The following is a 57,671-nucleotide window of genomic DNA, read 5'->3' on the forward strand; positions in this document are numbered from 1 at the left end:
CTGCTGGCCAAGCAGGCCGTCACGCTGGGCGCCGAGCCGGTGCCGCTGCAGGTGGAGACCGCCGCCGGCGACCCGTTGTTCTTCGAGTTCACCGCTGCGGCGGGGCTGCTGAGCGGCGCTTCGGTGCAAGTGGGCGGGGTGGAGGAGGCCGCGACCGTGTACAGCCCGGCCCCGGAGGGGGTGTACGGGCGGCCGTATCGGGGCTGGGCGTATGTCGGGTACAAGGGCAACGGTGACCGGGCCACCCAGCCGGTCAGGCAGGGCGATCTGGACAGCATGGAGGATCTGCAGTCCGAGTTGCCGCAGGACGTGGACGTGGATCGGGATCGGCCCGGGTTCGAGCAGGACCCGCGGGTCACTCCGCCGAACGCGATCCTCTTCGTGCCGGAGCCGGATCGTAACAGCTGGGCCTCGGGTGCGGACCTGTCGATCTCGGGCGCGACGGTGACCAGTTCGCGGCTGGGTGGGCAGTCGATCGGGTTGCCCGCTGCGGCGGATGTCTCCGGTGTCCGCGCGGTGCCGCGCATGTCCCGTTCCCAGCAGATCTCGGTGACCGGCAGCGTCGGCGGCGGGGTGGGCAGTGTCGGTGGCAGTGTGTCCACCGGCACCTCCAGCGGCGAGCTGGACTACTTCGACATGAACGCCGACCGGTTCCCCGACGTGGTCGGCGCGGGCGGCATCCAGTACACGGGACCAACCGGGGTGCTCGGCCCGGTCCGCGGCGACACGCCGGGCGGAACCGTGCGCTCCTCGGACAACGTGTCCGGCAACGCCAGCGCCGGCAGCGCGGCCAGGACGATCACCACCGGCCGCGGCGACGCCGCACCGAGCGGGACGACCTCGGCCAACACCTCCTCCTCGGGCAACGACATGCCGCCGCTCGGCATCGGCGGCAACCTGGGCACGGGCACCTCCGACGCCGAGATCGACCTGCTGGACATCAACGGCGACGCGCTGCCGGACCGGGTGTTCGAGGACGGGCGCGCGGCGCTCAACCTCGGCTACCGGTTCGCGGCCCCCGAGCCGTGGCCGGGCGGCCCGCTGAACGACGGCAGCAGCGACAACTCCGGCGTGAACATCGGTTTCAACACCGACTTCTACGGCTTCGCCGGCGGCGCGTCACTCAACCAGGGCGACAGCACCAGCACCGCCACCCTGACCGACGTCAACGGCGACAACCTGGCCGACCGGGTCTTCGCCGGCTCGCCGATCAAGGTGGCGATCAACACCGGCAGCGGGTTCGCCGCCCCGGTGGCGTTCGGCGGCAGCCTGTCCGGGCTGAACGGTGACGTCAACGCCCGGCTGGGTGCGGGCGCGTACTTCACCATCTCGATCCCGATCGCGTTCGGCATCGGCGGGTTCGTCATCATCAACCCCGGCGCCGACACCTCGACCGGGGCCTCGCGCGCCTCACAGGTGCTGCGGGACATCAACGGCGACGGCTTCGCCGACCACCTGGCTTCCGGCGCGGACGACCAGCTCACCGTGGCGGCCAACCAGACAGGCCGCACCAACCTGCTCAAGACGGTCAAGCGGCCGCTGGGCTCGACCGTCGAGCTGGACTACACCAGGGACGGCAACACCTACGACCTGCCGGCCTCGCGGTACGTGCTGAGCTCGGTCAAGACCCACGACGGCCTGGCCGGGGACGGCGCGGACACCCAGCACACCACCTTCGACTACGCGGGTGGCGTATACGACCGGCTGGAGCGCGAGTTCCGCGGCTACGGCACGGTCAAGGCGCAGGCGCGCGACCAGGACGGCGCCGTCTTCCGCACGATCATCTCCGAGTACGACACCCGCAACCACTACACGCGCGGCTTGGTCACCAGGACGCTCACCACCGACAGCCAGAACCGGCCGTTCAACGAGACGCTGAACATCTACGAGCTGCGCGACGTCGCCACGGGCGAACCCGCGGATGGCCGCAGCACCTCCGCGGTGATCTTCCCGCTGCTGGTCAGGACCGACCGGCGCTGGTACGAGGGCCAGGCCACACCCGGCAAGCAGACCCGTACCGACATGACGTACGACAAGCACGGCAACCTCATCAAGGCCACCGACTACGGCGAGAGCGGTGATGCCGACGACGTGGTCACCACCACCGGCTACACCGACTGCGCCGAGCCGCACATCATCGGCGTGCCGAACAAGTCCGAGGTGCGCGGCGGCGGGAAGGTGATGCGGCGCAGCGAGGCCGACGTCGATTGCGCCACCGGCAACGTGACCCGGTACCGGGCCAAGCTGGACGACGACAAGGCCGCGGTGATCGACGCGACCTACAACCCGACCGGCACGCTCGCCACGGTGACCCAGCCGGCCAACCACAAGGGGCAGCGTTACAAGCTGACCTACGGCTACGACGACGTGACCGGCACCCACATCGTCTCCACCAGGGACAGCTTCGGCTACCACTCCACGGCCAGCTACAACCTCAAGTTCGGCGAGACCGAGACCTCGGTCGACATCAACAACCAGTGGCTGGCCCACACCTACGACGACGCGGGCCGGATCGCCACCGTGACGGGGCCGCTCGACCACGGGGCCGGCAAGCCGACCATCGCCTTCGAGTACCACCCCGAGGCGCGGGTCCCGTACGCCGTCACCCGCCACCTGGACCGGGCGGCGGACAACTCGGTCAAGGCCGACACCATCGACACGGTCACCTTCACCGACGGCCTGGCCAGGGCGGTGCAGGTCAAGAAGGACGCCAGGATTGGCGGCGTCGACCAGATGACCGTCTCCGGGCGGGCCGTCTACGACGAGTTCGGTCGCATGGTCGAGCAGTACTACCCGGTCGGCGAGGCCAAGGGCGCGGCCAACACCACCTTCAACGCCACCTTCGACCGGGTGCGCCCGACCGCGAACACCTACGACGTGCTGGACCGGTTGGTGGAGACCGTGCTGCCGGACGGAACGGGCAGCACCACCGCCTACGGCTTCGACAACGACCGCTCCGGCACCCGGCAGTTCTCCGCCGCCGTGACCGACGCCGAGGGCAACACCAAGGCCACCTTCACCGACGTGCGGAAGCTGAGGACCTCGGTCCGCGAGCCGAACCCGGTCAACGGCGGCCCGCCGCTGTGGACCAGCTACGCCTACAACCCGCTGGGCCAGCTCACCAAGGTCACCGACGACCAGAACAACCAGACCACCAGCGCCTACGATGACCTCGGCCGCCGTACGACGGTGACCAGCCCCGACTCCGGGCGTACGACCACGGGCTACGACCTGGCCGACAACGTGACCAGCAAGGTCACCGCGAACCTGGCGGACCGGGACAAGAAGGTCACCTACGAGTACGACTTCAACCGGATGACCAAGATCGACTATCCGGTCTTCCAGGACAACGACGTCCGCTACACCTATGGCGAGCCGGGCGCGCCGTACAACGCGGCCAGCAGGATCACCAAGGTCGAGGACGCCGGCGGCGTGACCACCCGCCAGTACGGACCGCTCGGCGAGATCACCTCGGAGACCAAGATCCTGCCCGGCCCCGGATACCACCAGAAGAAGACCTTCACCACCGGCTACCGCTACGACAGCTTCGGCCGGGTGCTGCAGCTCACCTACCCCGACGGCGAGTCGCTGACCTACGGCTACGACTCCGGCGGCCAGGTGATCACCGCCACCGGCGTCAAGGGCGCCTACACCTACCCGTACCTGCGCGACATGTTGTACGACAAGTTCGAGCAGCGCGCCAAGATCTCACTCGGCAACGGCACCTCCACCACGTTCACCTACGACGCCGCCGACCGCAGCCTGGCGCTGCTGAGCTCGACCCTGCCCTCGGGGTATGAGTTCCAGCGCTACCGCTACAGCTACGACGACGTCGGCAACATCACCCGGCTGCAGAACGACACCAACATCCCCGACGGCTCCACCTCGCCCAAGTTCGGCGGGCCGTCAACGCAGACCTACATCTACGACAACCTCTACCGGCTGACCCAGGCCAGCGGCCAGTACACGCCGGACATCCACAAGACCGACACCTACGCCTTCCGCCTGACCTACGACACCGTTCACAACATCGTCGGCAAGCACCAGCGCCAGGCCATCGTGGACGCCGACGGCGTGGAGAAGGTGCAGCAGGACACCAGCTACACCCACGTCTACAGCTTCGGCTCCCGCCCGCACGCGCCCACCGAGGTCGGCCCGCACGACATGCGGTACGACGACAACGGCAACCTCATCAACCAGGAGTCCGACCAGTACGGCAAGCCCCGCCGCCAGCTCATCTGGGACGAGGACAACCGGCTGGCCTGCGTGCACGACACCGCCAAGAACGACACCCAGCCACAGGACCCCTCCGCCTGCGACGACCACCGCAAGCCGCCCACCGTCCGCTTCACCTACGACGACCAGGGCGAACGGGTGGTCAAGGACAGCTCGCAGACCACGCTGTACCCGAACCAGAACTACACCGCCCGCAACCAGACCGAGTTCAAGCACGTCTTCGTCGGTACCAGCAGGATCGCGACGAAGACCTCCAAGCCGGGCAACTACTTCGAGAAGGACCAGTTCTTCTACCACGGCGACCAGGTCGGCTCGACCACGTTCGGCACCGACGGCAACGGCCGGCTGGCCGAACATCTCAACTACTTCCCCGGCGGCGAGACCTGGGTCGAAGAGAGTCCAGGCCAGTTCAACCCGTACCAGTTCACCGGCAAGGAACTCGACCCGGAGACCGGCTACTACTACCACGGGTCGCGCTACTACGACCCGAAGCTGGGCCTGTGGAAGTCCGCCGACCCCGTCATCGGCGACTACCTCGACGGTGAGGGCAACGACGGCGTCTACAACCCCGGCAACCTCAACCTGTACGGATACGGCTACAACAACCCCGTCCAGAACACCGACCCCAGCGGCAGCCTCGTCTTCCTGATCCCGGCCGCCGTCCTGGTCGGCAAGGGCGTCATGTGGGGCATGACCGCCTACAGCGCCTACCAGGGCGCCAGAGCGGTGGCCAGCACGGTCAACGACGTCGCCGAAGGCCGCAAGACCCTCGCGGAAGGCGCCACGGAAGCCAGCTGGGCGGTCGCCCAGGCAGGTGCGGAAGCCGCCGCGAGCCGCCTCCGAGTGGTGGAACGGGCCGCCGGCTGGATCGGCAACACCCAGGTCGGCCGGCAGGCCAGGGACTGGGTGGCCGAGAAGGCGGAAACCGTCGCCCAGCGGTTCAACAGGGCCGAAGCCCCCGGCGGCCGGACGGACGCCCCCGGCGGCAGGACCGACGCCACCGGCGGCTGCGCCCTGAACAGCTTCGTCCCCGGCACCTCGGTGCTGATGGCGGACGGCAGCACCAAGCCGATCGAGAAGGTGGACGTCGGCGACAAGGTCCTCGCCACCGACCCCGCGACCGGCCGGACCGTGCCCAGACCGGTGACCGCCCTCATCACCGGTGACGGCGACAAGAACCTGGTCAGGATCTCCATCGACCAGGGTGGCGAAAAGGCCGACCTCACCGCGACCGAGGGACACCCCTTCTGGGTCGAGAGGCTGAACAGCTGGATCGACGCCGGAGACCTCCGGCCCGGCATGTTGCTGCGCACCTCCGCAGGCACGTACGTCCAGGTGGAGGCGGTCAGCAGGTGGACCGCCGCGCAACGGGTGCACAACCTGACCGTTGACGGCCTGCACACGTACTATGTCGTCGCGGGCGGCACGCCGGTCCTCGTGCACAATGCCGGTCCATGCCCCCCTGGCAAGGATCCCGACTTCCCGACCATCGATCTCGACAATCACCGGGGGAGATACAACGCATGGCTGGGCCGCGAGGGCCTGAAGCGGCTGCCGGACAACTGGGCCGCCCACCATCGCATCCCGGACGTCTTCCGGCGGCTGGAGCACCCGGAGTTCAAGGACTTCGACTTCCACTCCCCGTCGAACATCCGCGGCGTCGCCGGCAGCGCGATGAAGGACCGCAGCAAGAACATCCACCAGGACATCACCAACGAGTGGGAGAACTGGCGCAAGGAGAACCCGAACGCGACCCGAGCCCAGATCGAAGAATTCGCCAACAAGATTGACGAGAAGTTCAGTGCCCATTTCTGGACCGGAAATTGACGACTGGATCGACGAGATGTCGGCCCTGGCCACGCGGTTCGTCGCCGGCTTCGAGGCGGCGTACGGATACGTGCCGGGTGGGAACTACGTGTCCAGGGCCACCGGCGACGGCGGAGACGCCCTCGCCGGGGCTCTGGGCGACGGCAGCGCGCGGGATCTCGTCGAGTTCTACGCGCGCGTCGAGGAGGTCTGTCTCGCGGACGTCGGGTCCGGGTATTTCGTGCATCCCGTGGACCACGTGGTGCACGGGATGCTGGGCGACGCCAAGCCGACCCGGGTGGTCAGCACGCGCAACAGGGAGATCGTCGCGTTCGGCTCCGACGGCGGCGGCGCGTTGTTCGCCGCCGACCGCCGGACGGAGGAGATCATCCGGCTCGGGGCCGGCATCCTGCTCGGTGACGTGTACGAGGTGGACGACCTTCTGGTGGACGTGATCGCAGAGGACTTCCCGGGCTTCCTGCGCTTCCTCCACGACGAACTGCTCCGGCACATGCCGTAGTGAGCGCGGCGGGGCGGACCGGCAGCCGCCGGCCCGCCCCTCTGCTCAAAGACGTTCGGCCTCACGTACGGCGGCGCGGGCTTCGCGGGCCCGGCCGAGCTGCCCGAGCTGCCTGCCGAGCCACGTCAACGCGTCGCGGAAACCCTCGCGGTGGGTGTCCGGCTCGCGGACGTACAGCGGGCGGAGCAGCGCCACGGCCTCCTCCGTCGAGTCCAGGGCCTCGCCGTGGCGGCCCAGGTGCCCCAGGGCGACACCACGGTTGTAGAGGCTGCGGGCCAGCCCGGCCGGTGAGCCGGCGTTTTCGCGCTGGAGGCCGATCGCCTCCTCCAGCGGGGCCAGGGCGTCCTTGAACCGCTCGACCGCCAGCAGCGTCCAGCCGAGGTTGTTCAGGGACGAGGCGAGCTGCGGCCGGCGCCGGTCGTCGGTCATCGCCGCGGCGCGGTGCAGGCGTACGGCGCGTTCGAGGGGTTCGACGGCTTCGCCGTACCTGCCGAGCCGGGACAGCACGACGGCGAGGTTGTGCAGCGGAGTGGCCAGCCTGGCGTCGTCGGCCGGCAGGCCGATCACCTGCTGGAATCGCGCGGCGGCGTCGTCGAGACGCCCCGCCCGCATCAGGCGCAGCCCTTCCTCGTTCAGCTCGGACACCCGCTCCGCGCTCTCGCGGCGGAAACCGGTCGCGGTCACGCGGTAGCCGTGCCGCGCCAGCAGGTCGTCGATGAAGACGATGAAACCGGGCCGGGTCTCGCGGACGTGGCGGTGGTAGCGGGCCGCCAGGTCCTGGTACGGCGCGGCCTCCTCCTCGCGGCCCATCTGGTGCAACTGGTGGATGAGCGCGAGAAGCCCGCCCCAGTGGTCGATGGCGTCGTCCGTCGAGCCCGCCTCGATCAGCGGACGGCGTAACTGCATCGCTTCGAGATGCGCTCCGAGCGCCTCGTCGGCCTGACCCATCTCGCCCAGCTTGATGCCGAGATGCTCCAGGGACGAGGCCAGCCGCAACTCGGAGCCGTGACGACGGCACAACTCGACGGCCGCACGAAGGGAGACGAGTGCCCGGTCGTGGTGGCGCAGCTCGGCGAGCTGGTTACCGAGATTGACCAGCGCCGAGGCGAGGCTCATGGCATGCACACCCGGACCGCTGCCACCGCCGCTGCCGCTCAACTCACGGAAGAGATCAACGGCCTCTTCAGCGACCGCAACGGCCTCAGCCCTCCTGCCCGCCAGGCCCAGCAGCAGGGCGCAGCGATCCAGCGCCACCCCCAGACCGGGCAGATACAGGCCGGGATCGCTCACCGCGAGCCGCCGGTACTCGCCCACCGCCTCCTCCGCCTCGGCCAGCTCCTGCGCCAGGTCCAGACGCTCGTGCGGGTGGGACACACGGCGACCCTAACACCCGGCACCGACGGTGAAATGCGCGGTGCGCCGGCCGCCCGGCTCGGTAGAGTGTTCGGATGGCGGGTGAACAGGGGAGCGCGCGGGTGGACAGCTGGATCTGGTCCGTCCGGCTGACCAAGACCCGGTCGATCGCGTCCGACGCGTGCCGGGGCGGGCACGTCCGGGTCAACGGGGTACGGGTCAAGCCCGCGCACGCGGTCAAGGCCGGCGACGAGATCCGGCTGCGGCACGACGGCCGGGAACGCATCGTGGTCGTCTCCCGGATCATCGCCAAGCGGGTCGGCGCGACCGTCGCCGCCGAGTGCTACATCGACAAGAGCCCGCCGCCTCCGCCGCGTGAGGAGGCCGTCGCCGTGCCCGTGCGCGACCGCGGCGCGGGCCGCCCGACCAAGCGCGACCGCCGCAACATCGAGAAGCTGTTCGGCCGCCGCGACTGAAACCCCCGGCTTCGCGCTCCCGGCCGACCCGGCCGTCTGCCGGCGGCCTGCCGGTGCCTGCGCGGCGCCGGAAACGGATCGCTATCTCCGGCTGCCCAGCAGCAGGTGGGCCAGCAGCATGTCCAGCGGTCGCGGCACCTGATCGAGATCGAGCGCCGCGACAAGCAGGCCCGAGTAGCGGATCTTGCGGCCCCCGCCCGACCCCATGAACCGGCGAAGCTGGTCGTGAGTGGTCCTCTCCCGCCACACGAGCTGCTTCTGCAGCGTACGAAAGGAACCGAGCTCCCCCTCGGCATCGACGACCCGCTCCACCGCGGCGGTGCCGAGGGCCCGGATCAGCTCATCCTCCAGGTCGGCGACACACACGAAGAACCCGAGCGCCTCCAGATCACTCCGGCTGAGCTCGGACCCGAGGCCGGCGCCCTCGAAGGCCCTCCGGAACTCCTCTTCCTCGCCGGCGTCGCACAGACCGGCCAGCCGGAGACCACGACCGGCAGGACCGAACCTGCCGACATGGGCCCGGATGTTGGTGGCCCCGCCCATCGCCACGACCACGATGCCCTCGCCCGCCAGGTCGAGGCCACGACGCCCGGCCAGCGCCTCGACGGCCGACTTGTCGCTGACACCCTCGACCAGGACCACCGTTCGCGTGTCGATCACGAGCCCAGCCTCGCACCGAACCCTGCGAGGTTCATCCTCTTTTCAGCGTCGTCACTCGCCCGGTCAGCGGACCTGCCGCCAGAGGCCCGGGCCTCCTCGGCGGCCGTCTCGGCGCCGGGCACCGGCGTGAACGTGATCCGGTCACCGCCGACGTAGACGTCACCCGGTTCGTCGTCCGGCAGGATGACCCCCCGCAACCGCCACGCAGGCACACCGCACTCCCTTCTTCAACCGACAAGGTCTCCTTGATTCTCACGGGGGATCGGGCATCAGCGGAACAGCCGCAGCGGCACCGCCGCCGCCATGGCCTGCGCACCGGCGTCGTTGACATGCAGGTGGTCGCCGCTGTCGTACGCGGGACGCAGCCGCAGCGGCCGGGCCGGGTCGCGCACGGCCGCGTCGAAGTCGATCACGGCGTCGTAGGCGCCGCTGGTACGGATCCAGTGGTTGACCGCCTGCCGCTTGGCCTCGATCTCCTCACTCCAGAAGCCGAACCGCGCGCCCTGGGACGGCGTGACGGTGCCGCCGTACGCCTTCAGCCCGCGGGCGTGTGCCTTCGCGATGAGGCGCCGATGCCCCTGGATGAGCTGCCCGGCCGTGACGGTCTCCGACACCGGCGCGGACGAGCCGGGCTGGCCCAGGTCGTTCGCCCCCAGCAGGACGATCACGTGCCGGGCGCCGGCCTGGCCGAGCACGTCGCCGGGGAACCGGCGCAGCGCCGAGGGCCCGAAGTAGGCGGCGTGCGCCTCGGCGGGCTGCCCCGCGGGCGGGTTCGGGTCGTGCAGCAGCCGGTTGCCGGCGATCCCGACGTTCGCGACACCGGGACCGGAGGCGCGCAGCCGGTCCGAGAGCAGGTCGGGCCAGCGGCGGTTGGCGCCCACCGTCGTCGCGACGCCGTCGGAGAGCGAGTCGCCCAGGACCACGACGGCCGAGGTACGGGGGCGGGTCCGGACGTTCACTCCGGACAGGAACATCCACTGGCTCGGTGCGGCGACCGGCCGTATCGTCCCGGCTCCGGCGACATTGCCGTCCGCCACGGCGTTCACCTGCATCGCGTAGCGGTGCACCGTACCGACTTCGGTGCGTTCCGGCAGGTAGAGGCTGATCACCAGATCGGAGTCCGGCGCCACGTCCAGCCTGACCGGATCGCTCACCACCCGCGCGCCCGCCGGAACCGTCACCTCCTGCCTCCCGCCGAAGGTCACCTCGCGGTCGCCGGCGGGGTCGATGTCGGTTCCCGTGCTGCCGGCGCGCGCGGCCACGTGCACCGCACCCAGGCGCAGCGGCCCGTCGCCGTGCTCGTTGGACAACCGCAGCGTGAGGGCGTCCCCACCGACGCTGGTGTGCACCACCTGCCGCACGGTCTGGTCCTCAAGGTAGGTGGCAGGCTCCGGGACGGCGGTCATGCCCGCGGCCCACGTGGCGACCCACCTCGGGCGCGGCACCGTGGCGGCCGACGGGGCACTGACCCCGCCGATGAGCGCACCACACAGCAGAACTGACGCGATCTTGGGGTACGGGAGCATCATCGTCTCCTCCGATCAGGGCGGGCATCAAGGACACCGGCCATCGTGGCGCGGCAGCCGTCCCGGATCGTCAGCCCTGGGGCGTAGCGCGAACTCCACAAATGACACGTTCCGGCTCGCGCGCCGCACGGCCACAGCCGTGTGTCGTCATCCAGGAGTTGCGACGGCAACTCCACCGCCGGTCGCATGTGTCAGCGCCGTCGTCCACGCCTACGAGACCGGTCCGGTCAGCCCGGGCTGGGACGCCCGTACGTGATCACCAGGCCAGGTCAGGCGGAACTCGGCGCGCCCGTAGCCGCATCCCGGGTCAGGCGTCTCCTGATCAGGATCTCCACCACGATGAGGTTGACCACCCATCCGAGCGCCTGCCCGATCGGGATCGTGGCCTCGGCGTTGGCGGCGATCGAGTCCATACCGCTGAACGGCAGCTGGGCCAGCAGGAAGAGCGGCACCAGGATCCGTGAGGTGACGGCGAGGAAGGTGAGCGCGTAGTTGCGCATCATCCAGTTCCGGTGGGCCGCGAAGTCGCGCCGGCGCGCGGCCCGGACGGCGAGCCAGCCGGTGACGAGCCACAGGACGGCGGGGATCGTCAGGCCGATCTGGGTGATGAGCCGGCCCGACAGCAGCGCCACCGGTACGGCGGTCAGCGCGGAGGGGAGCACTCCCGCCAGGAGATAGCAACGTCCGATCACCCGGTGCACCCGCCTGCGCGCCCGGATCGCCGGCACGAACTGGAGCGGGCCGAGCACGAGCGCGACCAGCGCGGTGAAGATGTGCGCGACGAGCAGGTAGTAGTGCGGCCCGCCGCTCACGTCGAGCCGGCTGTCGTCGAGGTCGAGCCCGAAGTAGGGGCCGGCGAGCACGGCGCCGACCACCGCCGCGACCACGAACATCAGCCAGACCCGGCCGGTACGCGCCGTCCCGCTCCGGCGCTTTCCCAAGATCCGCATTCGATGAGCCCTTTCGCTGTCCCGAGCCGACGACTGCTCATCATGCGATGCGGCGGGGGCGCTCTTCGTCAGCCCTGGGAAGGCGGTTCGGCTACGCGAATGAGCGTACGCACGGGGATCCTCCAGCGGCGTCAAGACGCGTCAGGGCGGGAAACGCGGACGCCGCATCCTCCGGGGGGAGTAGACGCGGCGGCATCCGGGTCCCGTTCGTCGTGCGGTGGCCGGGCCGCAAGGTTCAGAGCGGGCGGCCGTAGCAACGTTGATCGATATCCAGCCGGTCGTTGTCGTGGCCATTGCCCTGTAGCAGGGTCCGCTCCACGTTCTTGCCGACTATGGAGATCCGGCTGTAGGGCGCTCGCGAGTAGTCACGGCAGACCGTCTGCGAGATCACGCTGTCGTTCGCCAGGAAGCGCACTATGCCGTTCATTTCCAGAAAAGTCACCATGCGGTCGTCTGTGTGGATGATGTGGCCGGTAAGCGCGGTGTTGGTCAATGATCCGGGAGATGGCCGGAGTTCGACGGCGACGACCGGCAGGACCGGGATCTGCACGAAACGAAACAGGAGCACCGACAGAAGGAGCACGCCGATGTAGATTCCGCCGCCGTCGAAAAGTGCCCGCGCGGCCAGTGCGGGGAGCCGCCGGTTCAGGATCAGCGCAAGCGGGGGAGGGGCGAGCAGCATCGCGCAGAGATAGGCGTCACCCTCCTTCCAGGCTTCGACGGCCGCTGGCCAGATCGCCCCGTAGTAGGCGGCGATGGCGAGCACGGGAAGGCACAGACAGGCCAATGGCACTATCCAGGGGCGTGCCGTTCGGTGGTGCCTCGATGCGAGGCCGATAAGAGCAAGTGCCAGCATCAGGAGTATCGACAGATACTGGATCTCCCATGCGAACAGGGCCATCAGAAAGCTGGACCAGGTGACCCACGCGGGAATGCGCGCGTCGATCCGGACGAGGCACGACCGGCTCGGTTCGGCCAGGACGAGTTTCAGGCTGGCCGCGATGTACCTGACGACGAGAACCGCCGTCGGCACCGTCCACAGGATCGCCAGCGAAAGCGCGCTCAGCAGCGCGAGCGGGTTGATGTGCTGAATCAGTAATTGTGTGGTCTCGGCGTTGTAGTCGCTGAGATACCAGACCTTGAGCATGAGGAGCACCACCGGCACTCCGGGGGAGATGGCAATGGCCCACTCCTTGTCGTAGCCGCGCGCCCGTACGTCATCAGAGGCCACTACTCGCGAAATCCCGGCTTCGCGATGGTGGGCGGCTGACCGACCGCCACCTGCACGTCCTCTCCGACGACCGGCTGCGCGCGGGAGAAGTAGGCATCGTAGAGGCGTTGCCACTCCCCGCTTCTCACCAGCTCGTACAGGGCGGCATCGACGAGTTTCCTCCTGGCCTCGCTGACCGGCACGGTCGTGTGCCCGACGTGTATTCCCCACCGCTCCCAGGCCGACGGGCCGATGTCATGGGCCTTGAAGTCGCCGGGGTCACGGACGATGAAGCCCGCCAGGATGGCCGCATCGCTCCGCACGGCCGTGACCTTTCCGTTCCGCAACTCCGCGATGCAGTCGTTCAGAGTGTGGCGCCCGATGTAGGTGATCTCGTTCTCCACCAGAATGGGCTCCGCCGTGGAGCCGGTCAGCGTGCAGATCTTCTTTCCGCGCAGGTCTCCCTCGCTCTGGAGCGTGCCATCGTAGTCCGCCAGTGTCATCACCGCCTGTCTGGTGTACAGATATGCCTCCGAGAAGGTCACGCCCTCGTCCTTTCGCGGCTGCGTGATGCTGAATGCCGCGACCACCAGATCGACCGGGACGAACCGGCTTCCTTCCTGGCCCTGCATCTCCACTCGCCGGCCTATCTTGATGGAGGCGAAGCGAACCTTCTCCGGAGGGAATTTCAGGTATTTCGCGACCGCCAGCGCCACGTCCACGTCGAAACCCTTGTAGGTGCCGTCGGGCCGGCGTTCGGCGATGCCGGGAAGGCCGTCGCGTACCCCGATCGTGATCACGGGCATGTCCGCGCCGGTGAGATCGGCCTCCGCGAGCAGGTCATATATCGACTCGGTGTTGGCCCGGGTCACCGCCTGAACGGCGGCGAAGGTGCCGAGGGCCAGCAGGGCGAGCATGAAGAGGGCGACGAGGGTGCCGACGAAGGCGTCGATTCGCCGGGCGGTTCTGTCGGGATTGCGACGTCTGCGCAACATACAAAGGGAGCCTTTGAGAGGACACACGGTTACTGGTGCTGATCGGGCGCACGATTGGCGGGAATGATGGGAAGGATGTTACGCCCGGCGGATCGCGCCTGAATGGCTGTCGATGAGTTGTTGGCGTATATGGCATGATTTGCCTTTGTCTTTTATGTCCCGTTTTCGCGCGCCTCCCGACAGAGGCGGAGGGCCGTCTTCCGCGGACGCCGTTGACAGGGAAAACAACCAAGCGCATGCTCGGTTCCATGGCCGGATCAGAGAGATCGTCCAGCAGCCTGAGCCCTGCTGGCCCCAGCCGCCGAACCCTGTTACGCGGCGCCGCCGCCACCGGAAGCGCCCTGATGGCGGGCGCCGCGCTGGGCGGCGCGCCCGCCCGCGCCGAGGCCGAGTACGACGTGGTGGTGGTCGGCGCGGGAGCCGCCGGGATGACCGCGGCGCTGACGGCGGCCAAGCGCGGGCTGCGCGCCGTCGTGATCGAGAAGGCGCCCACCTTCGGCGGATCGGCCGCCCGTTCCGGCGCCGGGATCTGGATCCCGAACAACGAGGTCATCCTGGCCGCCGGCGTCCAGGACACCCCCGCCAAGGCCGCCGCCTACCTCGCCCGCGTCGTCGGCGACACCGTGCCGATCGAACGGCAGCGGGCGTTCCTCGCCGCGGGGCCGCCCATGCTCTCGCTCGTGATGCGGAACAGCCCGCTGCGCTTCCGGTTCATGGAGGGCTACTCCGACTACTATCCGGAGTTTCCCGGCGGCATGCCCGGCGGGCGCTCGATCGAGCCCGCCCAGCTCGACGGCAACCTCCTGGGCGCCGAACTGGCCCGGCTGAACGGCCCGTACATTCCGAGCCCGGCCGGCATGGTCGTGCACAGCGCCGACTACAAGTGGCTCACCCTCGCCGCGGTCCACCCCAAGGGCCTGGAGGTGAGCGCGGCCTGCCTGCTGCGCGGCACCGAGGCGGCGTTGCGCGGCGAGAAGCCGCTGACCATGGGCCAGTCGCTGGCCGCCGGCCTGCGCGCGGGGCTGCACGCCGCCGGCGTACCGGTGCTGCTGAACACCCCGCTGCTCGACCTGAGCAGCGAGGGCGGTCGCGTCACGGGCGTCATCACCCCGTCAGGACCGATCAGGGCCAGGCGCGGCGTGATCATCGGGTCGGGCGGGTTCGAGCACAGCGCGGCCATGCGCGCGGAGTTCCAGCGCCAGCCCATCGGCACGAACTGGACCATCGGCGCCAAGGAGAACACCGGCGACGGCATCGAGGCCGGCGAGCGGGCCGGCGCCGCGCTCGACCTGATGGACGACGCCTGGTGGGGCCCCGCGATCCCGCTGCCCGGCGAGCCGTACTTCTGCCTGGCCGAACGCACCCTGCCCGGCTGCCTCCTGGTCAACGGCAACGGCGTGCGCTTCGTCAACGAGGGCGCCCCCTACAGCGACGTCGTCCACGTCATGTACGACCGCAACACCCCCGCCGCCCCGCACATCCCCGCCTGGCTGATCACCGACCAGCACTACCGCAACAAGTACCTGTTCCGGGACGTCGCGCCGCTGCTGCCGCTGCCCGGCGCCTGGTTCGACAGCGGCGCCGTGCACAAGGCGTGGAGCATCGAGCAACTGGCGCAGAAGATCGGCGTCCCCCAGGCCGCGCTGCGCGGCACGGTCAGCCGGTTCAACGGCTTCGCGACGACCGGCAGGGACCTCGACTTCCGGCGCGGCGACAGTGCCTACGACCGCTACTACGCCGACCCCCTGGTCAGGCCGAACCCGTGCCTGGCCCCGCTGTGGCTGCCGCCCTTCTACGCGTTCAAGATCATCCCTGGGGACCTCGGCACCAAGGGCGGGATGCGCACGGACGCCCGCGCGCGCGTGCTGCGCGCCGACGGTTCGATCATCACCGGCCTGTACGCCGCCGGCAACGCCAGCGCGGCCGTCATGGGCCACAGCTACGCCGGCTCCGGCTCCACCATCGGCCCCGCCATGACCTTCGGCTACATCGCCGCCAACGACATAGCCGACACCGCGTTTATTACAGCCAGCCTTCGTCCCTTGCGCGCATGAGAGCCTTCGTGCGGCTGCCCGCGCCGAGCCGGGCGTACAGGCCGCTCAGCAGGCGGTACATCATCCGCTCCGAATAGCCCACCAACTCGGCCAGCCGAGCGACGGTCATGCCGTCGGCCAGCCGGCGCAGCCACTCGATCTCACCGTCGGAGAGCAGGCGAGGAGGCTGCTCGGGCGCGCCACCGGCGACGAGCGTGCGCAGCACGTCCACGGGCAGCAGGCTGCTGCCGCTGACGGCGGCACGCACGACGTCGCGCACCATGGCCGGCGAGGCGTCGCGGGGCAGTACGCCTACGGCTCCCGCGGCGACGGCCCGGACGTAGGCGTTCGAGGTCGCGTCGGAGAGCACGATCACCACGATGGCCTCCGGCCGTACCCGCAGCAGATCCCTGAGCCCGGCCCAGTCCCGGTCGTGCTCGACGGTCAGCAGGACGAGCGGCACTCCCGGCGCGGACGCCCACTGCAGCACGTCCTCGGGGGCGTCCGCCCTGAACCCCTCGTCGTCCAGGGTGGCGACGAGGCCGCGGGCGAACATGGGCAGCGGATCGACGACGGCGACCCGAACCGTCATACGGATCATGCCTCCCCGTGGAGCAGGCTCGCATCGCCATGGTCGTACGGTCCAGCCCCGATGGGGGTGTCCGTATTCTGCCGGGATGTGGCAGGAATACGACACAATGCGGCCGGGGGATTACCGGGTGCCGCCGCCCGAGTGGTCGTGGACCTGCGCTTCTAGCGTTGTGTAGTTTCGCTCTCACGTCTGGCCACCGGGCATCGCCGGACATAGGGGATCTTCGTGCTCTCAATAGGGAGGGCGACATGGTCAATGAGAATTTCGGCTCCGATCCGAGCCGCCTGCCGCTGCGGCAGCGTGAATCCGGTCGGCAACCGCGCCCCAACCCGGCCGCCGGGTCGTTGCGGCAGGGAGACATCGTCAAGCCGAACTATGGGAAGGCACAGGACCGGGACGATCACCCGCCTGGCAAGATCCTTGGCATCGACAGGGGCGAGGCGCTGGTGCGTTGGCGGGACGAGCCGACCACGCCGCAGAAATACGAGCTGAAGCTGCTCATCAAGTTCGAGGAATAGCCGGCTGTCTTCCACCGCCGGCCGCATCGAGTGCCTGCTGGAGGATCGCCTGTTCGGCTGCCGGGCGGAAGAGCAGAAGGTGAGTGCAGGCGTTCTGCCGGGCGCCGTCCACCGGCGCCAGGCCGCAGGCTCGCCGGTACATTTCCACGGACCGGTGGATCCGCTCGGGCTCATCGCAGAGTGCCAGGCCGCACAGTGCCAGCCCGGCAGCGTCATAGGTCTGGTACTCGCGTGGTTCGCGTTCTATCCGCAGCCATGCCTCAGTGCAGGCGATATGGAACGCGGCCTGGGCATCGCCGATCTTGTCCTGCCGGTACAGGACGATCCCGTAGGTCACCCATGCGCCCAGCGCCCGGATGCCGGACGGCTGATGGACGGCGGCGCTGACCGCGGCCGCCGCGCTGTCAAGACGGCCCGCGTGCAGGTAAGCCTGGGCAAGGCTGACATTGGCCTGGCGCGAGAGGGTCGGGTTACCGGTCATGACACCGATTTCGGCCGACTCCTTCGCCAGGGGGATGGCGCGGCCGTACTCGCCCCTGGCACACTGCAACGCCGCCTGAGCGTCGAGAAGCTGGCCTTTCAGCCAGTGACCCTCCACTTCATCTGCGATCTTCAGGCCGTCGGCGAGCAGCTTCAGGCCGCGATCGTCGTCGCCGAGCTGGCCCCACAGCCATCCCTGGTTCAGCCGGGTGCGGGCGAGAGTCTGCGCGGCTTCCCCGCCTTTCACCTCCGACAGCAGTCGTTGCGCCCGGTTCAGCTCCCGGTCCGCCGCCGGGAATCGCCCCAGGCGGGCCAAGGAGCTGCCCAGGTTGGTCCTGGCCTTGCCTTCCTCGTACCGTAGCAAGTGGAGCCGGCTGCGCCGGGCCGCCGCCCGATACACCCCGATCGCCGTGGTGATCCAGCCGTCGTCCAGGTAGCTGTTGCCGATCTGGATCCGCAGCAGGATCTGGTCGCGCAGCGGTTCGGAACGTTCCCGCAACTGCCGCAGGAGGTCGGTGAGTTTGGCCGTGTCCGAACCGGTCGGATCCTCTTCTCCATGACGGGCGGCGATCCCGGCGGAGGTGTTGTCCGCCCGCTGCCGGGGGGAGAGAGACCCGGCGTCGAGCAGGTCGCGCCATGGTGCGAGCATGTTGCTCTGACCCCACTTGGCCAGATACGTCGTGTCGAGATGGTCTATGAGTTGCAACGCCCGCTGGTTTCCGCCCGCGGCGATGCGCAGGCGGATCTCGCTGAGCTGCGGATACAGATGGTCCACCTGCTTCGCTTCGGTGTCCGCCTGCCTGGCGACCTCGCGGAAGTAGTCGGCGGCGAAAGGCAGCAGCCACGTCCGGGCGTAGAGCGGGTGCGGACTCTCGTAGTCATTCGCGGAGCCCGGTGGCACGGTCTCCAGGACGTGTTCGGCATCGGGTTTGGGCGGGAGAAAATATCGTTCACCGTCGCGGCGTATCAGTCGCCTTTCCTCCAGGCTCCGGAGGAAAGGCGTACTGTTGACCCCGGAGACATATTCCTGCAACAGGAAGTCGACGGCCTCGGGGCGCACCGGCAGGCCATACACGGCCAGCGCCTGGACCACGCGTTGCTCGGTCCTGTCCAGACGGCTGATGACATCCTGGAGCAGGACGGTCGTCGCCTCCTTCCGATCCCTGCTCTGATCCTCGATCTTCGATATGACCCTGTCCAAGGTCAGGTTCGGGTCGGAGCGCAACAGGCAGTAGACGAGCTCTATGAACCGAGGAACCCCATCGCTGACTACAGCGAGGCGGCGGATCTCGGCGTCGGGGAGCGCCGCCACGCCCAGCAGGCCGCCCTCGTCCAGGCGCGCCAGGAACGGCCTGGTCTCTTGCGGTGGCAGACCTTCCACCAGCCCGCACGAACGGATGCGCTGTTGATACTTCCGCTGCCATGAGATCAGTTCTCGTTTGGCGGACAGCAGGAGCCGGATGCCGTGATCCTCGCGGCGCACCAGCCTCTGGATGATGAGGCCGAGGTCCCTGTCCCGCAGTCGCTCGGCGTCGTCGAGGAGGTCGTCGAAGTTGTCGATGGCCACGACCACCGGGGTCGAGCCGAGCGCGGCCAGCACCAGGTCGAGTTTGTCCTCCACGGAGATGGCCTCACGCAGGCTGCGGCCGAGGCGCACGCTCGCCTCGCCCGGGACCAGAAGCCTGAGATCATGCAGGAGCGTGCCGGCATAGATCTGCCGGTAGCCCCCCACCGCCAAGTAGACGAATCCTGCGGCCTCGAAGGCGAGCGTCCTCGCGCCCAGACGTCGTCGTACCTCGGCGATCAGGGAGGTTTTGCCTTTGCCCTCGTCACCGGGGAGCAGGATCGCGCGGACCGAGGGGTCGTTCAACGCGTTCTTGACCTCCTCCAGCCTGGCCACCTGGTCCTGGAACTTGGTCGGCGCCGGGATGGGTATCTCGTTGACGCAGCGCATTCGGGCATCGTCGCGCACGTCATCGCTGACTTCCCGCTCGCGGCGCAGTCCCTCCCTGATGCGTTCCTCCGCGGCTACCAGCGCGCCTTCCGGGTCTGCCGCCCGGGCGGATTCCTCCTGCTGGCGCTGCCTGACCTCCTGCGCGAAAGCCTGATGCCGGAGGCTGGGCGGGGGATCCGCCGAGGGGATCCGCTGGCCGAGCTTGTCAGCGGAGTGCTCGGGTTTGGCATACGTCTCCAACTGCTGGACCAGTCGTGCCCATCCCTTCTCCCGATCGGCGGCGAATTCGATGGGCGTCAGTGTCTTCAGGGACAGCGGGGGATCGACGTCGTCATGCATCCTCACCACCATGATGTCCCTGTTCAAATCGAGGGCCATGGCGATCTCTTTACGACACCAGGCACTCTCACGGAGAGCGCGCGTCAGCACGACGATCACGACATCAGCGGTGCTGAGCCTGTTCTCCAACTCCCGGTCGAACTGCTGCTCCGCGCGGATCCGCTCGCCGTACCATGGAGCGAAACGCGGCGATGCCTCGTGCAGGTCCCCATGCAGGCGGCGGGTGAAGTCGGTGCCGTCCTGTGTGGCGTAGCACAGGAAGATGTAGAGCTGATCCAGGCGCTGGTTTCTGTCCATGAGACCCCTGGCCAAAATCGGCTGATTGCAGTTCTACGGCCAATTCATGGCAGGGTCAAGCCGCCGTCCGGATGCTCAGCCGGGGACGCCGCCGAAGCTGATCTCGTTGCCTTCCGCGTCCTGATAGATCACCTTGGTCACGCCCCCGTCGAACGTCTCACGCCCGGCGGGCTCGATGCCCCGCCGGGCGATCTGGGCGACCCGGTCGTCCAGATCGCTGACGTATGAGAACACCAGGGCGTTCCCGGCCCGTTCCGGCTGCTGGACGATGTAGATGTACCGGTGCTCGGCCACCTCCCACACCGCCTCGATCTCGTTCGGCAGGAACGAGGGCTCCTTGCCGAAGAGCCGCTCGTACCACGGCAGTGCCGCGGCGTAGTCGGTGACGGGTATTCCGGCGAAGAGGTCCAGCCCCATGTCGTCCTCCATGTGTAATCGGGTGTCGCCGATATCGACTCCGATGGTGCCGGAAACTCATCGATCGGGAGGGAGGTCAGTCCCGCCGCGCCGCCCGGTGTTCGGCGGCCGCGATCATGCCGAGGATGTAGCCGTATCCCTGTGCGTAGGCCTGCGAGCGCGACGGGTCGGCGTCGCTCGGAGGGACGTGATCGGGGTCGACCGCGCCGTCGTACCCCTCGTCGGCCAGGATGTTGATGATCTGCGCGTGGTCGATGTCGCCCTCGTCGGGCCACGTCTCGACGAAGTCGTTGCGCCGCCCCTTGATGTTGCGCAGGTGGATGTTGAACACCCGCTTGGTGGCGGCCAGTCGCCGGACGATGGAGTAGATCTCCCGCTGTGGGTTCCACAACATCTCCGCCAGCGTCCCGCAGCAGAGGTTGAGGCCGTGGTACTTGTTGCGGCGCAACTCCAGGAATTTGAACAGGCCCTTGCCGCCGGGGACGCTCAGGACGTTCTCCACGACGCCGCGGTAGCCGCCCGGCGGCGTGCCCGGATCCTGCGGATGGCAGGCCAGGCGCACCTTGTACTGCTCCGCGACCGGGACGACCCGCTCCAGGAAGTAGTCGATGCGCTCCCAGTACGTGTCAGGATCGACCTTGCCCGCGATCGTGTCCGGCAGGTTGTAATCGAGGTCGCTCGCCCGGAACTGGCGGAGCTTGGAGCCGCCGCGGCCGGGGATCTCGCCCGTGCTGAGCACGCCCAGGATGCTCATGTTGTACTTGACGGTCCCGACGCCGGCGCGCCCGCAGGCTTCGATGTTGCGTTGGATGTCCTCGATGTCCCGGTCCCGGTCGGGGCTCTTGCCCATCATGATCGCGGGACGGTGGTCGGTGTCGATCAGGGACGATTCGAGGAACGGCAGGGCGACCATGTCCATCTGGAGCCCCTGGCTCTCGATGCGCTCCTTCTCCTGCTCCACCTCGGACACGAGCCAGTACCCGCGATCTCCGGTCTTCTGGTCGTAGGGCGGGTCCACCGGGTAGCCGCACACGCGGGCGACGCCGTTCCGCTTGAACTCCTGGAGCACGGCATCGGAGGCCGCGCGCCGCTGGGTGCCCAGGACCATCCGGGGCTTGGAGGTGTCGGCGCGGGCGTCGGCGGGGGCCGCCGCGGCGGTGTCCGGCAAGGTCATCATCGAGGCGAGGCCGGCGCCGGCCGTCACCGCGCCACCGCGGAGCAACGATCGGCGGTCCACGTTGATCGATCCCATGTGCTGGCGTCCTAACTTTCCGGGGGGCGGACGCGGTCACGGTAAGAAGCATTGACGATGCTTGTCCAAGATCGCTTCCGTATCGTGTGATACCGCAATGGCATCGTCCGCCGTGAAAGCCGAGGTCACCGCTCGGGGTGATCGTTCCTCAGGGCGTGCAGCACCCGGCCGAGCGCCGGGTTGCGCGAGTGCCGCGACCACAGCAGGTGCAGTTCCACGGGTTCGGGCTGGTGACTGGCCAGGGGCACGTACTCCACGCCCGGAATGTTGTTCATGGTGGCGGAGGCGGGCACGAAGGCGATGCCGCGCCCCGCGGACACCAGCCACAACATGGTGAGCACCTGGCTCACGCTGTGCACCACGCGTTCCTGCGCCAGCGGCACGGTGCTGACCACCAGGTCGTAGAAGTAGCGGGCCCGCTGCTGCGAGTGGAAGATCAACGGCTCGGCGGCGAGGTCGTCGGCCTGCGCCGGCCGGCCGAGCGCGGTCAGCCGGTGTCCGGCGGGCACCGCCAGCAGCAGCGCCTCGCGATACAACAGCAGGGAGTCGAATAACTCCGGATCGAACGGCGGGCGCGCCAGGCCGAGGTCGAGGTCCTCACCGGCGAGGGCCGCCACCTGCTCGCGGGTCACCATCTCGAAGAGCTCGACCTGGACGTCCGGCAGCCTGTCCTCAAGCCGGTTGAGCATGTGGCCGAGCACGCCGAACGCGGCCGTGGCCGTGAACCCGAGGCGGATCAGGCCGCGCGCCCCGAAGTGCACGCGCTGCGCCAGGTCGGATGCGGCCTCGGCGATGGACAGGATGCGCCGCGCCTCGGTGAGGAAGGCCTCACCGGCCGGGGTGAGCTCCACGTGCCGGTTGTCGCGTTCCAGCAACTGCACGCCCACGACCGATTCGAGCTTGCGGATCTGCCGGCTCAGCGGCGGCTGGGTCATGCGCAGCCGCATGGCCGCCCGGCCGAAATGCAACTCCTCGGCCACGGCGACAAAGCCTCGGAGTTGCTCCAAGGTGTACATCATGCGGGGAAGGTATCACTCCATGCCCTAAAGGTCTCAAACTGCGCCGGGCGCCACCTCAGCGCAGAATGCGTGTCCGGGCCCGGAGCAGGGTCGCCACGATCGTCTTCTCCCGCTCGGGGTCGAGGCGGACGATGGGGACGGAGCAGCTGAGCGCCTCGTTGGGCGGCGAGGTCAGGTCGAGCGCGACGGCGAAGCAGCGCAGGCCGATGGTCGACTCCTGCTCGTCGATGGCGTGGCCGCGCCGCCGGATCGCCTCCAGCTCGGCGCGCAGGGCCGCGCGGTCGGTGAAGGTGTGCACGGTGCGTGGCTCCAGCGTCTCGGGCAGGACACGATCGACCTCCTCCCACGGGCGGCCCGCGAGGATCGCCTTGCCCAGGCCGGTCGCCCAGGAGGGCAGCCGCCGGCCGGGGCGGGAGACCACGGCGAGCGAGTGCCGGGAGATGTTCGTGGCCAGGTAGACGATCTCCGCGCCGTCGAGGCGGGCCAGGTGCACGGTCTCGCCCAGTTCGTTGTTCAGCTCGTTCATCGCCGGTTGCGCCCGTTGCACGACGTCGTCGTGCTCGACGTAGGAGGCTCCGGCGCGCAGCGCGCGCAGGCCGATCCGGTAGCGGCCGGCGCCGTCGGTGTCCACCCAGCCCGTGGGGGCCAGCGTGGTGAGCAGCGCGTACGCGCTCGCCCTGGGCAGGCTCAACGCGGTGGCCAGCTCGCGCAACGAGCACGCGTGGTCGGCCGAGCTGAGGTATTCGAGCACCGCGATCGTCCGCTCGGCCGATTTGACGCTGCGTACGCCCCCGGCCGTCGCGGAGGGTTCTGGCGATAAGTCCGTCATCAAGCACCTATTGACGTCCGTCGAAATCCCGACTTAATGTCTCCGCTACCAATAACTCGGCTACGAATATAGACACTGTCTTCATATGTAGACAAGAGGATTCTCTCTATGCCGCCAGGAATCATGAACAACACCCCCAGCCGCCGTCGCGCGGCCTCCGCCTTCCTGGCTCTCGGCGCGATGTTGTCCGCCGGCGCCTGCTCGGTCGCCAACAGCGGCCCGGAGCCGTCGTCCGGCGCGGCGGCGAGCACCGTTCGCATCGTGCTGCCGGAGGAGCCCCCGACGCTGGAGCCGTGCGACGCCTCCCTCACCGCGACGGGGCGCGTCACCCGGTCCAACCTCACCGAGGCGCTCACCGAACGGGACCCGGCCAGCGGAGAGCTGAAGCCGGCGCTGGCCACGGAGTGGAAGCAGGACTCGCCGACCGAGTGGACCTTCTCCGTCCGCCAGGGTGTGAAGTTCCACGACGGCACCGCGTTCGACGCCAAGGCGGCCGCCTTCTCCATCGACCGCGCCGTCGGCTCCAAGATCGACTGCAATGTGGACGGCTACGTCTTCGGCGGCGTCGAGCTCACCGCGACGGCCGTGGACGCCGCCACCCTCAAGGTGAAGACGGCCAAGGAGGACCCGATCCTGCCGCTGCGGCTGTCCTTCGTCGAGATCGTGCCGACGACCACCAGCACGACCGGCAAGGTGCGCGAGCCCGTCGGCACGGGGCCGTACAAGATCGCCAAGTGGGACACCGGCCGCAGCCTGCGCCTGGAGCGGTTCGCCGGGTACTGGGGCAAGGCGCCGGACTTCGCGGCGGCCGAGTACGTCTGGCGCGGCGAGGGCAGCATCCGCGCGGCCATGGTCAAGAGCGACGAGGCCGACATCGCGGTGGGCCTGGCCCCCGAGGACGGCGCCGGCGACGCCGCCGTGCAGTTCCCCAACAACGAGACCTCCTACCTGCGCATCGACGCCACCAAGGCGCCGCTCAACGACCTCAGGGTGCGCCAGGCGATCAACTACGCCCTCGACAAGGACGGGCTCGTGGCCTCGGTGTTCGCCGGGCTCGGCAAGCCGGCGGGCCAGATCGTCCCGGCCGGCGTGACCGGTCACAGCACCGCGATCCAGCCCTGGCCGTACGACGCCGCGCAGGCCAAGAAGCTGATCGCGGAGGCCAAGGCGGACGGCGTGCCCACCGACACGCCCATCACGATCATCGGCAGGAACGGCATCTACCCCAAGGCCGCCGAGGCGATGGAGGTCGTGCAGAACTCGCTGACGGAGGCCGGGCTCTCGGTCAAGATCCAGATGCTCGACGTGAACGCCTGGCTGGAGTACCTGCTGGCCCCGTTCCCCAAGGACGCCGGCCCCACCCTGCTGCAGGCCCAGCACGGCAACCAGGCCGGTGACGCGGCCTTCACCATGGGCCAGATCTACGGCACCAAGGGCGCCCAGAGCAGCTACGGCACCAAGGAACTGGACGAGCTGATCACCACCGCCGAGCAGTCCTCGGGACAGGAGCGCGCGGCCGCGTTCGCCAAGGCCCTGGAGTACCAGAACAAGGACGTCGTACGGGACGCGGTCCTCGCCCACATGACCGGCATCCTCGCCCTGTCGAAGAAGGTCTCCTACAAGCCCGACGCCGCCACCAACGACGAGATGCGCCTGGCCGACATCCACCCGGCCGGCTGAGAGGGAGCGAGCGTGCTGACCTTCCTGCGGCGTCGCATCATCTCCAGTGCGATCCCGCTGGTCGTCGTGATCCTCGGCGTGTTCTACCTGGCGCGCCTCACCGGCGATCCGGCGAACCTGTACCTGCCGCTCAGCGCCACCCCGGAGATGCGGGCGGAGTTCGCCGCCCGGCACGGGTTCGACCAGCCGCTGCTCGTCCAGTTCGGCGACTACCTGACCCAGGTCGTCCGGCTGGACTTCGGCGAGTCGCTGCGTACCGCGGAGCCCGCCGCCGACGCGGTGCTGCGCGCGTTCCCGGCGACGTTGCAACTCGCGGGCACCACGATGATCCTGGCGATCCTCGGCGCGGTCCTCGTCGGGAGCTGGGCGGCCTACCGCCCGAACTCCCTGGCCGACCGGGTCGCCAGCTTCACCTCGACGGCCGCGGCGAGCATGCCGGACTTCTGGTTCGCCATCATGGGCGTGCTGCTGTTCGCGGTGACCCTCGGTTGGCTGCCCACCTCGGGCACCGAGGGCGCGGCGGCGTGGGTGCTGCCGGTGCTCACCCTGCTGATCCGGCCGTTCGGCGTGCTGGTGCAGGTGGTGCGCGGGGCGATGGTCTCCGCGTTGTCGGCGCCGTACATCAAGGTGGCGCGGAGCAAGGGCGCGGGGGAGTCGCGGGTGGTCTTCGGCCACGCGCTGCGCAACGCCGCGCCGCCCGCGCTCACCGTGGCCGGCGACCTCGCGGTCGGGCTGGTCAACGGCGCGGTGGTGGTGGAGACCATCTTCGGCTGGCCGGGCATCGGCAAACTGATGATCACCTCCATTCTCCAGCGCGACTTCGCGGTGTTGCAGGCCGCGGTCCTGGTCACCGCGATCACGATCTTCGTGCTGAACATCGTCATCGACGCGTGTTACGCGCTGCTCGATTCCCGCGTCCGACAGGGGGTGACGGCATGAGCTGGTGGCGGCTGCTGCTGCGGGACAAGTTCGCCTGTGTGGCCGTGGTGATCCTGCTCCTCGTGTTCGCCTGCGCCCTCGTGGGGCCGCTGCTGCTGTCCGACCTGGCGACCAAGCAGAACCTGCGGGCGGTCAACCGGCCGCCGTTCAGCCTCGACGACGGCTGGGCGTTCCTGCTCGGCAGCGACTCGCTCGGCCGCAGCCTGCTCGCCCGGCTGATCGTGGCGAGCCGGACGACGCTCTCCATCGCCGTTCCCGCCGTGGTGATCTCCCTGGTCATCGGCTCGGCCCTGGGGATGTGGGCGGGATACCACCGCGGCTGGCGGGAGAACCTCGCCATGCGCGTCGCCGACGTCATCCTCAGCTTCCCGTCGTTGCTGCTGGCCGTCGTCGTCCTGTACGTGTTCTCGCCCAGCGCCGGGAACATCATCCTGGTCCTGGCGATCGCCCGGATCCCGATCTACCTGCGGGCCGCCCGCGCGGAGTCGGCCGAGTTGCAGAGCCGGCTGTTCGTCGACGCCGCCCGCACGTTCGGCGCCAGGAGCTGGGCGATCATCGGCAGGCACGTGGCGCCCACCGTGCTGCCCACCCTGTTCACCGTCGCGACGCTGGACTTCTGCTTCGTGATGCTGACCGAGTCGTCGCTGAGCTTCCTGGGCATCGGCATCCAGCCGCCGGACATGAGCTGGGGCCTGATGGTCGCCCAGGGGCGCGAGGTGCTGCAGAGCGCCTGGTGGATCGCCGTCTTCCCGGGCCTGGCCATCGTGGTGACCACCGTGTCGGCGACCGTGCTCGCCTCCTGGGCGCGCCTGGCCATGGACCCGGGCCAGCGGTGGCGGCTCACCCTGCCCCGCAGTGCCCGTAAGAGCGCCGTCCGCAAGAGCGCCGTCCGCAAGAGCGCCGTCCGAAAGAGCGCCGTCCGTAAGAGCGCCGTCCGAAAGAGCAAGGAGGTGAAGTCGTGACTCCAGTGCTGGAGGTGGATCGGCTGGCCGTCGACATCCGTACCCCCGCCGGGACGGTACGGGCCGTGCGCGAGGTCAGCTTCTCCGTCCGCTCCGGTGAGACGCTGGCGCTGCTGGGCGAGTCGGGCTGCGGCAAGAGCATGACGGCGCAGGCCATCGCCGGGCTGCTCGATCCGGTGGCGCACGTGGCGGGCGGCGCCGTACGCCTCGAAGGGACCGACCTGCTGACCCTGCCGCCCGCGCAGCGCAGGAAGCTGGCCGGTCCCGGTCTGGCCATCGTCTTCCAGGACGCGCTCACCGCCCTGAACCCCGTCCAGACGGTCGGCGCCCAGCTCGCCGAGCCGTTCCGGATCCACGAGCGGCTCTCCCGCCGCGCCGCGCTGGAACGGGCCGTCGAGCTGATGGAGCGGGTCGGCATCCCCGAGCCGCGAGCACGGGCCCGCGCGCATCCGCACCAGTTCTCCGGCGGCATGCGCCAGCGGCTGCTCATCGCGATGGCGATGGCCCTGCGGCCCAAGGTGCTGCTCGCGGACGAGCCCACGACCGCGCTCGACGTCACCGTACAGGCCCAGATCATGGAACTGCTGCGTGAGCTGCGCACGGAGCAGCAGACGGCGCTGATCCTGATCACCCACGATCTCGCGGTGGTGGCCGAGGAGGCCGACCACGTGGCCGTCATGTACGCCGGGAGCATCGTCGAGGCGGGCCGGGTGACCGACGTCTTCTCCCGGCCCCGCCACCCCTACACCCGCGGGCTGCTGGACTCGGTGCCGGCCGAGGTCGCCCGCGGCGTCAACCTGAAGTCCATCCCGGGCAGCCCGCCCGACCTGCACGCGGTGCCCGCGGGCTGCGCCTTCCACGCGCGCTGCCCGATGGCCACCGACGTGTGCGCGGAACGACGCCCGGCCCTCACCGAGGCGGGCCCCGGCCGCCTGTCCGCGTGCCACCACTGGAAGGAACTCGCCGATGACTGAGGCTGCGCTGCTGGACGTGGCGGGGGTGAGCAAGACCTTCCACGTCGCCGGCCGGGGTCGCCTGCGCGCGCTGGACGGCGTGGACCTGCGGCTCGGCCGCGGTGAGACGCTGGGCCTGGTCGGCGAGTCCGGCTGCGGCAAGTCCACGCTGGCCAGGGTGCTGCTCCTGCTGGAGCGGCCCGACCAGGGCCAGGTCAGGTTCGACGGTACGGACCCCTTCGGCCTGCGCGGCAAGGAACTGCTCAAGTGGCGGCGCCGGGTCCAGATGGTGTTCCAGGATCCGTTCGCGTCCCTGAACAACCGGTTGTGCGCCGAGGACATCGTCGCCGAGCCCTGGCGGACGCACCGGGAGCTCGTACCGGCGAAGGAGCGCGGCAGGCGGGCCGCCGAACTCCTGGAGATGGTCGGGCTGCGGGCCGGCGACGCCCGGCGCTACCCGCAGGAGTTCTCCGGCGGCCAGCGCCAGCGGCTGGGCATCGCCCGCGCGCTCGCGCTCGAACCCGACGTCATCGTGTGCGACGAGCCCGTGTCCGCGCTCGACCTGTCCGTCCAGGCGCAGGTGCTCAACCTGCTCACCGACCTGCAGGCCAGGCTGGGCGTGTCGTACGTGTTCATCTCCCACGACCTGTCCGTCGTCCGGCACGTCGCCGACCGCGTCTCGGTCATGTACCTCGGCAGGATCGTCGAGACCGGCCCGACGAAGCAGGTGTTCGACCGGCCCCGGCACCCCTACACCGCCGCCCTGATGTCCGCGGCCCCGGTGCTGGACGTCACGCCGGGGGCGCGGCGCGAACGCATCCTGCTCAAGGGCGAGGTGCCGTCCCCGTTCGATCCGCCGTCGGGGTGCCGCTTCCGTACGCGCTGCCGGCACGCGCAGGACATCTGCGCCCGGGAGGCCCCGCCCCTGGAAGCCGCGGCCGGCGAGCCGGCGCACGCGTCCGCCTGCCACTTCCCGCTCCAGGAGGTATCCACTTCCGCTACCGGCAGATAGCGGGAATCGACACGAAACCTCGGACATGATCGATAAGGTGCCGGGATGAGTGAAGCGTTTCCCCGGCACGTGTTGTGCTTTCTCGGCTCCGGCCTGGACCTTTCCGAGATGGAACGGATCGCGAAGGGTTTTGGCGGTTTCGTCCTCGACCGTGAGTACTCCGAGGCCGAGCCCGACCCCCGGATGCCGGACGCGTTCGAGGCCAGCATGGCGGCGGCCTCGTTCGACGAGGATGACTGGGACGCGGTGGAGTCCCACGACACTGTCGGTTACCTGCTGTCCGCGCCGATGATGCGGGAGCTGGCGTTCGACACGTCCCGGCGGCTGCTGGCGGTGACGGCCGCGTTGCTGCGGTCCGGTGCCACCGCGGTGAAGAACGAGAGCAACGGGCTCGCGCACGGCCGGGACCGCTGGCTCGCGCTGGCCGACGCGGCGGCAGATGAGGCGGCCGACGCCACGGACGAGGATCTGGCGGACGCGCTCGTCACCGCCTGGGTGAAGCGGCCGATCTACAACGGCCAGGTGCTCTACAGTTGCGGCATGCACCTGCTCGGCGCGCCCGAGGTGGAGATCGAGGTCGGCGGGGAGCCCCCGGCGGGCGGGGAACTGCTCGACCTGGTGGCGCACCTGGACGCGCTGGCGGTCTACCTCCTGACCGATCCGCGCGCTCAGGAGATCGAGGACGGCGCCGGGTTCCGGATGAGCGAGGACGCCCCCCGCTGGCTGCTGCGCACCGGCGCGTGCACCCGCTACGACGAGGACGACCTGTTCTTCAACCCGTACGGATACGTCCGGTTGACCCCTGCCGGGTAACGGAGGCGCCGCTCATCCGTCGGAGCCCGCGGCCGACGGCGGGACCTCGACGACGAAGACCAGGAAGGCGAGCTTGCCCTCGCACTCCCGGAACTCCTCGGGGAACAACTCGCGGGCGGCCGGGTCGGGCTGCGGCTCGCTGATGACGGACAGCCGGAAGCCGGCGGCGGTGAAGGCGTCGGTCATCGCGTGCAACGGCCTGCACCAGAAGGTCAGGGGGAAGGACCGCCCGTCGAACGTCCACTCGTCGGTGTAGCTGGTGTTCGCGAGATAACTGGGCCGGGGATCCTGCGTCAGGTGCTCCACGAACGGGTGGTTCACCGAGGCGATCAGCCGCCCGCCGGGCCTGAGCACCCGCCGCATCTCGGCCAGCGTCGGCCCCCAGTCCTCCAGGTAGTGCAGCACCAGCGACGCGATCACGTCGTCGAACGCGCCATCGGCGAACGGCAGCGGATCACGCAGATCGGCCACGCGCAGGTCCGCGTCCTCACCGAGCCGCCGCCTGGCCACCGCCAGCATCCCGGCGCTGGCGTCGATGCCGGTGACCTCGGCGCCCCGCTCGCGCAGCGCGGCCGACAGGGGGCCCGAGCCGCAGCCGGCGTCCAGGATCCGGCGGCCGGCCACGTCTCCGGCGAGCGCCATGACCGAGGACCGCGCCCAGTACTCGTTCAGGACGTTGTTCTCGGTCTCCGCCGAGTACGCCTCGGCGAAATTGTCGTAGTTGTTCACCTGCTCCGGATCCACGGGGTGGGTCGCGGGCGAGATCCAGGCGGGATGAGACCCTGCGATTGCGCGCTCCATCCTCGCAGCCTAGCGATCTTCGCTCGGTTGCGGCCGTGTTCCGCGTGCGCCCGGCCGGCCTGCGTTCTGCGCAGTGATCCGACTGTCACCTTGACGGTGGTGGGGAGGGGCTTGTGCCGGGTAGGGGCCCGGCAGAGGTCCAGCAGCGGGCTTCGTCTCGACGGACGTACGAGGCGCGCCCGGAACTGGACTCTTGGCCTGGACAGGGCGGCCTGCCACACATGAGAGCAGGGCATATCGTGACCGTCCAGGGCAACGACCCCGAGGACATGACCGCGGAAGAACTTCTCGTGGAAATGGTCCGGCCGGACATCTCCGATCGGCGCAGGTCCCGGTTGCGGGAGCGGCTGGTGGAGATGCACCAGTGGCTGATAACCGAGATCACCATCCGTTACCGCTACCGCGGCGAGCTGATCGAGGACCTGCGCCAGGCCGCCTATCTCGGCCTGGTCAAGGCGATCAACGGGTTCGACGCCGGCCTCGGCCACGACTTCCGCGGCTACGCGGCCGTCACCGTGGCCGGCGAGGTCAAGCGCCACTTCCGCGACCGGACCTGGGCCGTACGGGTGTCGCGGCTGCACCAGGAACGCCGCAGCGAGATCAACCGGCTCACCGCCGACCTCACCCAGCACCTGGGCCGCGCACCGACCATGGCGGAGCTGGCCGAGAATATGAGGCTGCCGGAGGAAGAGGTGCGGCAGAGCCTGGAGGCGGCCACCGCCTACAGCACGCTCTCGCTGGACGCGCCGGTCGGCGGCGGCGACCCCGCCGACGCGGCCTGCCTGGGCGATCTCATCCCCGACCACGACGCCGCGCTCGACACGCTCATCGACGCCCACGCCATCCGGCCCCTCATCGACGCCCTGCCGGATCGGGACAAGCACATCCTGCTGCTGCGCTTCTACGGCAACCTCACCCAGGCCGAGATCGCCGAGGAGTTCGGCATCTCCCAGATGCACGTCTCCCGCATCCTGCGCGCCACGCTGACCCGGCTCCGCGAAAGCCTGCACACGGCCGACCGCGCCCCGGGCACGCTCAGCCCGGCCGCCTGATCACGCCCGGCGGCCGGCCGGTCTATGCCGCGTACCGGGACATGTGCAGCCGCAGCCGCGAGCCCTTCTCGTTCTGCTGCACCTCGACGCGGTCACACAGGTCCTGGATCACCCACAGGCCGTACCCGTGCGAGCCGATCGGGTCGATCTCGGCCTTGGCCAGGTGGTCGCTGGTCAGCCGACCGGCGTGGTCCTCGATGTCGACGGCGATGCCGTCGCCGCTGCTGCGGAGTGTGACCGTGCCGGTTCCGTGCGCGTGGTCGAGGACGTTGGTGACCGCCTCGTTGACCGCCAGTACGAGATCGTCCAGGCGCTCCCCGCGCAGGCCGCCGCACCGGGCATGCCGGCGCACCAGGCCCCGGATGGCTTCCAGGTTCGCCGTGATGGAACAGCGCAGCTCGTAGTTCGGCTTCATGTCATTGAGCTCGCTCCCAGCCGGTACGCGGGACGGCCACGCCACCTCAGCTATCCCCACGTGAGCCCGTCAAACGGCTGCCCGTCCCGGGACCCGGCGGGCTTGGAGATCGTCCGCCGGGATGGGGCAGGTCACGGGTGGCGCGCGAGGCCGGCCAGGCCATGCCGATTTACGGAAATCCATGGTGGGCCGCCCCGACCCGGCGTCCTTATAGGGAATGAATTCATTCCACGTCATCGCAGCTCAGCGGGGGCATAAAGCAAGAAAGAAACTGTTGTATGCCTATTGACCGTCTGTTCTTGCTCAGGCATGATTTCGGCCATGACACCGCCGAACGGACCAAATTCATTCCATAAAGGAATGAAATCGGAATGGGTCGCGAGCAAACTGCGGGAGCACATCGCCGACGAGCACTGGCCCATCGGCACCCGGCTACCGACCGAGCCGGAGCTGGCCGCGACCCACGGCGTCGGCATCAACACCGTCCGCCGGGCGGTGGGCATCCTCGTGGACGAGGGCATCGTGGTACGGCAGCAGGGTTCGGGCACCTACGTGGCGGCCAGGCCCGCGCCGACGGGTCGCCGGCTCATCGGCGTGCTCGTCCCCTCGACCTCCTACTACTACCCGCGGGTCATCGAGGGCATCGAAAGGGCGCTGACCGCGGCCGGCGCCGGAGTCATCCTCGCCAGCTCGGAGAACCAGCCCGGCCTGGAGCACGTCCAGATCCGCAGGATGCTCGACAGCGGGGCCGAAGGGCTCATCCTCGTGCCGAACCTGAACGTCATGGACGACCCCCAGGCGCACATCGAGGCCCTGCGCAAGTTGCCCGTGCCGTATGTGCTGGTCGAACGGCGTCCTCCGATGCCGGAGCCGGACGACCCGACGTCCTACGTCGTCACCAACCACGTCGGCGGGGTGCACACCGCGGTCCGGCACCTGGTCGGCCTCGGCCACTCCAGGATCGGCTTCGTCGGGCGGGTCAGAACCGGGACCGGCGACATCGTCGCCGAAGGATTCGAGCGTGCGGTCCGGGCCATGGGCGTCGAGCGGGTCCCCGAGGCGGTCGTCAGGCGCACGGCGTGGACGGCCGAGGAACTGTTCGACTTCGCCAGGGACTGCCGCGACCGCCGCGTGAGCGCCGTCTTCTGCCACGGCGACCGCGACGCGGCCGCGCTCGTCGTCCAGGCGCGCAGGCTGGGCCTGCGGGTGCCGGACGACCTGGCGCTCGTCGCCTACGACGACGACGTCGTGGACCTGACCGACCCGCCGCTCACCGCGGTGGCCCCGCCCAAGCCGGAGGTGGGAGCGCTGGCCGCGGAGCTGCTCCTGCGCCGCATCGACGACCCCGCCAGCCCCGCCCATCGGATCGAGTTACAACCCCGGCTCGTCATCAGGTCCTCCTGCGGCGGGACCGCCACGCCCTCCTGAGCCCGCCCCGGGAACGACCGATCGGCCTTTCGTCACCCGGCAGGTGACGCAGCACCCCCACTGAGAGCAGGTCCCCCCATGCCTCGAAGACAACGTTCCAGGATCGCCGTGCTCGCCACGGCTGTGGCGCTGACCGCGACCTCGGCCTGCGGCGGAGGCGGTGATGACGCGGCCGGCGGCGACGTGCTGACGCTCGGCTACTACGCCGAAGCCGGCGGCCCCGCGGACGGCACGATGCGTGCGCTGGTCGAGGAGTTCACCAAGGCCAACCCCGGCATCAAGGTGAAGATCGAGACCGCCGACTACGACGAGTTCTACAAGCGCCTGCGCACCCAGCTCGCCGGCGGCAAGGCGCCCGACGTCTGGTTGTCCGACGGCGTACTGGTCCAGGAGTTCGCCGGCCGCAACAGCCTGCGCGACCTCACCCCGTACGCCGCCGGCCTCAACCTCGCCGACTACTACGGCATCGACCTCATCAAGAAGGGCGACCCGCAGGGACGCCTGTTCGCCTTCCCGCAGGGCGCCCAGTCCACCGCGCTGTTCTACAACAAGGCGATCTTCGCCAAGGCAGGAGTGGAGCCGCCGACCGCCGACTGGACCTACGACGACCTGCTCGCCGCCGCCAAGAAGCTCACCCGGGACACCAACGGCGACGGCAAGACCGACATCTACGGCTTCCGCGCCCACTCACCCAGCTTCGTGGAGAGCTGGTGGCCGATGGTCAAGGCCTTCGGCGGCGACGTACTCGCCGACGACGGGAAGATCGCCATCGACAGCCCGCAGAGCCGCGCCGCCTTCACCTGGATGAACCGGGCGATGCACGAGGAGCGGGCCGCCCCCGACCCGGTGACCACCGAGGCGCTGGGCAAGTCCCAGATCCTGTTCCCGAGCGGCATCGTGGCCATGCAGTTCGGCATCTACGCCCGGATCCAGACCGCCGCCCAAGGCAAGATCGACACGGGCGTCGTACCGCTGCCGAAGGGGCCGGACGGGCGGCGCGGCGACCTCGCCAACGTCAACTCCTGGGTGATCAACCGCGCCGCGTCCGAGGCCAAGGCCGAGTCCGCCTGGAAGTGGATCAAGTTCTTCGCCGGCGAGGGGCCGCAGACGAAGTGGATGTCCATCGGCGAGGCCATCCCGATCAACAGGAAGGTGGCGCAGTCCGCGGCGTTCCTCCGCCCGAGCACGCCCCCCACCGACCGCAAACCCTTCATCGACGCCCTCGACACCGCCGACGACCTGGGCCTGAACCCGGTGTGGAGCGAGTACACCGCCGCGATCACCAAACAGGTCACCGGCGCGCTGTCCAGGCGGATCGGCATCGATGAGGCGCTGCGGACCGCGCAGGCCGACGCCCAGGCCGCCATCGACCGCTTCAGGCCGGCCGGATGACCCAGCACACCAAGGAACGGGAAGGCAGGCGGGAGGCGACGCCCATGCCGCCGCCGCCCGACCCCCGGCCCGCCGGATCCGGGCATCGCGCCGAGAAGTCGTGGGCGGTCCTGTTCGCCTCGCCCTATCTCGCCCATCTCGTCCTGCTCACGGCCTGGCCCTTCCTGGCCCTGACCTATCTCAGCTTCACCGACTACGACACCCTCTCCTCGCCGAACTGGATCGGCCTGGACAACTACACCAGGCTGCTGCGGGACGAGGACTTCTGGAACAGCCTGCTCAACACGGGCCTGTTCGCGCTCATCTACGTGCCTCTGCAGACGGTGCTGGCGCTGGTGCTGGCGGTCGGACTCAACCAGCGGCTGAGGTTCATGCCGTTGTTGCGCGGCGCCTACTTCGTCCCGGTCGTGTCCTCCTGGGTGGTCGTCGCCTACGTGGCCGACGCGGTGTTCAATCCGCGCACCGGCTCGGCCAACACCGTGCTCGGCTGGTTCGGGATCGACCCGCAGACCTGGCTGGACAGCCCCGCGCTGGTCATCCCGACCCTCGCCCTGGTGGCGGTCTGGAAGGGCGTCGGCTACATGATGGTGCTCTTCCTGGCCGGCCTGCAGTCCATTCCGGGGGAGTTGTACGAGGCCGCCGAGATGGACGGCGCCGGACCCGTCCGCCGCTTCTGGCACATCACCGTGCCCGCCGTGTCAGGCACCACGTTCCTCGTCCTGGTGTTGTCCACGATCTCGGTGTTGCAGGCATTCGAGCAGGTCTACGTCATGACGGGCGGCGAGCCGGGCGGAGCCAGCGAGGTGACCGTCCTCTACATGTACCGGCAGGGCTTCGAGTACTTCCAGATGGGTTACGCGGCCGCCGTCGCCTGGGTGTTGTTCGGCATCACGCTCGTGCTCACCCTCTTCCAGCTGCGCCTCCAGAGAAAGTGGGTGCACTATGCGTAGCGGCGTGGCCAAGCGCCGCGTGCTGGCCTACGTGTTCGTCGTCGCCGGCGCCGCGATCATGCTGCTTCCGTTCGTGACGTCCCTGTTCAACTCGCTCAAGTCCTACGCCGACTTCATCGCCATCCCGCCGTCCCTGCTGCCCGACCCGCCGGTCTGGTCGAACTACTCCGAGGTGTGGAACAGGGCCCCGTTCGGCACGTACGCACTCAACAGCTTCGTCATCGCGGGCCTGGCCACGGCCGGGGCGGTGATCAGCAGCGCGATGGTCGGGCACGCGATGGCACGCATGCGGCTGCCGCTGCGCGAGGCCCTGCTGACCGCCGCGCTCGCCACGCTGATGTTGCCCACGGTGGTGACGATCATCCCGACGTTCATCCTGTTCCGCGAGTTCGGCTGGCTGGACACCTTCCTGCCGCTGATCGTCCCGTTCTGGCTCGCCACGCCCTTCGGGATCTTCCTGATGCGGCAGGCGTTCCTGGCCATCCCCACCGACTTCATGGAGGCCGCGGCCCTCGACGGCGCCGGCCTCTGGAAGATCTTCACCAGGATCCATCTGCCGCTGGTCAAGCCGTCCCTGGCGACGCTCGCGGTGTTCACGTTCATGACGTCCTGGGGCGCGGTTCTCGAACCGACGGTCTACCTGACCTCCCCGGAGAAACTGACCCTCCCGATCGGGGTGATGGGCCTGCGCGGCCAGTTCGTCGGCAACGACCAGCTGGTGACCGCCGGTGCCCTGATGTCGCTCGTCCCGATCCTCGTGGTCTTCGTCGTCGCCCAGCGCTATTTCGTACGCGGTGCCGCGGCCTCCGGCCTCAAGGGCTGAGCCCGGCCAAGCCTAAGGAGTTGTTTGTGCCTACCAACGAGCCCCCTTTTCGGCTCGGCCTCATCGGCACCGGTATTGTCGGCGACCTGCATCTGCGGGCCGCGCGGAACCTGCCCCATGTCACGGTCGGCGCGGTCTGCGACATCCGCGCCGACACCGCGCGCCGCGTGGCCGGCGAGGCGGGCGCCACCGCCTACACCTCGCACACGGAGATGCTCGCCCGCGAGCGGCTGGACGGCGTGATCATCACCTCGCCGCACAACCTGCATGCCGAGATGACCATGGAAGCGGCCGCCGCGGGTGTGCACGTCCTGGTGGAGAAGCCGATGGCCACCACGGTCGCCGACTGCACGGCGATGATCGAAGCCTGCGCGGCGGCGGGGGTGCGGCTCGCCGTCGGGCACGTGCTGCGCTTCGGCGCCCGCGCCCGCGAGGCCGAGGCGCTGCTGGCCACGCAGGAGCTCGGCCCGGTCCGCGCGATCTCGCACCGCAGGACGGCCCACTACGGGCGCGGTTCACGTCCCGACTGGTTCTTCGATCCGGTCGTGGCCGGTGGCGGCATCGTGATGAACGTCGGCACCCACGGCCTCGATCGCATCCAGTGGCTCGGTGCGGGCATGATCGAGTCTGTTCACGCTCATTTGTGGAAGCGGGGTGGCCTGGACATCGAGACCGACGCGATCGGCGTCGTCGACCTGTCGAGCGGGGTGAAGGCGAGTTTCCTGTTCACGAGTGCCGAGCTGCCGTACACGGACGAGACGGTGGTGATCTGTGAACGCGGCTCGCTGCGCTGGTCGGCCACCGAGGGCACCTTCGTCAGCGCCGCCGGTGCGGAGAGGCAGATCGCGCCGGGCGGGGAGCATCCGGAGGCGGCCTTCACCGCACAACTCGCCGACTTCGCCGACGCCTGCACGACGGGCCGGCCGCCGCTGGTCGGCGGCGACTACGGGCGGTCCGTCGTGGCCGCCGTCCTGGCGATCTACGAGTCGGCCGGCAGCGGCCGCCCCGAACCGGTCGGCTCGGCGCTGCTGAGGAGCACCGCATGAGCGGCCACCCGGCCACCCCTGGTCGCCCGGCCTTCAGCGCCCCCGGCCACTCGGCTTCCAGCACCCCCGCTCGCCCGGCTTTCAGCACCCTTGGCTGCCCCGGTGCGCCGGTGGAGCAGGTGATCGGGCTGGCTCGCGCGTACGGCTGCGAAGGCGTCGAACTGCGCTGTGCCGACGGCGAGATCCTTCCGCCCACGGCCACGGACGCCGAGGCCGGGATGGTCGGAGCCCGGTTCGCCGAGGCGGGCGTCGAGGTCGTCTGCCTCGCCTCCTACGTGCGGGTCGGAGCGCCGGGCCAGGAGACCGCGCTGGCACGGCATCTGGAGCTCGCGCGGCTGGCCGGCGCGTCGTTCGTGCGGGTCTTCGGAGGCGACCCGGACGATCCCGGCGTGGCGGCCCGCGCCGTCACGACCCTGCGGGCCGGAGCCGAGACCGCCGCCCGATCCGGGGTGCGAATCCTGCTGGAGACCCATGACGCCTTCCTCACCGGACGCGCCGTCGCCGCCGTGCTCCGGCAGGTCGCCTCCCCGTACGCCGGAGCCCTCTGGGATGTCGTCAACCCATGGCGGGCGGGCGAACCCCTGCCCGTCACCGCCGAGGCGCTGCGTCCCTGGCTGGCCCACGTACAGGTGAAGGACGTCGCCTCCACCACCGACCTCGCGCCCGTGCTGCCGGGAACCGGAGCCGTGCCTCTCGGCGGGTTCGCCGCGGAACTGACCCGTCTGGGGTACGGCGGCTGGACCTGCCTGGAATGGGAGGCCGCCTGGTACCCGCAGGCCGCGCCCCTGGCCGAGGCGCTGTCCGCCTTCCGCTCGCTGACCTTGGAGCAGACCCGGTGATCGCAAACTTGCACGATCTGCGCGAAGCGCTCTCCGCGCCGTCCGACGAGGTGGCCGACGGCCTCGCCCGTACCGGCGGCGACCTGATGTTGCTGGGCGCAGGCGGCAAGATCGGCCCCGACCTCGCGGTGATGGCCCGCCGGGCCCTGGACGCCCGCGGCTCCACCGCCCGGGTCATCGCCGTCGCGCGCACCCTGTCCGCGGAGGACGAGGCGGTCATGAAACAGGCAGGAGTGGAGATCGTCCGGGCCGACCTGCTCAACGACGCCGACCTGGCCCGCCTGCCCGAGGCCGGACGCATCGTCTACCTCGCCGGACGCAAGTTCGGCACCAGCGGCGCCGAGCACGGCACCTGGGCGCTCAACACCTACCTCCCCGGACGCGTCATGCAACGTTTCCCCGGATCGCGCATCGTCGCCTTCTCCACCGGCAACGTCTATCCCCTGGTGCCGGCGACCAGCGGGGGAGCCGACGAGAGCACCCCCGCGAGCCCGGTCGGCGAGTACGCGCAGTCCTGCCTCGGCCGCGAACGCGTCATCGAACACTTCTCACGAACCCAGGGCACCCCGGTGGCCATCGTCCGCCTGAACTACGCCGTCGAGATGCGCTACGGCGTCCTGCTCGAACTGGCGCGGGCCGTGCACCAAGGCGAGCCGATCGACCTGGCGACGGGCAGCGTCAACGTCATCTGGCAGGGCGACGTCAACGCCATGACGCTGCGCCTGTTCGAGCACTGCGCCACCCCGCCGCTGGTGCTCAACCTGGCCGGGCCCGAGACGGCGTCGGTCCGCTGGCTGGCCGGGCAACTGGCCGCCCGCCTCGGTACGGTGCCGCGTTTCACCGGCGTCGAGGAGCCGACGGCGCTGCTCTCCAACGCCGCACGCGCACACGCCCTGTTCGGCTACCCGGCCGTTCCGCTGCGGCGGCTCCTGGACGCCATCGCCGACTGGGTGGCCGCCGGGGGAGTGGTGCACGGCAAGGACACCCACTTCCAGGAACGGGAGGGGCGTTTCTGATGCCGGCCGTCCTGGCGCCCTCCGCGGCGCGAACCCTGCTCGAAGGCGTCATCATCCCCGCCCACCCCCTCGTCATCACCCCGGACGGCACGCTCGACGAACGCCGCCAGCGCGCCCTGACCCGGTACTACCTGGACGCCGGAGCGGGCGGGCTGGCCCTCGGCGTACACACCACCCAGTTCGGCATCCGCGCGGCGGGTCTGCTGGAGCCGGTGTTACGGCTCGCAGCGGAAGAGGCCGCCGCGAACGCCGGCCGGATGCGTGCCGCGAGCGCCGGCCGGATGCGTGCCGCGAGCGCCGACCGGGCGCGTGTGGACGTCGGCCGGGTGCCTGCCGCAGATGAGGACGCCGCGAACCGCCCGGCGGTGCGTGGTTCGGTGCCGGTGCTGGTCGCGGGCGTGGCCGGTGGTACGGCCGAGGCCGTCCGCGAGGCCGGGCTGGCCGCCTCACTGGGCTACGACCTGGCCATGCCCATCCTGCGCGGCCTGGACCACCTGTCCGACCCCGAGCTGATCACCCACCTGGCCGAGATCGGCGAGGTGCTGCCGCTGTGCGGCTTCTACCTGCAACCGGCGGTGGGCGGCCGCATCCTCGGCGTGGACTTCTGGCGCGAGGCCGCCAAGCTCCCCGCCCTGCGCGCGGTCAAGATCGCGCCGTTCGACCGCTACCGCACCATCGACGTCGTACGCGCGGTCTGCGAGTCCGGCCGGGCCGACGAGATCGCCCTGTACACGGGCAACGACGACAACATCCTGATCGACCTGTTAACCGAGTTCTCGGTGCCGGTGGAAGGCAGGCCGGTGACCAAGCGCATCGTCGGCGGCCTGCTCGGCCAGACCGCGGTGTGGACCCACCGGGCCGTGGACCTGCTGCGCCGCGCCCACGAGGCGGCCGGCAGCGGCCGGGTGGACGCCGGACTGCTCACGCTCGCCGCACGCCTCACCGACGCCAACGCGGCGGTGTTCGACGTGGCGCACGGCTTCGCGGGCTGCATTGCCGGAGTGCACGAGGTGCTGCGCCGCCAGGGCCTGCTGACCGAGGTACGGCTGCTCGACCCGGCCGAGGGCCTGTCGCCCGGCCAGGCCGAGGAGCTGGACCGGGTCATCGCCGCCTACCCGGAACTCGTGGACGACGAGTTCGTCGCCCGGCACCGCGACGCGTGGCTGGGGACGGCATGACGGCGTACCTGCGGCCCTATCACCCCGCCGACCTGGCCGGCATCTACCGCGTGTGCCTGCTCACCGACGGGGCGGGCCGGGCGGAGCCGGCCCGCTTCCACCACCCCGACCTGCCCGGTCACCTCTACGCGGGGCCGTACGCGGTCGCCGATCCCGCGCTGGCCTTCGTCGTCGCCGACGAGCACGGGATCGGCGGCTACGTGGTCGCCACCGCGTGCACCGAGAGGTTCCTCGGCTGGGCCCGCGAGCACTGGTGGCCGGTGCTGCGCGAGCAGTACCCCCGCCGTCGCGACCCCGGCGACGGCACGCTCGACCACCGGTACGTCGATGAGATCCACGACTACCCGGACGCGCGCCGGCCCTGGTTCACCAGCCATCCGGCCCAGGCGCACATCAAGCTCGCGGCGCGGCTGCAGGGCCAGGGCTGGGGCCACACCCTCATGTCGGCCCTGATCGCGGCGCTGCGGGAACGGCAGGTGCCCGGCCTGCACGTCGGCGTCGCCGAGAGCAACGGCCGGGCCCTGGGCTTCTACTCCGTGCTCGGCTTCGCCGAAGCCGAGCGTCACCCCTGGGGACGCACCCTCGTCCTCGACCTCTGAATCAGGAGCCAGAAATGAGAGGAAAGGTCCTCGCCGCCCTTGTCTCCCTGTTCACCCTCATACCCGGCACCGCCCTGGCCGCCCCCAAGGTCAACACCTTTGAACGGCCGGAGCGGGGCACCGCGTACAACCTGAGCCAGTGGGCGGCCGACGGCTGGACCGCGCCCTGGGAGGAGGGCATGAGCACCCGCACCTGGATCGACGGCTACAACTTCAGCCACTCCGGCGGCAAGTCGCTGCGCGTCTTCTACCCCAAGGGGAAGATCGGACCGGCCGACTCCGGCGCCCAGGCGCCACTCCAGCTGACCCCGGCCCGCGAGTACTACCTGTCCTACTGGGCGCGTTACAGCAGCGACTTCAGCTGGGGCGGCACCGAGTACGCGGGCAAGCTCGGCATCGGTCTGGCCGGCGGCGCCTCCTGCTCCGGCGGGCAGGTCTGCGACGGCTACAACGGCTTCAGCTCGCGCATGATCTGGCGGCGCGCCAACGGCCAGGCGGCGATCTACTACTACCACATGGGTCACGCCGGGCAGTACGGCGACTACGCCGTGCTCCAGCGCAACGGCGCCGAGATCCTCTATCCCAAGGGCCAGTGGTTCAACATCGTCCAGCGGCTCAAGGTCAACACCGTCACCAACGGCAACGCCAACCCCGACGGCGAGATCGAGATCTTCTACAACGGCGTCTCCGCCGCCAAGGTCACCGGGCTCCGCTTCGTACGCAACGGCGACCAGGTCGATCGGGCCTACTTCTCCTCCTTCTTCGGCGGGGCGACGACCACCTTCGCGCCCGCGAACGACTCCTACATCTGGTACGACGATCTCAAGGTGTCGACCAACCGGGCCGACATCTGCGAGCTGGCGCCCGGCGGCTGCCACACCCGTACCTTCCAGGCCGAGAGCCACACGGGCATGAAGGGGGTGACCGTGCAGCCCACGGCCGACACCGGGGGCGGGCAGAGCGTCGGCTCCTTCGACAGCACCGACTGGATCTCCTTCGGCGGGGTCAACATCCCTTCGGCCGGACGTTACCTGGTGGAGTACCGCGTCGCCTCCCCGAACAACGGCGGGACGATCTCGCTGGACATCAACGAGGGCCGCACCCCCCTCGGGAACGTCACCGTGCCGAACACGGGCGGTTCGACGAGCTACCGCACGATCTCCCGTGAGGTCGACCTGCCCGCGGGGACGCACCAGTTCGGCATCTACGCGGTGACCGGCGGCTTCGACCTCAACTGGTGGAAGATCACCAAGATCTACTGAACCGGCCGCCCGGGTCAGGCCGCTCATGAGCGGCCTGACCGGGCGGCGCCCACACGGAAAGGCCCGAAGTGTCCGTGAGAGACCCGCTCCGAGATCTCGTGGTCGAGGACATCGAGTGCTTCGTGATCCCGCTGGCCGCGATCCGTGACTTCGCCATCGCGGGCGGGACCGTCGCCCGCGCCGGCGCGAGCCACCCGCGGGTCCTCGTCAAGATCGGCGCGGGCGGGGTGTGCGGCTGGGGAGAGGCGACCCCCACACCCGCCTGGACGTACGAGACGACCGAGACCATCGCCGCCACCATCGTCAACCACCTCGCCCCGGCGCTGCGGGGACGGCCCGCCTGGGACATCGACGGCGCGCACCGCGCCTTCGACCGCGCCATCAACCCGGGCTACACCATCGGCGCCCCGCTCGCGAAGGCCGCACTCGACCTGGCCCTGCACGACCTGGTGGGCCGCGCGCTCGGAGTGCCGGTGGGCGAGTTGTGGGGGCAACGACGCCTGCGCCGGATCCCCCTGTCCTGGATCGTGTCCGGCGCCGACCCCGAGACGAGCGCGGCCGAGACCGCGGAAGGGCTGCGCGCCGGATACCGGGCCTTCAAGATCAAGGTCGGCCTCGGCGCGCTCGACCTGGACGTCGCACGGGTCGCGGCGGTGCGATCGGCCGCCCCCGGCGTGCCGATCTGGGTGGACGCCAACCAGGGCTACACCCTGGAGCAGGCCGTACGGCTCGCGCGCAGGCTGGAGCCACTCGAGGTGGACCTGCTCGAACAGCCCCTGCGCGCCAACGACCCGCTGGGCCTGGCCCGGTTGCGTGCCAGGAGCGATATCCCCATCGCCGTGGACGAGAGCCTGGTGCATCCGAGTGATCTGGCGACGTTCGTCCGGCTGGAGGCGCTGGACGTCGCGGTGAGCAAGGTGCAGCGCAGCGCCGGTCTGTACCTCGCACGGCGGCTCTGCGCGCTCGCCCAGGACTGCGGCATCGGCCTGGCCGGATCCGGCCTGACGGACTCCGACCTCGGCCTGGCGGCCTCGCTCCACCTGTTCTCCGCCTTCGGGATCGATCGGCCGGCGGATCTGAACGGCCGGCAGTTCGTCGTCTCGCACTACGCCACCGGCACGACCGTCGAGGTCCGTGACGGGACGGCCCTCGTCCCGACCGGCCCGGGGCTGGGCGTCGAGGTCGACGAGGACGTCGTACGCGCCCTGGCCGTCGATCCCTTCGGCGACCCGCACGGACCAGCACCCCTCGACCCAAGGACAGCCCCATGAGTCTCGTTCCCCTGCCCGCCGCCGTGACGCCCGCCGACGGCGTCTTCACCCTCACTACGAAAACCGGCCTGACCGCGCCCGACGCGCTGCACGGGGTCCTGGCCTGGTTGCAGGCGACCATGCGCGCGGGGACCGGGCTGCCGCTGCGCGAGTCACCGGCCGGGTCGATCCGGCTGGAACTCGCCCCCGGCCTGACCCCCGAGTCCTACCGCGTGCGGGTCACCCCCGACGGCGTGCTCATCGAGGGTGGCGACCCCGCGGGCGTGTTCTACGGTTGCCAGACGCTGCTGCAACTGCTGCCGCCCGCCGTCTACCGCCGCTCGCCCGTGGCGCCGGGCACGGGCTGGCGCATCGGGGCGATCACCATCGCGGACGCGCCGCGGTTCCCCTGGCGTGGCGTCCTGCTCGACGTGGCCCGGCACTTCATGCCGGTGCACGGCGTCCTGCGGCTCATCGACCAGATGGCGGCGCACCGGCTCAACCGGCTGCACCTCCATCTCACCGACGACCAGGGCTGGCGCCTGGAGATCGGCCGCTACCCCCGCCTGACCTCGGTGGGAGGGTGGCGCACCGAGAGCCAGGTCGGTTCTGGGCCGGACGCGGGGAGCGACGGCCGGCCGCACGGCGGCTACTACACCCATGACGACATCCGCGAGATCGTCGCCTATGCCGCCGGGCGGTTCGTCACGGTGGTGCCGGAGATCGAGATGCCCGGCCACGTCCGCGCCGCCCTGGCCGCCTACCCCGAACTCGGCGTCGGGGCGGAGCGGCTGCCGGTGTGGACCCGGTGGGGCATCGACGATCACGTGCTCAACGCCGAGGAGTCCACCGTCAGGTTCTTCTGCGACGTTCTCGACGAGGTGGTCGGGCTGTTCCCGTCGCCGTACGTGTGCGTGGGCGGCGACGAGGCCCCCAAGACCCGCCTGCTCCGCGATCCGGCCTCCCGGGCCAGAGCCGGCGAACTCGGGCTCGACGGCGCGGACCGGCTGCCGGAATGGTTCCTGGGCCGCGTCGGCCGCCACCTGGCCGGGCACGGCCGCCGCCTGCTCGGCTGGGACGACCTGCTCGAAGGCGACCTGCCGGCCGACGCCACCCTGCTGTCCTGGCGCGGCATGTCCGGCGCCCTCCTCGCGGCCCGCCGCGGCCACGACGTGATCAGCTGCCCCGACAACCACGCCTACCTCGACTACCGCCAGTCCGACCTGGACACCGAGCCGATCCCGCAGTCCGTCGTCCTGGACCTCGACCGCGTCTACGCCTTCGAGCCCGTACCAGGGGAGCTCTCCCCGGAGGAGGCGGAGCACGTGATCGGCGGCCAGGCGAACATCTGGACGGAGTACATGGACTCGGCACGCGTGGTCGACTACTTCGCCTTCCCCCGGCTGGCGGCGATCGCGGAAGTCCTGTGGACCCCGGCCCCGCTGCGTGATCCGTACGATTTCCGCCGCCGCATGGAGACCCACCTGTCGCGCCTTGAGGCCATGGGAATCGAGTACCGCCCGCCGCGCGGCCCGAAGCCGTGGCAGCAGCGGCCCGGGATCGCCGGACGTCCCAGGACGGACGCGGACCGCGACGCCCACATCGCCCGCATCACCGGACGGCCGCGCCGGCCCGCGGTGAGGTCATGACCGCGACGTGCTCAGACGTGATCTGAGTACTTCAGCGCTCGTGCCCGCCCGGTTCCCCGGGCGACGCTGGGACGCATGAAATGGTGGTTGTTACTCGCCTGTCTGCTCGTCACCCTGCTCACCGCCTGGCTGATCCTGTACGCGGGCGTGGCGCTGTCCACGCTCGTCTCGCTGGGCTTCGGTGCGGTCAGCCTGCTCTGGCTGCTCGTCCTGCTGACCGTCCCCTGGAATCTGTGCTTCGCCGCCCGCCAGGTCGTCCACGAGATCCGGCTGTCCAGGGAGGCCGGCATCGAGGTGGCCCGGCACCGTGAGGAGGAGGCCAGGAGCATCGCCCGCCGCATGCTCGTGCTGGCGATCTCGGGCCATGTGGTGTCGGCGCTGGTGATCGCGGTCATCACCTACTTCTCCGGCGCCGGGATCGGGTACTACTTCGCGGCGTTCTACCTGCTGGCGACCTGCTTCCGGCCGGTCAGGGCGTACACGTCGCACCTGCGCCGGCGGGTCATGACCCTGGGACGCGAGGTGCGCTACCCGCGTGAGGACGTGCTCGACCTGAAAGGCCAGGTCGTCGCGCTGAAGGTGGTGACCGAACGCCTGGAGCAGGAGTCCACGCGGCTCACGGCGGACCTCGCCGCGGCCCGGCGGGAGCTGGAGGTGGCCGACCACGATCTGGGACGCCGGATGACGCTCATGACCCGGCGTTTCGACGAGACCGTGGACGGGCTGGCCGACAACCACGAGGTCATCACGGGCTTGAAGGCGTTCCTGCGGCTCGTCAGGGCGGACCCCGCGTAGAGGCGGAATCCAATGCTTCGAAAAAGGTTGATGTGCGCTGAAAGGACGGGCTTTCGTGCTGCCGCGTGGATCAAAATGAGCAGATGCGAACACTGGTGCTGGGTGGCACGGCGTTTCTGTCCGGGGAAATCGCGCGGCAGGCGCGGGATCGCGGACACGAGGTGGTGTGCGCGGCCCGCGGGCAGGCGGGCGACCCGCCGCCGGAGGTCGAGTTCGTCCGGGTCGACCGGAGCGAGGACGGCGGGCTCGCGCCGCTGAAGGGCGCGTTCGACCTCGTCATCGACGTCGCCAGGCATCCGAGCCTGGTACGGCGGGCCGTCACGGAGCTCGCGGGCCGCGCCGGCCACTGGACGCTGGTTTCGTCGTCCAACGTCTACGCCGACTTCGGCCGGGCCGACCAGGTCCTGCACGAACCGCTGGCCGCCGACGCCGACGAGATGGACCCGGCCAACTACGGGCCGGCCAAGGTGGCGTGCGAGCGGATCGTCGGCGCGGGAGCGCTCGTCGTGCGCGCCGGGCTGATCGTGGGCCCCCGGGACCCGTTCGACCGGTTCGCCTACTGGGTCGGCAGGCTCGCCCGCGGCGGGCGGGTGCTGGCTCCCGGCTCTCCCGACGACCTCGTCCAGTGCGTGGACGTGCGCGATCTGAGCGCCTGGATCCTCGACTCGGCGGAGAGGGGGCTGGCGGGGCCGTACGACGCGACGTCCATGCCCTTCGGCAGGGGAGAACTGCTGGCGAGGATCGCCGAGGGCGTGAACGCGGCGCCGGAGCTGGTGTGGGCCGGTCAGGAGTTCCTCATCGAGCAGAAGGTGGAGCCGTGGATGGGGCCGCGGTCGTTGCCGATGTGGCTGCCACTGCCCGAGTACGCCGGCTTCCTGGCCAGGGACACCTCCGCCACGATGGCCGCCGGTCTGCGTATCCGCCCGATCGCCGCCACGGCCCGCGACACCCTGGCCTGGCTGCGCGATTCGGGCCACACGATAAGCCGCGCCGGCCTCACCGCCGCAGAAGAGACCGAACTGCTCCGTGCGCTGGGTTGATACTTCTTCCGGCATGAGAGTCTCCGACCCGGACCTCACGACCGGGACGTACACGGTCGACGTGGCCGACAAGGACTACGCACGCTTCACTTCCGCCCAGCGCCGGCAGATCGTCAGCGCCTGCTGCCAATCCCCGGCGTGGCGGGCGCGGGCGGGGGATCAGTGGTTCACCAGATCCCGCACCTCGGCCAGCAGGTCGACCTGCGCCCGCCAGTCGCCCCCCGAAATCCCGATGACCGCGTGGCTCGCCCCGGCCTCACGGTAGGCGTTCAGTTTCTCGGCGACCTCCTTGGGCCGGCCGGTCAGCGGGATGTCCATGACGTCGTCGAGCGGCCGGCCGTAAGCGCCGCTGATGCCGGCCGCCAGGTCCGCCCTGGACGGAATGCCCGGCCCGGATCCCAGCGCCGCGGCGCCCCCAATGGCGATGACCGGCACGGCCCGGCCGTGGCTCGCGGCCAGCTCCGCCAGGCGCTCCCGTCCCTCGGCGACCTCCCGGGGCGAGATCAGGGAGGGGAACCACCCGTCGCCCAGCCGGGCGGCCCGCCGGACGGCCGCCCGTGACGCGTTGCCGACCCACACGGGCGGCATCCCGGCGCCAGGGGACAGCGTGACCGCCGGCTGTCCGGGCTCGTCCCGCAGGCGAACCTCCTCGCCGGACAACAACTGGGGGAGCAGTTCCAACGCGGTGTCGGTACGGCGGCCACGCTGCCCGTACTCCACCCCGGCGGCCGCCCACTGCCCCGGCCCGCCACCCGAACCGACACCCAGGACCAGCCGGTTGCCGGACACGTACTGCAGGCTCGCGATCTGCTTGGCCGCCCACACCACGGGCCGGATCGCCGGAATGAACACCCCGGTGCCGATCCTGATGACCGAGGTGGCCGCGGCGGCGGTGGCCAGCGCGATCGGCGCGTCCAGCGTCGGCCCGCCGACGGCCAGGTGATCGCCGTGCCACACCCCGTCCAGCCCCGCCTCCTCCGCGTGCCGAGCGGCCTTTCGCAGGTCAAGGTCCTTCTCACGCTGCACGGCAACCCCGGGCAGGATGACGCCGATCTCGAAGCTCTTCATGATTCCGAGCATGCAACCTCAGGTTAGATTGAGGTCAATCCTCGTAAGTCGTCCTGGGGAGGAGAGCAGCAGATGGCAGGTGCGCCTCCGCGCCGGCGGCCGATTTCCATGAATCGCTTTCCGCGAAGCATTCGAGAACCGTCGCAGGCAATCCGGCCGGTCAGCGACTCCACCGTGAGCCCGGCGTCGGCGGGAATATCGTCAAGGCTGAAAGAGTGGCCGCATAATAGGGGGTCAATTCGGCGACGGTGCAGCCGGAAGCCATACATGATTGTCAGCCCTGTACGGCCTCCGGCGAGTTTCCGGTGAGACGCCTTATGTTCAGAGCGCCAGGAAGTCGAATCCGCCGTTCGCCAGGCGACCCGTGTTGGTGTCGTACACGTTGACCGCGACGGTGTTGTGGTGCCACCAGCACGTCGCGGACGGGTTGCGATAGGCGATGTGCGGCAGTCGCCGCTCGTCGCGCGGAGTGAGCTGGATGAGCGAGTAAGGCGCGTCCACCGAGGAGTCGAGCTGGACGCAGTAGCGGCCGGTGCTCGCCCGCCAGGACTTGCGGACGTTCGTGGCGTTGTTCAGGCTGCCGTCGGCGTTGATGATGGCGGCGGCGACGCTGCCATGCGACGCCGTCGCGGGCGTGTGCGCAGCCTGAAATTCGGCGTGCGCAGGAGAAATGGCTGCCGTGATGAGACCGGCGAACGTCAGCGCGAACGCGGCTGACACAGAACGACGGAGCATGGGAATTCCTTTCGATCGCGCCCCAAGTGGGAAGCAAGATTGAAAGTAAGTCCGCGTGGGCCGTGGCACCGCGCGCCACCCCGAACAAGAACAATCAAGAAAACTTGGGCGTTCAAACGCCAACCGATGGCTATCTCATGCGGCGACTTTCCCGGGTCCGGACGCCCGCATCCGGGACCTGATCGGGCCCGACGCGCCGGGGGCTCGCCGGGGTGGCCGGGCCACGGGTGCCCGCGTCGGGCGGTCTGTCGCGTGAGAGTTGTCTCAACACGAGATGTGGGGTGTGACTTTTCGATCGGCCCTATATATGGTGTCCCCTGCAGCTGGTTCGGCCGCTCATCCAGGGCGGCCGAGGCAAGAGGGAACCCGGTGGGAATCCGGGACTGCCCCGCAGCGGTGAGTGGGAACGACCGCCGTCAGACGCACTGGGCCAAGGGCCCGGGAAGCGACGGCCAGTAGGCGTTGAGCGACGAGCCCACGAGTCCGAAGACCTGCCGGCCGCGCCGTACACGATCATGCGTGTGCGGCTGCTCCGAGACCGCGCGGGACGGTCGACGGCACCGGCGAGAGGGCTGTGCGGCGCCCCTGCCTGGGCCTCCTGCGCGTGCTCGGACATTGACCGAGTTCACGAGGGGAGAGCGCAGTGACGGTCACCGGGGATCCGATTACCGAGCTGAGCGGCGAAGTGCCCGTGCCGAGGCGGGTGCAGATGCAGGTGCGCAAGCGCAACGGCAGCGCCGAGCCGGTCGACGTCGGCAAGATCGTGCGCGCGGTGGGACGCTGGGCGGAGGACCTGACCGACATCGATCCGATGCGGGTGGCCACCAAGACGATCAGCGGCCTGTACGACGGCGCCACCACCGCGGAGCTGGACCGGCTGTCGATCCAGACCGCCGCCGAGATGATCGGCGAGGAGCCGCAGTACTCCCGCCTGGCCGCGCGGTTGTTGTCCGGCTACATCGACAAGGAGGTCCGCGGGCAGGGCGTGGCCTCCTTCAGCCAGGCGATCCGGCTGGGCCACGCGGAAGGGCTCATCGGCGACGAGACCGCCGCGTTCGTCAACGCCAACGCGCGCAAGCTCGACGACGCCATCGACACCGCCGCCGACCTGCGGTTCGAGTACTTCGGGCTGCGCACGGTCTACGACCGGTACCTGCTGCGCCACCCGTCCACCCGGCTGGTGGTGGAGACGCCGCAGTACTGGCTGCTGCGGGTGGCGTGCGGGCTGGCCCAGACGCCCGCCGAGGCGGTCGGCTTCTACCGGCTGATGTCGTCGCTGGCCTACCTGCCCAGCTCCCCGACGTTGTTCAACTCCGGCACGCGGCACACCCAGATGTCGTCCTGCTACCTCGTGGACTCGCCGCGTGACGAGATCGGCTCCATCTACGAGCGCTACGCCCAGGTGGCGCAGTTGTCGAAGTTCGCCGGCGGGATCGGCATCGCCTGGTCGCGGATCCGTTCGCGCGGCGCGCTGATCCGCGGCACCAACGGGCACTCCAACGGCATCGTCCCGTGGCTGCGCACCCTCGACGCCTCCGTGGCCGCCGTCAACCAGGGCGGCCGGCGCAAGGGCGCGGCCTGCGTCTACCTGGAGCCGTGGCACCCGGACGTCGAGGAGTTCCTGGAGCTGCGGGAGAACACCGGCGAGGACGCCCGCCGCACCCACAACCTCAACCTGGCCAACTGGATCCCCGACGAGTTCATGCGCCGCGTCGAGTCGGACGGCATGTGGTCGTTGTTCGACCCGAACGAGGTTCCCGAGCTGCCCGACCTGTGGGGCGAGGCGTTCGAGGAGACCTACCGCGCGGCCGAGCGGGCCGGCCGGTACACCCGCCAGGTCAAGGCCCGCGACCTGTACGCCAAGATGATGCGTACCCTCGCCCAGACCGGCAACGGCTGGATGACCTTCAAGGACGCCAGCAACCGGCTGTGCAACCAGGCCGCGGAGCCCGGCAACGTGGTGCACCTGTCCAACCTGTGCACCGAGATCATCGAGGTGTCCAGCGACACCGAGACCGCGGTCTGCAACCTCGGCTCCGTCAACCTCGCCGCGCACGTGACCGATGGCGGCATCGACTGGGAGCGGCTGCGGGCCACCGTGCGCACCGCGGTCACCTTCCTGGACCGCGTGATCGACATCAACTACTACCCGAGCGAGCAGGCGGCGGCCAGCAACCCGCGCTGGCGGCCGGTCGGGCTGGGCGTGATGGGCCTGCAGGACGTCTTCTTCGCCCTGCGCCTGCCGTTCGACTCGCCCGAGGCCAAGGAGTTGTCCACCCGCATCGCCGAGGAGATCTACCTCTCGGCGCTGGAGACCTCCGCCGGGCTCGCCGAGCGCTTCGGCGCCCACCCCGCCTACGGGCAGACGTGGGCGGCGCGCGGCAAACTCCAGCACGACCTGTGGGGCCAGAGCGGCACCCAGAGCGAGCGCTGGGACGCGGTGCGCGAGCGGATCGCCGCTCACGGCCTGCGTAACTCGCTGCTGATCGCGATCGCGCCCACCGCCACCATCGCCTCGATCGTCGGCGCGTACGAGTGCATCGAGCCGCAGGTGTCCAACCTGTTCAAGCGCGAGACCCTCAGCGGCGAGTTCCTGCAGATCAACAACGCGCTGGTGGCCGAGCTCAAGGCGCGCGGGCTGTGGACCGAGCAGGTCAGGGCCGCCATCAGGCAGGCCGAGGGCTCGGTGCAGGGCATCGCGGAACTGCCCGACGACGTGCGCCTGCTGTTCCGCACCGCCTGGGAGCTGCCGCAGCGCGCGCTGATCGACATGGGGGCCGCGCGCTCGCCGTACATCGACCAGAGCCAGTCGCTCAACCTGTTCATGAGCGCCCCGACGATCGACAAGCTCTCCTCGATGTACCTGTACGCCTGGAAGTCCGGCCTGAAGACCACCTACTACCTGCGCTCGCGACCGGCCACCCGCATCCAGCAGGCCACCGTCCCCGTCGTGAACAAGACCGACGAGGCACTCGCCTGCTCGCTGGAGAACCCCGAGTCCTGCGAAGCCTGCCAGTAAACCTTCCCCGAGGAGAAACCCCGATGTTGCTCGACCCCGGCATGAGCCTGACCCTGCGCCCCATGCGCTACCCGCTGTTCTTCGACCGCTACCGTGACGCGATCAAGAACACCTGGACCGTCGAGGAGGTGGACCTGCACAGCGACCTCAAGGACCTGCAGAAGTTGTCGGCGGCCGAACGCCACCTGGTCAGCCGCCTGGTCGCCTTCTTCGCCACCGGCGACACGATCGTCGCCAACAACCTGGTGCTCAACCTCTACCAGCACATCAACGCCCCCGAGGCGCGCCTCTACCTGAGCAGGCAACTGTTCGAGGAGGCCGTGCACGTGCAGTTCTACCTGAACCTGCTCGACACCTACGTGCCCGACGAGCAGGAGCGGTTCGAGGCGTTCGCCGCGGTGGAGAACATCCCCTCCATCCGGCGCAAGGCCGAGTTCTGCTTCAAGTGGATCGACTCCATCGACGAGCTCAAGCAGCTCCAGACCCGCGACGACCGGCGGGCCTTCCTGCTCAACCTCATCTGCTTCGCCGCCTGCATTGAGGGCCTGTTCTTCTACGGCGCCTTCGCCTACGTCTACTTCCTGCGCTCACGCGGCCTGCTGAACGGGCTGGCCTCGGGCACCAACTGGGTCTTCCGCGACGAGTCCATGCACATGGCCTTCGCCTTCGACGTGGTCGACGTCGTACGCCAGGAGGAGCCGGACCTCTTCGACGACGAACTGGCCGGGCAGGTCAGGGAGATGCTCGCCGAGGCGGTGGACTGCGAGGCCCAGTTCGCCGAGGACCTGCTCGGCCAGGGCGTGCCCGGCATGTCCACCGCGGACATGCGGGCCTACCTGGAGCACGTGGCCGACCGGCGGCTGGCCCAGCTCGGCATCGAGCCGCTGTACGGGTCGAAGAACCCGTTCGCGTTCATGGAGCTGCAGGACGTGCAGGAGCTGTCCAACTTCTTCGAGCGGCGCGTGTCGGCCTATCAGGTGGGCGTGACCGGCTCGGTCAGCTTCGACGCCGACTTCTGATCCGAGTTCTGGTTCCACGGCTGCAGCTTGTCCGGGTTGCGGATCGCCCAGATGTGCCTGATCCGGTCGCCGGCGATCTCGAACGCCACGACCGACACGGTGACGCCGTCCCGCTGGGCGATCAGGCCGGGCCTGCCGTTGACCGTGCGCTCCAGGACCGTCAGGTCGTGGAACCTGTGCCCGAGCAGCACCAGGGAGCGCACGATCCGCTCGGCGCCCGCGATCGGGTGCGCCACGGTGGGGGCCCGGCCGCCGCCGTCGCCGGTCGTCGTGGCATCGGGTGCCAGCAGGCCGATGAGGGCGTCGATGTCCTTGGCCTCCCAGGCCAGCTTGAAGCCTCTGACGATCTCGGCCTGCCGGGCCGCGGAGGTCGCGGGCGCCTGCGCTTCGCGGATGCGGCGGCGGCCCGAGGAGGCGAGCTGGCGGCAGGCCGCCGGGGTGCGGCCGACGATCTCGGCCACCTCGGCGAAGGAGTAGCGGAAGACGTCGTGCAGGATGAACGCGACGCGTTCGGCCGGGGTCATCGATTCGAGCACGACGAGGAAGGCCATGTTGATCGACTCGTCGAGGGTGACGCGGTCGGCCGGGTCGGCGGTGGTGCTGTCCGGCCGCTCGCCGATCCACTCCGTGGGCTCGGGCAGTGGCTCGGGGATCCATTCGCCCACGTAGGTCTCGCGGCGGGCCCGTGCCGAGGTGAGCAGGGTGAGGCAGATGCGGCTGGCGACGGTGGTCAGCCAGGCGCCGGGGGAGTCGATGGCCTCCCGCTGCGGCGGGGACATGGCGTACCAGCGGGTGTAGGTCTCCTGGACGACGTCCTCCGCCTCGGCCAGGGAGCCGAGCAGCCGGTAGGCGAGGTTGATGAGCCGGCGCCGCTCGCTCATGATCGCGTTCAGGCTCGGATCGTACGCTTCGGTCATGGTGTGGTCGGCTCCCTTGGTTGTGTTCGGCCTTACCGGTCCGACCGGACAGCGGGGTGAAATGTCAGGTCTGACGTTTTGAGGGGCCGATTGGTCGAACTGGTGAGACCCACTGAGATCAAGAAGGGAAACCTCACCATGCCCACACCCAACAAGGTCGTCGTGATCGGCGGCGGTTACGCCGGCACGCTCGCGGCCAACCATCTGCGCATGCGTGCCGACGTCGACATCACCATGGTCAATCCCCGTCCGGAGTTCGTGGAACGCATCCGGCTGCACCAGTTCGTGGCCGGCACCGGCGAGGCCAGGGTGGACTACGGCACGCTGCTCGGCCAGGATATCGGGCTGGTCGTCGACAGTGCGACGCGCATCGACACCGCCGCCCGTACCGTGCGGCTGGCCTCGGGCGGCGCGCTGGATTACGACTACGTCATCTACGCGGTCGGCAGCACCAGGGCGATCCCGTCGTCGGTGCCGGGCGCGGCCGAGTTCGCGTTCGACATCGCGGAGCTGGAGTCCGCGCAGCGGTTGCGCGCCAGGCTCGCGGAGCTGCCGTCCGACGCCCCGATCACCGTGGTCGGCGGCGGGCTGACCGGCATCGAGACGGCCGCCGAGCTGGCCGGGCGGGGGCGCGCGGTCACGCTGGTGTGCGGCCGCATCCTGGCGCCGTCACTGAGCGTGCCGGGCCGCCGGTCGGTGGCCAAGTGGCTGTCCCGGCACGGCGTCGCGGTGCTGGAGGGCGCCGTGGTGAGCGAGGTCCGGCCGGACGGGGTCGTCCTTGGCGACGGTACGGTGCGCGCGGGCGCGCTGACCATCTGGGCGGGCGGTTTCGGGGTGCCGGAGCTGGCGGCGGCGAGCGGGCTGCGCACCGACGCGCTGGGCCGGCTGCTCACCGACGAGACGCTGACCAGCGTCGGCGACGACCGCATCGTCGCCGCCGGGGACGCCGCCGCCCCGTCGGACCGGCCGCTGCGGATGAGCTGCTACGCCGCGGGGCCGCTCGGGGCGCAGGCCGCCAACACCGTGATGAGCCGCATCGCGGGAACCGAACCGGAGGCGATCCGCCTGGCCTTCACGGGCTCGTGCATCAGCCTCGGCCGGAGCGCCGCCGTGCGGCAGTTCGCCCGCAAGGACGACACCGCGTTGAACGTCTACTTCGACGGTCGCTTGGGCGCCGCGTACAAGGAGATGACCTGCAACTTCACGATGTCGAGGATCCGCGGCGAGGCTCGCAGGCCCGGTTCCTACAAGTGGCTGAAGGGAGGCCCGCGCGCTGAGCGGCATACCGCCGTCATACCGGCGATATAGGGCGCGCCAGTAACTTTCGCGTCCGGCGGCGGGCACACAGGATGCCCGCCGCCGGACGCGAAAGGGAAGCCAGTGCGGAAGATATTACTTCGCGGCAGGAGACTCGCCGGGCTGGTCACGATGGCGGCGGTGGTGGCGGGCACCCTGGTCGCCACCTCCACCCCGGCCTCGGCCGCCCCCGACTTCCAGCTCCCGTTCCCCTGCGGGCACAAGTGGCGGCTGAACACCTACGACTCCACCCACGCGCCGGCCCTGGACATGGTCAGGGAACCGCAGTCCCAGACCGAGGGATCGCCGCTGGTGGCGCCGGCCGCCGGCACGGTGAACCGGTCGTTCTACCATGACCAGGCCGGCAACGTCATTCAGATCAACCACGGCGGCGGTCACTTCACCACCTACATCCACCTGCAGTCGCGCGCCGTGAGCGTCGGCGACAAGGTCGCGCGGGGGCAGGGCATCGGGCGGGTCGGTCACACCGGGCCCACCTCCAACGGGACCCCGCACCTGCACTATGAGCAGGGTTACGACGCCAACGGCGACGGCAGCGCCTCCTGGGGCTTCGAGGGGGCCGAGCGCGTCACGGCCAGGTTCGACGGCAAGGCGTACGGCCCGGGCACCGGCCTCGAATGGCGCAACGTCGTCAGCCGGAACTGCGGGCAGGCGGCCGGCCTGTTCGGCGCGGACTTCAACGGTGACGGCGTGGGCGACCTCTTCGCCACCGGCACCGGCAGCCTGCACATCTGGAACGGCAGGGGCGGCAACGGCTTCACCGCCCCCGACGTGGTCGGCTCCGGCTGGAACGGGTTCAGCCGGCCCATCGGCGGCGACTTCAACGGCGACGGCGTCGGCGACCTCGCCGCCGTCCGCGACGGCGTGCTGAACATCTGGAACGGCAAGGGCGGCAACCGGTTCAACGCGGCGCAGGAGATCGGCTCCGGCTGGACCCACCTCGCCCGTACCCTGGTCTCACTCGGCGACGTCAACAAGGACGGCCGCGCCGACCTCGGCGCCGTGGACGCCGAGGGCGTGCTGCACGTCTGGAACGGCAGGGGCGGCAACAAGTTCACCTCCGCCGTCCCGATCGGCGGCGGCTGGAGCAGCTTCGGCCGTCCGGTCGGCGGCGACTTCAACGCCGACGGGATCGGCGACCTCGCCGCCGTCGGCACCGACGGCGTCCTGCACATCTGGAACGGCAGAGGCGGCAACGACTTCGGCCAGGCCGAGCGGGTCGGCGGCGGCTGGACCCGCGCGATGGCGAGCACGCTGATGTCGCTGGGCGATGTCAACGGCGACGGCCACTCCGACCTGGCCGCCGTCAAGGACGGCACCCTGCACGTCTGGAACGGCAGGGGCGGCAACGACTTCACCGCGGCCGAACCCGTCGGCTCCGGCTGGGCGCCGCACTTCCCCGCCGAGTCCGGCGCCGACTTCAACGCCGACGGCCTCGGCGACATCTTCGCCACCGGCACGGGCATCCTGAACATCTGGAACGGCACGGGCGCGAACAAGTTCGCCGCCGCCGTCCCCGTCGGCGGGGGCTGGGCCGAGTTCGGCCGTCCCGTCGGCGGTGACTTCAACCGTGACGGCGTCGGCGACCTGGCCGCCGTCAAGGACGGAACCCTGAACATCTGGAACGGCAAGGGCGGGAACAGGTTCGCCCCGGCGGCACCCGCTCAGCCCGGCTGGACCGGTCTCACCCACCTGATCTCTCCCGGGGACGTCAACGGCGACGGCCACCCCGACCTCGCCACCGTGGACTCCGAGGGTGTCCTGCACCTCCGCAACGGCAAGGGCGACAACACCTTCTCCCCGGCGGCCCGCGTCGGCGGGGGCTGGAGCGAGTTCGGCCGTCCCGTCGGCGGTGACTTCAACCGTGACGGCGTCGGCGACCTGGCCGCCGTCAAGGACGGAACCCTGAACATCTGGAACGGCAAGGGTGACAACACCTTCGCCCCCGCGGTACCCGTCACGTCCGGCTGGAGCGACCTCGCCCACCGGCTCATGTCCCCCGGCGACGTCAACAACGACGGCCAGAGCGACCTCGCGGCCGTGGACGCCGAAGGTGTCCTGCACGTGCACAACGGCCTCGGCGTCAACAGGTTCGACGCCCCGGTCCGGGTCGGCCCCGGCTGGAACGAGCACTTCCCCAGCTGATCACCCCCTACCTCCGGGCCGGGAACCTCCCGGCCCGGTCGAGATGGAGCCACAGATGTCATCCTTCTCCCTCCGCCGCTTACCGGTGGCGGCCC

Annotated in this window: 49 protein-coding genes and 1 riboswitch (1 of these 50 running past the window's edge); of the genes, 31 read left to right on the forward strand and 18 right to left on the reverse strand. The window is 70.0% G+C overall.

The annotated features are described in order from the left end of the window. Both AB0I81_RS52425 and AB0I81_RS52430 read left to right on the forward strand, forming a co-directional pair. The coding region (locus AB0I81_RS52425) for a toxin TcdB middle/N-terminal domain-containing protein (RefSeq protein ID WP_360675384.1) at positions 1-6,063 on the forward strand (6,063 nt) is incomplete at its 5' end. After that, positions 6,038-6,562 carry a hypothetical protein gene (locus AB0I81_RS52430; RefSeq protein WP_360675387.1) on the forward strand — a complete coding sequence of 175 codons (525 nt, stop codon included), beginning with the start codon at positions 6,038-6,040 and terminating at the stop codon, positions 6,560-6,562. The genes AB0I81_RS52425 and AB0I81_RS52430, both read left to right, overlap by 26 nt. A 45-nt stretch (positions 6,563-6,607) precedes the next feature. On the opposite strand, the gene AB0I81_RS52435 is transcribed toward AB0I81_RS52430, so the two are convergent. Next, positions 6,608-7,936 (reverse strand): tetratricopeptide repeat protein, encoded by a 1,329-nt coding sequence (locus AB0I81_RS52435; protein WP_360675390.1) that lies wholly within the window; start codon positions 7,934-7,936, stop codon positions 6,608-6,610. Positions 7,937-8,010: 74 nt separating this feature from the next. On the opposite strand from AB0I81_RS52435, the gene AB0I81_RS52440 reads away from it, so the two are divergent. Further along, a complete protein-coding gene (locus AB0I81_RS52440) occupies positions 8,011-8,391 on the forward strand; it encodes an RNA-binding S4 domain-containing protein (protein ID WP_360675393.1) in 381 nt (126 codons plus the stop codon). A gap of 81 nt (positions 8,392-8,472) precedes the next feature. On the opposite strand, the gene AB0I81_RS52445 is transcribed toward AB0I81_RS52440, so the two are convergent. From AB0I81_RS52445 to AB0I81_RS52470, 6 genes are all read right to left on the reverse strand, one after another. Continuing rightward, positions 8,473-9,051: a TOPRIM nucleotidyl transferase/hydrolase domain-containing protein gene (locus AB0I81_RS52445; RefSeq protein ID WP_360675396.1), complete on the reverse strand. Its 579-nt coding sequence runs from the start codon at positions 9,049-9,051 to the stop codon at positions 8,473-8,475. Further along, entirely contained in the window at positions 9,048-9,263 is a 216-nt protein-coding gene (locus AB0I81_RS52450; RefSeq protein WP_360675399.1) for a hypothetical protein, read from the reverse strand. Before AB0I81_RS52450 ends, AB0I81_RS52445 begins: the two co-directional genes overlap by 4 nt. 57 nt (positions 9,264-9,320) lie before the next feature. Then, positions 9,321-10,580 (reverse strand): SGNH/GDSL hydrolase family protein, encoded by a 1,260-nt coding sequence (locus tag AB0I81_RS52455; RefSeq protein WP_360675402.1) that lies wholly within the window; start codon positions 10,578-10,580, stop codon positions 9,321-9,323. 266 nt (positions 10,581-10,846) lie between these two features. Further along, entirely contained in the window at positions 10,847-11,518 is a 672-nt protein-coding gene (locus AB0I81_RS52460) for a DUF2306 domain-containing protein (protein WP_360675405.1), read from the reverse strand. Positions 11,519-11,762: 244 nt separating this feature from the next. After that, positions 11,763-12,758, reverse strand: coding sequence for a hypothetical protein (locus tag AB0I81_RS52465; RefSeq protein WP_360675408.1), 996 nt, complete (start codon positions 12,756-12,758; stop codon positions 11,763-11,765). Next, on the reverse strand, positions 12,758-13,732 hold the full coding sequence (locus AB0I81_RS52470) for a transporter substrate-binding domain-containing protein (protein WP_360675410.1): 975 nt from the start codon (positions 13,730-13,732) through the stop codon (positions 12,758-12,760). Before AB0I81_RS52470 ends, AB0I81_RS52465 begins: the two co-directional genes overlap by 1 nt. A 248-nt stretch (positions 13,733-13,980) precedes the next feature. Here AB0I81_RS52470 and kstD point away from each other — a divergent pair, with 248 nt between their 5' ends. Beyond that, positions 13,981-15,786, forward strand: coding sequence for a 3-oxosteroid 1-dehydrogenase (kstD, locus tag AB0I81_RS52475; protein ID WP_360675413.1), 1,806 nt, complete (start codon positions 13,981-13,983; stop codon positions 15,784-15,786). Here the strand turns inward: kstD and AB0I81_RS52480 are convergent. Further along, positions 15,755-16,357, reverse strand: a complete 603-nt coding sequence (locus AB0I81_RS52480; RefSeq protein ID WP_360675415.1) for a hypothetical protein — start codon at positions 16,355-16,357, stop codon at positions 15,755-15,757. The genes kstD and AB0I81_RS52480 overlap by 32 nt on opposite strands. A gap of 248 nt (positions 16,358-16,605) precedes the next feature. Here AB0I81_RS52480 and AB0I81_RS52485 point away from each other — a divergent pair, with 248 nt between their 5' ends. Next, entirely contained in the window at positions 16,606-16,875 is a 270-nt protein-coding gene (locus tag AB0I81_RS52485; protein WP_360675418.1) for a hypothetical protein, read from the forward strand. Here the strand turns inward: AB0I81_RS52485 and AB0I81_RS52490 are convergent. The 5 genes from AB0I81_RS52490 to AB0I81_RS52510 form a co-directional block, all read right to left on the reverse strand. Then, positions 16,859-19,945 (reverse strand): toll/interleukin-1 receptor domain-containing protein, encoded by a 3,087-nt coding sequence (locus AB0I81_RS52490; protein WP_360675420.1) that lies wholly within the window; start codon positions 19,943-19,945, stop codon positions 16,859-16,861. The genes AB0I81_RS52485 and AB0I81_RS52490 overlap by 17 nt on opposite strands. Positions 19,946-20,020: 75 nt before the next feature. Continuing rightward, the gene (locus AB0I81_RS52495; RefSeq protein ID WP_360675423.1) at positions 20,021-20,362 is read right to left on the reverse strand and encodes a VOC family protein; all 342 of its coding nucleotides are present in this window, start codon (positions 20,360-20,362) and stop codon (positions 20,021-20,023) included. 76 nt (positions 20,363-20,438) lie between these two features. Then, positions 20,439-21,614, reverse strand: a complete 1,176-nt coding sequence (locus AB0I81_RS52500) for a mannonate dehydratase (RefSeq protein WP_360675426.1) — start codon at positions 21,612-21,614, stop codon at positions 20,439-20,441. Between the two features lie 125 nt (positions 21,615-21,739). Further along, a complete protein-coding gene (locus AB0I81_RS52505; RefSeq protein ID WP_360675429.1) occupies positions 21,740-22,633 on the reverse strand; it encodes a LysR family transcriptional regulator in 894 nt (297 codons plus the stop codon). A gap of 55 nt (positions 22,634-22,688) precedes the next feature. Continuing rightward, entirely contained in the window at positions 22,689-23,462 is a 774-nt protein-coding gene (locus tag AB0I81_RS52510) for an IclR family transcriptional regulator (RefSeq protein ID WP_360675432.1), read from the reverse strand. Between the two features lie 108 nt (positions 23,463-23,570). Between AB0I81_RS52510 and AB0I81_RS52515 the strand changes: the two genes are divergently transcribed. The 6 genes from AB0I81_RS52515 to AB0I81_RS52540 are packed head-to-tail and all read left to right on the forward strand — an operon-like array spanning position 23,571 to position 29,821. Beyond that, complete coding sequence (locus AB0I81_RS52515) at positions 23,571-25,142, forward strand: ABC transporter substrate-binding protein (protein ID WP_360675435.1); 1,572 nt, start codon at positions 23,571-23,573, stop codon at positions 25,140-25,142. Positions 25,143-25,154: 12 nt separating this feature from the next. After that, positions 25,155-26,081 (forward strand): ABC transporter permease, encoded by a 927-nt coding sequence (locus AB0I81_RS52520; protein ID WP_360675438.1) that lies wholly within the window; start codon positions 25,155-25,157, stop codon positions 26,079-26,081. Then, complete coding sequence (locus AB0I81_RS52525) at positions 26,078-27,043, forward strand: ABC transporter permease subunit (protein WP_360675441.1); 966 nt, start codon at positions 26,078-26,080, stop codon at positions 27,041-27,043. The genes AB0I81_RS52520 and AB0I81_RS52525 overlap by 4 nt, the downstream gene beginning before the upstream one ends. Next, positions 27,040-28,017 carry an ABC transporter ATP-binding protein gene (locus AB0I81_RS52530; RefSeq protein ID WP_360675443.1) on the forward strand — a complete coding sequence of 326 codons (978 nt, stop codon included), beginning with the start codon at positions 27,040-27,042 and terminating at the stop codon, positions 28,015-28,017. The genes AB0I81_RS52525 and AB0I81_RS52530 overlap by 4 nt, the downstream gene beginning before the upstream one ends. Beyond that, positions 28,010-29,008 carry an oligopeptide/dipeptide ABC transporter ATP-binding protein gene (locus tag AB0I81_RS52535; protein ID WP_360675446.1) on the forward strand — a complete coding sequence of 333 codons (999 nt, stop codon included), beginning with the start codon at positions 28,010-28,012 and terminating at the stop codon, positions 29,006-29,008. The genes AB0I81_RS52530 and AB0I81_RS52535 overlap by 8 nt, the downstream gene beginning before the upstream one ends. Positions 29,009-29,053: 45 nt before the next feature. Beyond that, a complete protein-coding gene (locus AB0I81_RS52540) occupies positions 29,054-29,821 on the forward strand; it encodes a hypothetical protein (RefSeq protein ID WP_360675449.1) in 768 nt (255 codons plus the stop codon). Between the two features lie 12 nt (positions 29,822-29,833). On the opposite strand, the gene AB0I81_RS52545 is transcribed toward AB0I81_RS52540, so the two are convergent. Next, positions 29,834-30,622 (reverse strand): class I SAM-dependent methyltransferase, encoded by a 789-nt coding sequence (locus AB0I81_RS52545; protein WP_360675452.1) that lies wholly within the window; start codon positions 30,620-30,622, stop codon positions 29,834-29,836. A 221-nt stretch (positions 30,623-30,843) separates the two neighbouring features. Here AB0I81_RS52545 and AB0I81_RS52550 point away from each other — a divergent pair, with 221 nt between their 5' ends. Next, the gene (locus AB0I81_RS52550) at positions 30,844-31,674 is read left to right on the forward strand and encodes a SigB/SigF/SigG family RNA polymerase sigma factor (RefSeq protein ID WP_360675455.1); all 831 of its coding nucleotides are present in this window, start codon (positions 30,844-30,846) and stop codon (positions 31,672-31,674) included. Positions 31,675-31,696: 22 nt separating this feature from the next. Here the strand turns inward: AB0I81_RS52550 and AB0I81_RS52555 are convergent, their stop codons facing one another. Beyond that, complete coding sequence (locus tag AB0I81_RS52555; protein WP_360675458.1) at positions 31,697-32,089, reverse strand: ATP-binding protein; 393 nt, start codon at positions 32,087-32,089, stop codon at positions 31,697-31,699. 360 nt (positions 32,090-32,449) lie between these two features. Between AB0I81_RS52555 and AB0I81_RS52560 the strand changes: the two genes are divergently transcribed. The 14 genes from AB0I81_RS52560 (at position 32,450) to AB0I81_RS52625 (ending at position 47,356) form a co-directional block, all read left to right on the forward strand. Beyond that, entirely contained in the window at positions 32,450-33,517 is a 1,068-nt protein-coding gene (locus tag AB0I81_RS52560; protein ID WP_360675461.1) for a GntR family transcriptional regulator, read from the forward strand. A gap of 78 nt (positions 33,518-33,595) precedes the next feature. Next, a complete protein-coding gene (locus AB0I81_RS52565; protein ID WP_360675464.1) occupies positions 33,596-34,909 on the forward strand; it encodes a sugar ABC transporter substrate-binding protein in 1,314 nt (437 codons plus the stop codon). Next, positions 34,906-35,859 carry a sugar ABC transporter permease gene (locus AB0I81_RS52570; RefSeq protein ID WP_360675467.1) on the forward strand — a complete coding sequence of 318 codons (954 nt, stop codon included), beginning with the start codon at positions 34,906-34,908 and terminating at the stop codon, positions 35,857-35,859. The genes AB0I81_RS52565 and AB0I81_RS52570 overlap by 4 nt, the downstream gene beginning before the upstream one ends. Further along, a complete protein-coding gene (locus AB0I81_RS52575; RefSeq protein WP_360675470.1) occupies positions 35,852-36,682 on the forward strand; it encodes a carbohydrate ABC transporter permease in 831 nt (276 codons plus the stop codon). The genes AB0I81_RS52570 and AB0I81_RS52575 overlap by 8 nt, the downstream gene beginning before the upstream one ends. A gap of 26 nt (positions 36,683-36,708) precedes the next feature. Next, the gene (locus AB0I81_RS52580; RefSeq protein ID WP_360675473.1) at positions 36,709-37,728 is read left to right on the forward strand and encodes a Gfo/Idh/MocA family oxidoreductase; all 1,020 of its coding nucleotides are present in this window, start codon (positions 36,709-36,711) and stop codon (positions 37,726-37,728) included. After that, a complete protein-coding gene (locus AB0I81_RS52585) occupies positions 37,725-38,567 on the forward strand; it encodes a sugar phosphate isomerase/epimerase family protein (protein WP_360675476.1) in 843 nt (280 codons plus the stop codon). The genes AB0I81_RS52580 and AB0I81_RS52585 overlap by 4 nt, the downstream gene beginning before the upstream one ends. Next, the gene (locus tag AB0I81_RS52590) at positions 38,564-39,583 is read left to right on the forward strand and encodes an NAD(P)-dependent oxidoreductase (RefSeq protein ID WP_360675479.1); all 1,020 of its coding nucleotides are present in this window, start codon (positions 38,564-38,566) and stop codon (positions 39,581-39,583) included. The genes AB0I81_RS52585 and AB0I81_RS52590 overlap by 4 nt, the downstream gene beginning before the upstream one ends. After that, positions 39,583-40,761: a dihydrodipicolinate synthase family protein gene (locus AB0I81_RS52595; protein ID WP_360675481.1), complete on the forward strand. Its 1,179-nt coding sequence runs from the start codon at positions 39,583-39,585 to the stop codon at positions 40,759-40,761. Before AB0I81_RS52590 ends, AB0I81_RS52595 begins: the two co-directional genes overlap by 1 nt. Beyond that, on the forward strand, positions 40,758-41,360 hold the full coding sequence (locus AB0I81_RS52600; protein WP_360675484.1) for a GNAT family N-acetyltransferase: 603 nt from the start codon (positions 40,758-40,760) through the stop codon (positions 41,358-41,360). Before AB0I81_RS52595 ends, AB0I81_RS52600 begins: the two co-directional genes overlap by 4 nt. A gap of 14 nt (positions 41,361-41,374) precedes the next feature. After that, positions 41,375-42,622 carry a carbohydrate-binding protein gene (locus AB0I81_RS52605; protein WP_360675486.1) on the forward strand — a complete coding sequence of 416 codons (1,248 nt, stop codon included), beginning with the start codon at positions 41,375-41,377 and terminating at the stop codon, positions 42,620-42,622. A 74-nt stretch (positions 42,623-42,696) separates the two neighbouring features. Next, a complete protein-coding gene (locus AB0I81_RS52610; RefSeq protein ID WP_360675489.1) occupies positions 42,697-43,893 on the forward strand; it encodes an enolase C-terminal domain-like protein in 1,197 nt (398 codons plus the stop codon). Next, entirely contained in the window at positions 43,890-45,521 is a 1,632-nt protein-coding gene (locus AB0I81_RS52615; RefSeq protein ID WP_360675492.1) for a beta-N-acetylhexosaminidase, read from the forward strand. The genes AB0I81_RS52610 and AB0I81_RS52615 overlap by 4 nt, the downstream gene beginning before the upstream one ends. A gap of 75 nt (positions 45,522-45,596) precedes the next feature. Continuing rightward, entirely contained in the window at positions 45,597-46,316 is a 720-nt protein-coding gene (locus AB0I81_RS52620) for a hypothetical protein (protein ID WP_360675494.1), read from the forward strand. An 83-nt stretch (positions 46,317-46,399) separates the two neighbouring features. Next, complete coding sequence (locus tag AB0I81_RS52625; RefSeq protein ID WP_360675497.1) at positions 46,400-47,356, forward strand: epimerase; 957 nt, start codon at positions 46,400-46,402, stop codon at positions 47,354-47,356. A 159-nt stretch (positions 47,357-47,515) separates the two neighbouring features. Here AB0I81_RS52625 and AB0I81_RS52630 read toward each other — a convergent pair whose 3' ends face one another. Further along, positions 47,516-48,424 (reverse strand): LLM class flavin-dependent oxidoreductase, encoded by a 909-nt coding sequence (locus tag AB0I81_RS52630; RefSeq protein ID WP_360675500.1) that lies wholly within the window; start codon positions 48,422-48,424, stop codon positions 47,516-47,518. A gap of 321 nt (positions 48,425-48,745) precedes the next feature. After that, complete coding sequence (locus AB0I81_RS52635; RefSeq protein ID WP_360675503.1) at positions 48,746-49,159, reverse strand: hypothetical protein; 414 nt, start codon at positions 49,157-49,159, stop codon at positions 48,746-48,748. Between the two features lie 307 nt (positions 49,160-49,466). After that, positions 49,467-49,673: riboswitch (cobalamin riboswitch) on the forward strand. Between the two features lie 129 nt (positions 49,674-49,802). Here AB0I81_RS52635 and AB0I81_RS52640 point away from each other — a divergent pair. Beyond that, positions 49,803-52,178 carry a ribonucleoside-diphosphate reductase subunit alpha gene (locus tag AB0I81_RS52640; RefSeq protein WP_360675505.1) on the forward strand — a complete coding sequence of 792 codons (2,376 nt, stop codon included), beginning with the start codon at positions 49,803-49,805 and terminating at the stop codon, positions 52,176-52,178. 23 nt (positions 52,179-52,201) lie between these two features. Then, positions 52,202-53,197 (forward strand): ribonucleotide-diphosphate reductase subunit beta, encoded by a 996-nt coding sequence (locus AB0I81_RS52645; RefSeq protein WP_360675508.1) that lies wholly within the window; start codon positions 52,202-52,204, stop codon positions 53,195-53,197. Here the strand turns inward: AB0I81_RS52645 and sigJ are convergent. Then, positions 53,152-54,114, reverse strand: a complete 963-nt coding sequence (gene sigJ / locus AB0I81_RS52650; RefSeq protein WP_360675511.1) for an RNA polymerase sigma factor SigJ — start codon at positions 54,112-54,114, stop codon at positions 53,152-53,154. The genes AB0I81_RS52645 and sigJ overlap by 46 nt on opposite strands. A gap of 138 nt (positions 54,115-54,252) precedes the next feature. Here sigJ and AB0I81_RS52655 point away from each other — a divergent pair, with 138 nt between their 5' ends. The 3 genes from AB0I81_RS52655 to AB0I81_RS52665 all read left to right on the forward strand — a co-directional run. Continuing rightward, positions 54,253-55,422 (forward strand): FAD-dependent oxidoreductase, encoded by a 1,170-nt coding sequence (locus AB0I81_RS52655; RefSeq protein ID WP_360675514.1) that lies wholly within the window; start codon positions 54,253-54,255, stop codon positions 55,420-55,422. A 72-nt stretch (positions 55,423-55,494) separates the two neighbouring features. Then, entirely contained in the window at positions 55,495-57,576 is a 2,082-nt protein-coding gene (locus AB0I81_RS52660) for an FG-GAP-like repeat-containing protein (RefSeq protein WP_360675517.1), read from the forward strand. 55 nt (positions 57,577-57,631) lie between these two features. Next, on the forward strand, positions 57,632-57,671 hold the 5' end (the start) of the coding sequence (locus tag AB0I81_RS52665) for a VCBS repeat-containing protein (protein WP_360675520.1). Its footprint extends 1,337 nt past the window's final position; only the first 40 of its 1,377 coding nucleotides appear in the window; it begins with the start codon at positions 57,632-57,634; the stop codon falls past the right edge of the window.

This window comes from Nonomuraea sp. NPDC050404, assembly GCF_040655495.1.
Lineage (GTDB): Bacteria > Actinomycetota > Actinomycetes > Streptosporangiales > Streptosporangiaceae > Nonomuraea.

Excerpts from the sequence above, each read along its gene's own strand:
- AB0I81_RS52630 (WP_360675500.1), bottom strand. The coding sequence starts at position 48,424 with ATGAAGAGCTTCGAGATCGGCGTCATCCTGCCCGGGGTTGCCGTGCAG.
- AB0I81_RS52485 (WP_360675418.1), top strand. The coding sequence starts at position 16,606 with ATGGTCAATGAGAATTTCGGCTCCGATCCGAGCCGCCTGCCGCTGCGG.
- AB0I81_RS52515 (WP_360675435.1), top strand. The coding sequence starts at position 23,571 with ATGCCGCCAGGAATCATGAACAACACCCCCAGCCGCCGTCGCGCGGCC.
- AB0I81_RS52620 (WP_360675494.1), top strand. The coding sequence starts at position 45,597 with ATGAAATGGTGGTTGTTACTCGCCTGTCTGCTCGTCACCCTGCTCACC.
- AB0I81_RS52600 (WP_360675484.1), top strand. The coding sequence starts at position 40,758 with ATGACGGCGTACCTGCGGCCCTATCACCCCGCCGACCTGGCCGGCATC.
- AB0I81_RS52555 (WP_360675458.1), bottom strand. The coding sequence starts at position 32,089 with ATGAAGCCGAACTACGAGCTGCGCTGTTCCATCACGGCGAACCTGGAA.
- AB0I81_RS52575 (WP_360675470.1), top strand. The coding sequence starts at position 35,852 with ATGCGTAGCGGCGTGGCCAAGCGCCGCGTGCTGGCCTACGTGTTCGTC.
- AB0I81_RS52565 (WP_360675464.1), top strand. The coding sequence starts at position 33,596 with ATGCCTCGAAGACAACGTTCCAGGATCGCCGTGCTCGCCACGGCTGTG.
- AB0I81_RS52545 (WP_360675452.1), bottom strand. The coding sequence starts at position 30,622 with ATGGAGCGCGCAATCGCAGGGTCTCATCCCGCCTGGATCTCGCCCGCG.
- AB0I81_RS52550 (WP_360675455.1), top strand. The coding sequence starts at position 30,844 with ATGAGAGCAGGGCATATCGTGACCGTCCAGGGCAACGACCCCGAGGAC.
- AB0I81_RS52440 (WP_360675393.1), top strand. The coding sequence starts at position 8,011 with ATGGCGGGTGAACAGGGGAGCGCGCGGGTGGACAGCTGGATCTGGTCC.
- AB0I81_RS52540 (WP_360675449.1), top strand. The coding sequence starts at position 29,054 with ATGAGTGAAGCGTTTCCCCGGCACGTGTTGTGCTTTCTCGGCTCCGGC.
- AB0I81_RS52585 (WP_360675476.1), top strand. The coding sequence starts at position 37,725 with ATGAGCGGCCACCCGGCCACCCCTGGTCGCCCGGCCTTCAGCGCCCCC.
- AB0I81_RS52625 (WP_360675497.1), top strand. The coding sequence starts at position 46,400 with ATGCGAACACTGGTGCTGGGTGGCACGGCGTTTCTGTCCGGGGAAATC.
- AB0I81_RS52655 (WP_360675514.1), top strand. The coding sequence starts at position 54,253 with ATGCCCACACCCAACAAGGTCGTCGTGATCGGCGGCGGTTACGCCGGC.
- AB0I81_RS52560 (WP_360675461.1), top strand. The coding sequence starts at position 32,450 with ATGAAATCGGAATGGGTCGCGAGCAAACTGCGGGAGCACATCGCCGAC.
- AB0I81_RS52500 (WP_360675426.1), bottom strand. The coding sequence starts at position 21,614 with ATGGGATCGATCAACGTGGACCGCCGATCGTTGCTCCGCGGTGGCGCG.
- AB0I81_RS52595 (WP_360675481.1), top strand. The coding sequence starts at position 39,583 with ATGCCGGCCGTCCTGGCGCCCTCCGCGGCGCGAACCCTGCTCGAAGGC.
- sigJ (WP_360675511.1), bottom strand. The coding sequence starts at position 54,114 with ATGACCGAAGCGTACGATCCGAGCCTGAACGCGATCATGAGCGAGCGG.
- AB0I81_RS52490 (WP_360675420.1), bottom strand. The coding sequence starts at position 19,945 with ATGGACAGAAACCAGCGCCTGGATCAGCTCTACATCTTCCTGTGCTAC.
- AB0I81_RS52535 (WP_360675446.1), top strand. The coding sequence starts at position 28,010 with ATGACTGAGGCTGCGCTGCTGGACGTGGCGGGGGTGAGCAAGACCTTC.
- AB0I81_RS52525 (WP_360675441.1), top strand. The coding sequence starts at position 26,078 with ATGAGCTGGTGGCGGCTGCTGCTGCGGGACAAGTTCGCCTGTGTGGCC.
- AB0I81_RS52645 (WP_360675508.1), top strand. The coding sequence starts at position 52,202 with ATGTTGCTCGACCCCGGCATGAGCCTGACCCTGCGCCCCATGCGCTAC.
- AB0I81_RS52605 (WP_360675486.1), top strand. The coding sequence starts at position 41,375 with ATGAGAGGAAAGGTCCTCGCCGCCCTTGTCTCCCTGTTCACCCTCATA.
- AB0I81_RS52635 (WP_360675503.1), bottom strand. The coding sequence starts at position 49,159 with ATGCTCCGTCGTTCTGTGTCAGCCGCGTTCGCGCTGACGTTCGCCGGT.
- AB0I81_RS52570 (WP_360675467.1), top strand. The coding sequence starts at position 34,906 with ATGACCCAGCACACCAAGGAACGGGAAGGCAGGCGGGAGGCGACGCCC.
- AB0I81_RS52510 (WP_360675432.1), bottom strand. The coding sequence starts at position 23,462 with ATGACGGACTTATCGCCAGAACCCTCCGCGACGGCCGGGGGCGTACGC.
- kstD (WP_360675413.1), top strand. The coding sequence starts at position 13,981 with ATGGCCGGATCAGAGAGATCGTCCAGCAGCCTGAGCCCTGCTGGCCCC.
- AB0I81_RS52480 (WP_360675415.1), bottom strand. The coding sequence starts at position 16,357 with ATGACGGTTCGGGTCGCCGTCGTCGATCCGCTGCCCATGTTCGCCCGC.
- AB0I81_RS52505 (WP_360675429.1), bottom strand. The coding sequence starts at position 22,633 with ATGATGTACACCTTGGAGCAACTCCGAGGCTTTGTCGCCGTGGCCGAG.
- AB0I81_RS52615 (WP_360675492.1), top strand. The coding sequence starts at position 43,890 with ATGAGTCTCGTTCCCCTGCCCGCCGCCGTGACGCCCGCCGACGGCGTC.
- AB0I81_RS52470 (WP_360675410.1), bottom strand. The coding sequence starts at position 13,732 with ATGTTGCGCAGACGTCGCAATCCCGACAGAACCGCCCGGCGAATCGAC.
- AB0I81_RS52455 (WP_360675402.1), bottom strand. The coding sequence starts at position 10,580 with ATGATGCTCCCGTACCCCAAGATCGCGTCAGTTCTGCTGTGTGGTGCG.
- AB0I81_RS52495 (WP_360675423.1), bottom strand. The coding sequence starts at position 20,362 with ATGGGGCTGGACCTCTTCGCCGGAATACCCGTCACCGACTACGCCGCG.